We start from the raw sequence: 48450 nt of genomic DNA on the forward strand, positions 1-48450 counted from the left end.
CAGTTCCAAACTTTTTTTACAGCAGAACGATACTTTCAATTCATGCTTCACTTGACATTACCATTTGGCTTTTTGTTTGAAATGCCTGCTGTAGTAATGTTTTTGACTAAACTCGGAATTGTTAACCCACAAAAGCTTGTAAAAGGAAGAAAATTTGCCTATTTCCTACTCATCGTCGTCTCTGTCTTAATAACACCACCTGATTTTATATCAGATGTCTTGGTGATTATTCCTTTATTAGTATTGTATGAGATTAGTATTACTTTAAGTAGAATTGTTTATCGAAAAAGTAAAAGTATTTCTACCGAAGCTGAAGCAGCTTCAAATTAAAGAGGAGGAGTATTAAAATGGTATCGGTTTGTCCTAGACACGTAAAAGAAGGTTTAGATGTTTTAGATGTCCCACACGTGTATAAAATAGACCAAAAGAGTGAGGAAAAGAAAAAAACATGTAAATGCGAGTTTTGCCATCTAAAGGCCGATTATAAGCTTGATAGTTATTCCAGTTATCAAAAGAAACTACCAGAACAACAGAAATAGAATAGCTACCTTATAAATTGTCTATTAACCAATCTAACTTTCACAAAAAACTACAGCACAAATTGTACACAAAAACGACGCTCAGAATGTAATTTTTGAGCGTTATTTTGTGCCATTTTAAAGCTCTGTTATCCTTGGTGTTGATTTTAGCTCATTCATTATAAAAACAATTCACACCATCGATTTCTACTTCAATCTTAATCCACTGTACTGAAATGAATAGGATGTAACCCTCGCCCATCAATTAGAGCTTAAACCGATCACTCTTCTTTTAACAAACTCCGAAACCACTTACATCCTACAATCCTCTTCACTATGAATTTGAAGCTAAACTTTTCAATAAACTCATACTTCATGTTCGTGGTCTGCGGAAGAATTGCTCCGCCTTTTTTACGATTGCCAGTTCCTCCTGTTTTTCAGCTAATTGCCGTCTTAGCTTTCAGTTGGCGCTCTTGTTCTTTCAGTTGTTGTTCTAACTGAAGGATACGATCTTCAGCTGCTAATGACACATTTTCATACTCACGATATCACGATATTGAGCCAACCATTGATGTAGGCAACTAAGTGTAATCTCTAATTTCAGCGCAATATCTTTCATTGGTTTGTTTTGTTTTTTCTCCCATTATGAAAATTCTAACAGTATTATGCCCATATGGTTCGGTAAAAGAAAGGCCATTAACATGCCCACCCTCTTACAATGCTTTAATTCAACTGGGTGTACGGTGAGACTTTCTCCAAAACAAGAATATCTCAAACGAATAAAGGCAAAAAAGATGTAGACAAGTGCTCCCTGTCTACATCTCCTTATAGATAAATATTGTTTTATACTGCTTTGTTGTCTGTTTTTTCTACAGCTGTTAAGTTAGACTTCTTTTCTTCTTTCTCTTCATCTCCGCTAGAAACGAGCTCTCTCGTTGCGCTCTTGAACTCAGTTAAAGTACGGCCAAATGCACGACCGATCTCTGGAAGCTTCGATGGTCCAAAGATGATTAGAGCTATGATAAGTACTAAAATTAAACCAGGAATTCCAATATTAGATAGCATAGATGGTCACCTCCTACTTATTTATTTGTTTTTTCCGTTACCGTTATTCCCTTTATTCCCTTTATCAAGGTTGTTGCCTTTAAATCCTTTAATAGCAACAACTGAAGGAAGTGGGTCCACATCACCTTTACGGCGCGGCCAGTTTGTTGTTGGGTGTTGAACAGCTAGGAATAATGTTTTCTCATCGGGAGTAAACCAAGGACCTGTTAATTCTGAACCTTGAGGACCAGAAGCGAATTGGAATGCCTCACTTTCATTTTGACCATGAGTTGGAAGAACGAATAATCCGTTATTTCCATGCCATTCATAAACGCCTTTTCCAATATTGCTTTCAGACATATCGGTTACAACCCAAAGGTTTGCATTGCTATCAAACGTTAAGTTATCTGGAGCAGAGAACCCGCTTTGGCGTCCACCAGCAGCGAAGATTTCAAACATAAATTCCATTGATTCGAAATCATCTTCTTTCTCAAAAATGCGTGTAATATGTCCATGAATGTTTCCATGTACTCCGTTGTTCGTATGAGCAATAAAGATTGAATTATCAAAAGGATTGATTTCTAAATCTTCTGGACGGTCTGTTGGTGTACCACCAAGGATAACCGCTGCTTCATGTGTATTTACCATTAAATGGGCTTGTGTTGTGTTAGTTGGGAACATTTCTCTTAAGCTCTGAACCGTTTGGTCTCTCATTTTTAAAACATTCGGTACAGAGAAATTAGAATTATGTACTCTATTTACTACTGCTTGAGCATTTAATTCCACCCATCTACCTTGTCCAAGATTCGCTACATACAATTTTCCATCTTCGAGTAATTTAGAGTTTTCTTTCCCTTTTGCAGGATCGAATTTACCATTACTGATATATTTATAGACGCAAGCATTTGTTTTATCATCGCCCATGTATACCGCAATACGTCCACTCTTCGTAATTGCCATACATGTATTTTCATGATTAAAGCGTCCCAGCGCAGTATGTTTACGAGGTTTGAAGTTTTTATCTTCTTCATCAAACGGATCGACTTCGATTACCCAACCATAATGTTCAGACGGTAAATTAGATCGTCTTGCTTGTGTTTCAAAGTTCTCTTCACAAGATAATAACGTATTCCATAACGTCATCCCACCAGAGCAGTTTGCCCAAGTACCAATCGCTTCTTTAGCACCACCAACCGAAGTTGTACCCGCAGCAGGTCCAGTGAGGTCAAATGGCGTAAATCCAGTGATACGTCTTGCATATTTAGAAGATGTATCCATCTTCCACGTTCCTTTATTATCTTTAAATACTTCAATAATTGCCCCACCTTGGTGGTAACGTCTCTTTGTATCAATAGGCGTATTTTGCATGAAAGCAGGCATATATTGCTCTTTCATGTACGTATCATTGATATACTCCAGATTTACCCATAGTAAACCTCTTTCATTTGATCCGTTAATTGGGAAGAATACAGTAAAGTCACAGTTAAATCCAAAAGTATCACCTTTTTCGTTAATAACATCCCCATATGCTGCTAATACATCATAAGAGAAGCCATCCGCAAGAACTAAATCATCCTCCATCGTAGGCATGATTGGTTTAAAGAAAGCGTGTGGTTTTGCTTGAGGACTTAATTTAAGATTATCGAACTCTCTAAGGTGATCTGCTGTATGAGCAGCGCTTGCTACAGGTGCTAAAGTACCTAAACCAGCAGATGCAGCAGCCAATGCAGCTGTCCCTGTTCCTAAATAACCTAAAAATTTACGACGGTTCATATTCATATTTACGTTTTCCATTTTATAATTCCTCTCCACTTTTCATTTTCATTTATTTAACTGCTTGTACAATTAGTATTTTAATTGTCGAATATTAACTACCCGTGAAGCATTCATTAATGTTACGTTAATAATATGTTAATATTGTAAAAATAAGGTTTAACTGTAAAAACGGGTAATATTTGAAGTTTTTTTCTCTTTACTTTTAGACTGTTAGCCAAAGAAGTTTACGAAAATCCCTAGTCACTTCTATACAAACGGAACTCTGTGGTGAAAAAAATCAAAAAAGGAAGCTGACACTATTTTTAGCGTGCCAGCTTCCTTTACGTTTCGTTCTGATAACGTAGAGTAAATGCAATGTAAATTATACTGCCTGTGATACTTTCCTTCCTTGTTGCAATTGATACATTTGAAAGTACTTACCTTTTTGTTGCAACAGTTCATCATGTGTTCCACGTTCGACAATTTCTCCTCGATCTAACACAAGAATTTGGTCAGCATTGCGGATCGTTGATAATCTGTGAGCAATAACAAAAGTAGTCCTTCCTTCTTTGACGACATTTAATGCATGTTGAATCATTGCTTCTGTTTCTGTATCGATATTTGCAGTTGCTTCATCTAATATTAAAATCGCTGGGTCATAAGCTAATGCCCTTGCAAATGAGATCAATTGACGTTGCCCAGCTGACAAAGTACTTCCTTTTTCCAATACAGGTTCATCGTATTGCTGCGGTAAGCTTTCGATAAACTTCGTAGCTCCAACGTCTTGTAAAGCTTTTTTAATTTGTTCATCCGTGATTTTCGGGTCGTCTAGGCTGACGTTTGATGCAATTGTACCAGAAAATAGGAATGGATCTTGAAGGACGATCCCCATATGCTTTCTAAGTTGCTGACGCGGTATTTGACTCGTATCGCTTCCGTCTATCGTAATCCTTCCTCGCTGAATGTCATAGTACCTAAAGAGCAAATTAATGATTGAGCTTTTTCCAGACCCTGTATGGCCAACTAATGCCACTGTCTCCCCTTTATCTGCTGAAAACGAAATGTTTTTCAGGACATCATTTTCCCCATCATACGAGAATGACACATTTTCAAAGCGAACATTTCCTTCATAACGAGGAATGTCGCTATCATTAACTGCTTCTCCTTTTTCATCGAGTAGCTGGAACACTCGCTCTGAAGCTACACGAGCTTGTTCTAACTGTGCGAGTTGGTTGACGATATCTGTAACAGGTTGAAAAAGGCGGTTTAGATAATCGACAAACGCATACAGCATTCCAATCGATATTACGCCTGCAACTCCAATCGATTGCCCACCGAAATACCAAATCAAAACGACAAACGCGATGTTTCGCAGAACAAATACTAAGTTGTGTGAAGTCATAGCATTTAAGCTTAGAAGCTTATTTTGATACGTAAAATGCTCCTCATTTAATTTTTCAAACTCGCTCGCCGTTTGGTCATTTCGACGAAATGCCCGTATGATCGGCATTCCTTGAATGGATTCATTAATCATTCCGTTAATATCACTTACTCGTGACCTAATGAGGTGGTTATATTTGGACGCAAACTTACGGTATAAGATCATCCAAATCACAATGACAGGGACGAGAACCAATGTTAGCATTGCTAATTTAGTATCTAGTAAAAACAAGGCAATAAATATCCCTGTCATATAAATCGCGCTCGTGAAAAAGGTCGCCAGCACTTTTACATAAAGCTCACGAATAGCTTCTGTGTCATTTGTTACACGTGAAACAATTTTCCCCGCTGGACGATTATCGAAGTAAGTGACTGGCAATCTTTGAATATGCTCGAAAACATCTGTACGCATTTTTTGAATAATGCGGTTCGCTGCCGTTTGTAGCATCAAAGCCTTACCATATTGGAAAAAAGCTGCGACAACAAGAAGAACAACGTAAAAAGCTAAAAGCATTACCATCGGTCTAATTTCTGGTTGATAAAAGGCAAAAATCTGTTGTTGGCTTAGTTTTTCAGCTTCAAAACTTGCTGTCTCTTCTCCTTGTGTCACCGTTAATATATTACCCTCTACAGTTCGATTTCCGTCAAAAGGTAAGTGTTCTGGAACAGCATAGAACGAACGTCCGACTTGAACAATTTGCATTTCATTCCCTGCCAGTTCATGAGGTGTTGCATGAATACTGCGCGTATAATAACCTTCGTTGTAATAAACCGTTTGCTCACTTTCCTCGGTAACTTCTACCCATGGACTTTCAATCCCTAGCATATGGTCATCAATCATCTTCTTAGCAATAAACGGCCCTGTAAGCTCTGCGGCTACAGCAATCGTTAGCATAACTAACGCAATTAGGATCGTCTTTTTATAAAGCATAGCATATTGAAAAAGGCGTTTTCCTGTTGTATTTTGTTTCATTTAACTCACCTCACCGTATGAATCAGCTTGTTGGCGATCATATTGTTCTTTATACCAGCCATTGGCTTGCAAAAGCTGATCGTGTGTGCCTTCTTCAATTATTTGTCCTTCATCCATGACAACGATCCAATCCGCATGTTGTACAGCAGAAAGACGATGTGCAGTAATAAACGTTGTTTTATCCGCACGCTCTTGACGAATGTTTTCTATAATTTTCGCTTCCGTTTTTCCATCAACAGCTGACATTGCATCATCTAATATGAGGATTTCTGGATTTTTAATTAACGCTCTCGCAATCGAAATACGTTGCTTTTGACCGCCAGAAAGAGCAACTCCCTTTTCTCCAACTAACGTATCAAGCCCTTTTGGTAAAGCGATTAAATCTTTTTCAAACGCTGCTAATTCTAACGCTCGATCAATCTCAGCCTCACTCACCTGTGCCTTACCAAATTGAAGGTTTTCACGGATCGTACGTGAGAACAAGATTTGTTCTTGAGGTACATAACCAACCCACGTGTGTACAGTATCGAGCGGGACTTTTTTAAGGGGTACACCATCAATAGCAATCGTTCCTTGACCAAGTGGATACTCCCGTAAAAATTGCTTTAGTAACGTCGTCTTCCCACTTCCCGTTTTACCAACGACACCAATCGTCTCTCCTCTTTTTACAAATAATGAAATATCCTTCAAGTTAGTTGTTGTTGAGGATGGGTAACGAAACGAGTAGTTAGAAAATGAGATGGTGCCTGGCACCTCAACATGAATAGGGTTTGCGTCATCTTGGACGTCTGCTTGATAGCCAAGGGTTTCGTTTACTCGATCAAGCGAGGCGTTTCCTCTTTGCAATACATTAATGAGCTCCCCTATAGCAAACATTGGCCAAATTAACATTCCTAAATAAACGTTAAAAGAAATCAATTCCCCTAGTGTGATCGTCTGATGGAACACTAGGTACGCCCCGTAACCTAATCCAATTACATAGCTGATTCCAACGAGAATTTTTACAGTAGGCTCAAATAAGGCATCGACTTTGGCTACTGCAATATTTTTCTTATATACATCTTCTGTCATTTGATTAAAACGCTGCTCATCAGCCTTTTCTTGTACATAGGCACGAATGACCCTTACTCCAGAAACCGACTCTAGCACGTTATCATTTAAATGACCAAAAGAGTCTTGCGCAATATTGAAACGCTTATGAATTAACTTTCCAAAATAATTGATCGCTATTGCCATGAAAGGTAACGGCAACAGAGCAGCAAGCGTAAGTTGCCAGCTAATCGTAAAGCCCATCACGCCAATAATGATGATCATAAAAATCGTCGAATCGACTAAGGTTAATATCCCAAAACCAGCCGTCATGGAAATAGCCTTTAAGTCATTCGTCGCTCTCGCCATTAAATCACCCGTACGATTTTTCTCGTAAAAGGTTGGTGTCATTTTTAATAGATGAGCCATAAAACGGGTTCTCATAATTCGTTCGATTAAATACGCACCACCAAACAACTGATACATCCACACGTACGTAATCATATAGCTGACGACGATAAGTCCCCCGTAAAACACGAGTAATTCCGTTAGGCGTTCAGCTGTCATTTGCCCAAAGTGTATATCATCAATAGCCATTCCAATTAACTTCGGTGGAATGACATCCAAAAAACTAACAATAATTAATAATGTAATGGCAACGGTATACCGCTTCCAATATTGTTTAAAAAACCAGCCTAATTTCCACAGGACTGAAAACATAATCTAAGTTCCTCCTTAAGTTGTACAATTGATGATCGTCCGTTAGCCGCTATCCATCAACTCCCACCCAATCATTTGAATAACCATCTTTTTTTGCATTTTAAAAACTCCCTTCAATCTTTTTATTTATTGAAACGAGCACAGAAAGCTCGGAACAACCACAGTCCATGAACTAACAGCAACAGCCGTGTAATTCATTTCGCTTATTAATAAGTGTAATGAACCACATCGCTTGTTCCATCAGGAAAAGGGTCGAAATTAAACTACATATTTGGATGGAAGGCGGCGATTGCACCTCTACATCTTTAGAATGAAACACGTATTAAAGCGCAAAAAGGCACCATGCTTGGGCGCACGGTGCCTAAAAAAGACATAAAAATAGCGTACGTCACTTTGTTCGTGACCTACGGCTGAATTGAAGTATACGCATACAAAAATAGCAGTAGCTTATACTCGATCCTTATGGCGGGTCACATGTGCATATGAAGTTGTGTTTAGTATCAATTTGAGCTGCTTCATTTTGTAACCCTCCTTTTCAATGTATATTTGCATTTATAAGTGTATAATTTTCCAATAATTGTGTCAACAAGATTTTAAAAACTTCTTACTTTTCGGCAAAATAATCTGTTTTTCTATTGTAAAGACTATAACTAAATAATATATGAGGGGGCATTATGATGGATAAACGTAAAACAACTGTTGTAGGTACCGATATTGAAGAGGTTAAAAGGCTAAACTCACAGTCAGGTTTGACCTATAATGAGGCAAAGGAATTGCTGGCTAAGAAACAAGGTTTTATGAAAAAAAAATAATTAAAATCATAAACCAATTCCTCAACTCCCTACACCTACTTGGTTTAGGGAGTACGGTGTGATTTGTCACCGCTTCTAGATTACCTTTGTTTCATATCTCGAAATAATTTCCCAAGAAATGATTAAAAAACCCCTATTAACACCTACTCTATTTTATAATAACCATATAAACTATTATTCTAGTCTAGTATTACGTTAATAGAGTAAAGGAGTCTTTAACTATGTTATCTTGTCGTGATGAAGTATTATTTTTAACAAACCAGCTTGTTAATATAGAGAGTATTGTAAACTCTGATGGTGAGAAAGAAATTAGCCAAGCCATCTATCTTTTGGTTTCATCCTTCCCTTATTTTATGGAAAACCCTACTCATATCATTAAGCAACAAACAACTAACGACGAGCAAGAGCGCTACAACGTGCTTGCATTTGTCAAAGGAACGAAGAACAAGAGCGATAAAACGGTTATATTAATGGGCCATATGGATACGGTCGGTATTGATGATTATAACCATTTAAAAGACAAGGCTTGTTCCCCTGATGAATTAATGGAAGCGATGAAGGAAGAAAAACTACCTGAACCAGTGGAAGACCATTTAAACTCTGGTGATTATTTATTTGGTAGAGGTGTACTCGATATGAAAAGTGGAGTTGCCAGTCACCTTTATCTTTTAAAATATTACTCAGAGCATCCAGAAGAGTTAGAAGGAAATCTCCTCGTTGTAATTGAGTGTGATGAGGAAGATGGATCACACGGTATATTATCGGCTTTAAAGGAATTAAAGCATTTAAAAGCGGAGCATAAGTTTGATTATATTGCAGCCATTAATGCAGATTTTGTCTCTCCTCGCTATGAAGGAGATGTGAACCGCTACATTTATAAAGGAACTGTTGGAAAACTATTGCCTTCATTTTTTATTACTGGTGCTGAAACACATGTAGGTTCATGCTTTGAAGGAATTGATCCTAACTTCATTGCAGCTGAGCTAACCAAACAAATTAGTTACAATCCAGAGCTTTGCAATGAAGCCTTCGGTGAAACGACGGTACCTCCTGTTTCTCTAAAACAAACCGATCTAAAGCCGACTTACACGGTTCAAACCGCTCTTTCTGCATATGTGTATTACAATTTCTTTATTCATTCCTGGTCTCCAAAAGACGTCCTTGTGAAGCTAAAAGAGCAAGCAGAAATTGCTTTTAACAATGCTTTAAAAGATTTCAAGAGAAAGTATGAGCAATATAGCTTAGCAAGTCATCAGCCATTTATTGAGGTGCCATGGCAAGCACGAGTTATGACATACGAAGAAATGCACCAATTATTAATTGTCGAAAACGGAAATGACTATGTCAACCATATGGATGACTTTAAAGAACAATTATTACTCGATAAAGAGTTAGATACGAGAATGTATGCTGCAAGAGTCGTCGAAGAGGCATGGAAATGGATGAGTGACAGAAGTCCAGCCATTATTCTTTTCTACTCATCTTTGTACTCACCGCGCATTGAAGTCACTGGAAAAAATGAAAAGGAAGATAACTTAATCCAGTCTCTCGAACAAGCGATTACTGATATTCAGCAACATTATGAATATCCAATCGCAACAAGAAACTTCTTCCCGTACATATCCGATATGAGTTTCGTCGCGTTAAGTGATGATGAAGCGGGCATTCAAGCGGTATCAAACAACAACCCGAGCTGGGGTAGAAAGCATTATGTAAGCTATCAAGATATTCGTGACATCAATGTTCCCGTCATTAATATTGGCCCTTATGGCTTTGATGCCCATAAACAGTACGAACGAATGGAATTAAATTATTCTCTCAATATCGTACCTAACCTCACTAACAACGTAATCCAAAACCTACTCAAATAAAAAGTGCCAGGCACCTTCAATGCAGTAAAGCATTGAAGGTGCCTGGCACCATTTACTTATTCATTTGGGCTAGGAAGCCGCCGAGGAGGTCATCTATGTCCTCTTCTTTTTCTTCTTCAGGTTCTTCGGTTGAAGAGGCCACTTCACGTTTCATATCATCCCAATTGAAGTTATCTAAATCATCATCTAAATCTCTGTTATCTGATTCTTCTTCAAGTGGTTCTTCCACTTCGGCTTCGACTTCTTCTTTTAATTCCTTAAACGGTTTCCTACCCGTTTTATTTGTAGCTTCTAATATAGCTTCTTCACTTTCAACTTCTTGTAAGTATAGAGCTTCATCAATATCTATAGAATTACTATTTAGTGCTGCTAAAATTGACGTTGCACGAAGCGGATCATTCAGTAATTGATAAACGATACTGCCTAACAATGCTTCCGAATGCGAATGTTTTAACCAGTTTCGCTGCTCTTTCGTTAATGATTTCGGAAGCGGGATCGTTAGCGTTTCTCTTTCTTTTACTAACGAATTACTCACACCTTCTAAAGCAAATTCCGCGATTTTACTAGAAAAGTTTCTTCTTTCTGTTTCTTTTAATCGTTGTAATTGCTTTATAATATGATCCGGTGTATCAGAAGGCAGACGAAACGTTATCGCCTGTCCTCTCTGTATTTCCGTTGTCCCCTTTTTTTTCATCGGATCACCCTATTTTTTTACCGTTTGCTGTTCTGCAACCTTCTTATCCTTATTACTTTTTTTCACAAAATCAGAAACTAACTTGTAATACGCATTGGCCATCATCCAAATACTTTCTTTTTCATCTTCAAAAAATTCAATATTGTAGCCATCTAAGTTATTATTAAGTGTTTTAATATATTCCTTTAATACCATCGAACCGCCGCCGACAAAATAACAAATCTCTGTTTGCGAATTTTTTTGCCAAACGTTGCGAAGATGGCGATACTGTTTCTTTGCTAATTCTAAAAGGATACGGTCTGTTATGTCATGGACGCTCGTACGGCTTCCTTTGACCATAATATGATTACGGTCATTTTTTCTAGTAATAATTTCAACAACATCACGGCGACTATCTAATTCAACACCATGCTTAGAACGGATTTCCTCACGAATAGCTTCTAGTGACTCTGATACACCAATGTTAAATCCTTGGGCTTTATCATCATCTACATTTCTATTTTTAATGACCGCAACATCGGTTGATAAACCACCAATATCTTGAATAAGAATTCGCTTATCAATTAAATCTCTATTAATAATGTTAAGATCTTTATCCATTACTAAATTGATATAAGCCGCAAATCCTTCAGGATACACTTTTACTTCATCAAACTTAATATTCACTTTTAAACCTTGATACTTTGGAGTAACAAGAAACTCTACTTGATGAACTGATCCTAATAGTTGCGAACGATAACCTACATCTTTCCCTTCTTTTACTTCGCGAAGAGGTAAACCTGTTCCAAGTGTGTAGTTCGCATCAATAACCGATTTCGGACTACCAGAAGACTTTGCAATTTCTCCTTCGACAGCATCTAATGCTAAGGAGGTAAATAACATAACTAGTGTTTGGTCTTCTTCCGACTTACTACTTCCTGGGTCAAGCTCATTTGCATTATCACTTTTTGTTGCTAGATTACCTACACGGTAAATTACATTGTTCTCCTTAAGAGCAGGGGAGTGGATTCGAATATGAATTCCATCAAGAGGATCCTTCTCATTTAAATCTTCGATTCCAATAACAGGTCGATCTTCTGTATCTCTAGCAATAACATTAGGTATGTAAAGCTCTCGGTCGTATTTTCCAAAAATCGCCTTCACACAATCATTACCAACATCAATCGCAGCTATTCGAGAAACATTCATCCTATCATCCTTCCAAAATTAAAATATAAAACTAGTATTTAACACGTATCTATAGGTTATCAAACGAGGGTAGGGAGGTCAATAATCTATAAGTTGTGTTCATTTATGTACACAAGAATACAAAACTGTGTACATCATAGCTCATTTCGTCCACAAGTGTACATAATTGTAAACATGTCGGTATAAAGGGATGTGTGCGTAATTGTGTACATGTAAACATGTTTGTAAACACAAAGAATACATTCTGTGTACTTGTATACATGTATGTATACATTCATTTTCTCCTTATTTTTTGATCAAATCACCGACAAGAACACTTCTACTCTACTACTTTAGTTGGCCTTTCGTTTTCCTATATTTTGCTATAACCGTGTATGACTAATATGTTATCTAATTATATGTATCGTATGAACCTTTAGCTCAAACCACCTTAAAGAACGTACTCCTACTATTATTATGTAAACCTACTCCACTAACTAGTTGACAAGTAATCAGTATAGAAATTATACTATTCGAAAGGAATTCATTCTTTTTATACTATTTTGAAAATGGTGATTATGATGAAACTAAAAAACATGATGTATGCTTCATTTTTTGTTGCAGTCATTGCAGCACTCGGGATTTTACCTCCACTCGTTCTTCCTATCTCTCCTGTACCGATTACGGCTCAATCGTTAGGTGTTATGCTAGCAGGAGCCATTTTAGGTGCTAGATATGGTGGATTGAGTCTAATAATCTTTGTTTTACTCGTTGCATTTGGTGCCCCGCTTCTATCAGGTGGACGTGGTGGTATTAGTGTATTTTTAGGTCCTAGTGGTGGTTACATTTTAAGCTGGCCTATTGCTGCTTTTGTAATTGGGTATTTGGTCGAGAAGTATTGGCACAAAATGAACCTTGCCCGTTTCATTCTATTTAATGTATTTGGCGGGATTATTGTCATCTATGCTGGTGGAGTTACTTATCTTTCATTCAACACTGGTATTCCATGGGGAACAGCAGCTTACCAGGCTCTTATTTATATTCCTGGGGATATCGCTAAAGCCATTCTTGCAGCTGTAATAGCTATGCAAATTAAGAAAGCTTATCCACTTATTAAAAAAGCAAATCCTATACAAAAGAACGCTGCTTAATACTTTACAAAGGGTGCCCTATGGGTACTCTTTTTCAATAACAAGGTAGATTTCTGCTCCCCCTCCCCTACTCTCTATTAATGTATAATCAGAAAAAATATAGAAATGAGGTAGAATTCTATGATTGGCGAAACGATAAAAGAAACTACATATTCATTCTCCTCTAAAACAGCAATTATTTGCGATAACGAGCAAATAACGTACAAGCATTTATATGAAAAAATGCAAGTGAACCAACAACAGTTAATATCTGTAATAGGTAACCCCTATCAAAAGAAGATTGCGTTTTTACTTGATAATGATATAAATTATTTAACGATTTTTTTAGCGATCAGTGAATTAGGAGCCATTGCTATTCCACTCGACCCTAAATGGAGTCAAAGTGATTTATTGCATATTCTCACAGACTGCAAGCCAGACTTGTTTATTACAAATCAGGATACAACGAAAAATGAAGTACCTACCTTTTCACTTGATGAGTTAAACCAACAACAACTGACTCCCCTCCCCTCTTATAAGCGATCAGAAAATGACCTGTTTTATATTGGCTACACATCTGGATCAACTGGGAAACCGAAAGGCTACTTAAGAACTCATTCATCATGGCTCCATAGCTTCCGAGGAAGTAATGAAACCTTTAAGCTAAACCAGGATAGTTTGATTTTTTCTCCTGGTCCACTTGTTCACTCACACTTTTTATATGCAGCTGTTCATGCTCTACATATTGGCGCTACATTATATATTACAAAGAAATTTAATGCAGAGACTGTTTTTGATACAGTAAAAGAAAATCCTATCACCGCATTGTACCTCGTACCTACGATGTTTTCTGCTCTATATGATGTTTTTACAGAAAAGGGACAGCCAATTACAAAATTAGAAAAAGTCATTTCCGCTGGAGCAAAGTGGCAGCTTTCCTTGAAGCAAAAAACGAACGACTTCATTCCAAATGCTGAAGTTTTCGAATATTATGGAGCATCGGAATTAAGCTTTGTAAGCGTTTTAGACCAAAAAGGAAATAGTGAAAATCCTGAATCTGTAGGACGACCTTTTCCTGGAGTACACGTAACTGTCCGTCGGTCTGACGGTAGCAACGCCAACTGTGGGGAAATAGGAAAGTTATATGTCAAAAGTAAACAAACCTTTGCAGGATATCTCAACAACCCTGAAGCGACAAAAGAAGTTTTTGACGGAGACTGGGCGACAGTTGGTGACCTCGCTTATATCGACCAGAATGGTTATATTACATTGGTCGGACGGGAAAAAAACATGATCATTAGCGGTGGCTTAAATGTTTACCCTGAAGAAATTGAGAAGGTGTTAGCTACCTTACCAGAAATTAAGGAAGTTGTTGTCGTAGGGCTAGAAGATAGCTATTGGGGAGAAAAGGTGATTGCTGTTATCGAATGGAGGAAAGATCAATCCCTCACCCATCAACAGTTAAAAGCCTATTGCAGACAAAATCTAGCATCCTATAAATGCCCACAATTATTTTTAGAGTTTTCCTCTTTTCCATACACAACTAGCAGGAAAATTGCTAGAAGTGAAGTAGTAAAACAAGTACAGAAACAATTAGAACACCAAAGGACGTGAAATGATGAAAGAAGCCGTCATTGTAACTGCCAAACGTACAGCTGTCGGAAAAGTTGGTGGAATGTTCAAGGATCTTCCACCAGAGCAACTAGTTGCTCCCCTCATACAACATATCATCAAGGAATTAGATCTCGATAAGGCGTCAATTGATGAAGTAATCCTTGGTAACGCTGTAGGACCTGGTGGAAACATCGCTCGCCTATCGTCGCTAACCGCAGGATTACCAGTTACCGTGCCTGGAGTAACTGTCGATAGGCAATGTGGTTCTGGTTTAGAAGCTATTAATCTAGCTGCACGATTAGTTCAAGCTGGAGCTGGTGACATCTATTTTGCAGGTGGTGTAGAAAGTACAAGCCTAGCGCCGTGGAAGATTGCAAAGCCTTCTAGTCTCTATCATCCAAAAGGTCCTGAACTTTTTACGAGAGCTCGCTTTTCTCCAGACGAAGTCGGTGACCCAGATATGGGATTGGCTGCTGAAAATGTGGCTGAAGCTCACCACATCTCAAGACAAATGCAAGATGAATATGCTTACAACAGTCACCGAAAGGCTGTGCAGGCAACTGAATCTGGTCTATTCCGTGAAGAAATAGTACCCATCAATGGGATGACAGCTGATGAGTGCCCGCGAAAAACGACAACGCTCGAAAAGCTTAGTACTCTTCCCCCCGTATTTAAAGAAAATGGCACAGTCACTGCAGGAAATGCATGTCCAATTAATGACGGTGCAGCGGTCGTGCTAATCATGTCACACGATAAGTGTAGAGAGCTAGGGTTACAGCCTACTTTGCGGTTTATTGATGCAGTAAGCGCTGGTGTCGACCCTAATTACCTCGGGATTGGCCCAGTCCCAGCTGTAACAAAACTACTACAAAGACAACAGCTAGCGGTTCAAGACATAGATATTGTTGAATTTAACGAAGCCTTTGCTTCACAGGTTTTAGCAAGTTTGCGTGCATTAGAAATTCCTTTAGAAAAAGTGAACCGAAATGGTGGTGCATTAGCCATTGGTCATCCATACGGTGCATCAGGAGCAATTCTTGTCACCAGATTGGTGACAGAAATGAAAAGACAAAATTTGAAACGCGGATTAGCCACATTAGGAATTGGTGGTGGTTTAGGTCTAGCCACTCTCTTCGAATTAATCCACTAAAGCTTAGGAGGCAGCGTGAAATGAATTTAAGTGATCAAGTTGCAATCATTACAGGGTCGACAACAGGAATTGGTTATAGTACAGCTCAACAGCTTGCAGCTAATGGTGCAGCCGTCATTATTAATGGGCGAAATTCTACTGCAGTGGCTGAAGCTGTAACAAAGATTAAAGCAGCTGGCGGTCGTGCTGTTGGATTGTCTAAGCCTGTTGAGCATCCTGAAACTGGCCAAGAGCTAGTAAATCTTGCATTAAAGGAATTTGGAAAAGTATCAATTTTAATCAATAACGCAGGAATTATCCATGATCAAATGTCTTATAAAATGACAGATGATGAATTTTCAAATGTCATAGATGTTCATGTAAAAGGCTCATTTTATTGTACAAGACCTTTCATTCAGGAACTCAAAAAAACACGGACAAACGGCCACATTATCAATATGACCTCCACTGCCGGACTAGAAGGGACGATTGGACAAGTCAATTATAGCGCAGCAAAAGCAGCAATAAATGGGATGACATGGACACTAGCAAAAGAGTTAAAAAGAGATGGAATTCAAGTAAATGCAGTAGCTCCAGCGGCGTTAACCAATATGACAAAACCATACATTGAAAAAGCGAAACGAAAAGCCGAAGAAGCTGGACAGGATTTACCTGATTATTGGAAAATAGGTACACCTGATGACGTAGCTAGCTTTATCATCAGCCTACTAATAAACCGATCTATAGAGGCTTCAGGTAAGATTTATGGTGTAAATGGGAGTAACATCGTAGAATGGAAGCCACCGTATTCACACCCGTACGGTGAATAACTAAAAGTAGAAGGAAGCTGCCAGAAAATAAATGGCAGCTTTCTAGACAGTAACTTTATCTGTATCTGCAAAATAATTGTATATACGTTTTTTACAACGTGACTACTTTCTATACGGCCAATACTTATGAATAAGATCTGCACCCCTTTTTTCATCGTTACATAGTTCTATTACCTTCATACCTTCCCCTTCTGTCATTTATTTTTCCTCACGTCTTTTATTCAAACAAAATAGGTAATTGCCTAAAGAGCGACTAGGCCTTTGTATTTAAGTTCGAATAAGTAAAACGATTTAAAATTTTTTATTTTTTCCTCGATGACCCCCTTAAAAAGGATTGGTCTTCCGTATAGATAAATGAAAAATACTGAGTAAAAAGGTGGATTTGTATGATTGGCGAAACCATTAAAAAATATCGTGTAAGAAAAGGCTTAACCCTCGCAGAACTTGCCAAGCGTGCTGGTGTTGACAAGTCGTATCTTAGTTCAATCGAAGAGAAGATTTACTTGAATCCTTCTTTACAGTTTTTTGAAAAAGTTTCTCCAATTTTAGGCATTTCAGTTGATAACCTTTTAAAAGAATGCGCAAAAGAAGCCTTTGATCCTGTTTGGAATGATGTTGTTGATGAAGCACTAGAAGCGGGATTGACGACAGAAGAGTATATCGATTTTCTTGAATATACAAAAGCACAAGAAATGGAACCAAAAAGTCCAAAGCCTTCGATATCATACCAATTAAAAACATTTTGTAGAGAATCAACAAAGGCTAAAGAAAAAATCCGTGTTATTTAATCAAAAAGAAATTCTTTACACAAGTTTCCGTGAATTCGTGTTTACACTAAAAGTTCAATCATAAAACACCCTGTTTCCAAAAGAGAAATAAGGGTGTTTTCGTTTTTTTCAAAAGTAGCCCTCTTAGTAGACCTAAAACTAAAAAAATAATCCTACTTTTTTGGGTGGCCATACGACGACTTTTAATTTGTTCGAGTATTGAAGGAGGTCTGGTGGATCCTCTATAGGAATTCCTACACTTTGTGCCACTGTATTAACACCAAACTGTACCTCTGCCCTTTGTAACGGCCATGGCTTATGATTAATTCTGCCTTCGTATATTCCCATACCTTTCGTGACAAATAATGAATAACGTTCTGTTAGCCAATGCTCTAACGTTCCTGGCTTGGCAAAATAAACATCACTGACTGGAAAGTATTTAGCTGAAAACACACCTTTATTTGCTCGATTATCCGTTCTTTCACTAGTAAACTCTATTTCTCTTTCTTTGCTTACACAGCTCATATTCGCATTCATATATGGGAGATTATACGTTAAATTGGCTAAGGAAACAGCCACTTTACTACTTGCATCTAAGCTAAAAAAATACACACCAGGCCTACCGTTAAATGTAATATAGGTCCTTACATTTAGCTCTGGAAATGACGGGGTAAAAGGTAATTCAGGTAAGCCACGAGCTCGAATACCACTCATAAAAAACGGTACCACGCTTATCCACGCTTCTTCTTCAAACGTTTCGACTTCAAAGCATGTAGGTATAACTGAACGTATCAACGACTTTGGTACTTTATAATGAGCAAATAAAAGAGAACTCCATGTTTGTCTCATTACCCAATTTCCACTAGGGTTAGTGGAGCTTTTTTGAGTCAGCTCATCCATTTACACTTCCCCCTTATAAAAAACGCAAGAATAAAAACTACTATAGCTTTTATCCTTGCGTTATCGTTTATTCATCGATTTTTACAGTAGCTAAACTAGCACCTTCCTTGAAAAAGCGCTCGATGTTTTTCTCAACTGTTGGATCAGGACTAAGTGGTGGTGCATGATGCGGCTTTGTCCGAACATCAATAATCATATTATCACAGCCCCAATGCTTAAATTCATAAGAGCCATTGACCCCATATATATCATGTGAAGGATTGCTGCGAGTAAAAGTTACCCATAAGAAATTATTTATCGACTCACTAATAAACTCACTGTCATCACATAGTATAATCATTGGACACGACGGCATTGAGCCCTTCTTCTCAATGTCATTACTAAACGCTTGTAATTCCTCTTCTGCTTTTTCATACGTTGAAAACTCGGGCCCTTCAATCGCTACGACACCTGGCATAACAAGACGGGGTTGATTAAAACCATTGAGGTCTTTAAGCTGATTAGGAACGTCTTTACACAACTCCCTCAACTTATCTCCGAACGCCGCTATAACAACTTTACTTCCTGTATTCAATCCTGTTCCTGAATAATCTAAAGTATCAATTGTCGTATTCGTTTGGAAATGAATATCCCGATGAAGGTCAAGTCTTTCTAAAATATATGTTAAAAACTCTTCTTCTTTATGTGTATCGAGCGGTTGCCCGTCTTCAGCTGTAATAAATAAATACTTAGCTAAACTTAATTGACCTGTCCCTAAAATTCGATTGGCAATCGTCAGAAGTTCGGCGGGCTGTTTGACTTGCTGATATGGAGTGTAACGCTCACTACCAATAGCAAAAAGCAATGGATGTACCCCAGCTGCATCTACGGCATGAACCTCTTTGACACCTGGAATTTCCGATTGGATAGCATCTCCTGTTAACTCATGAATCAAAGCCCCGAACGATGTATCCTCCTGTGGTGGGCGACCGACAACTGTAAATGGCCAAATTGCATTTTGCCTAGCATATACTTTATGAATCTTCATTAATGGAAAATCATGCGTTAAACTATAATACCCTAAATGATCCCCGAAAGGTCCTTCTGGCTTTGTTTCACCAGGATGTATTTCACCTGTAATAACAAAATCAGCATCATTACTAATACAATAGCCATCGATATAGCTATAACGGAACCGGCGCCCAGAAAGCATACCAGCAAATGTCATTTCACTTAACCCTTCTGGTAAAGGCATAACTGCTGAAAGTGTATGTGCAGGAGGACCTCCAATAAAAATACTTACTTTTAAAGGCTCCCCTTTTCTACTCGCTTTTTCTTGATGAACACCAATTCCTCGATGAATTTGATAGTGTAGACCGATTTCTTTATTAAGCTCATAGTCATTACCGCTAAGTTGAACGCGGTACATTCCTAAATTGGCATTCATAATACCTGGCTTTTCAGGGTCTTCACTATACACTTGAGGTAACGTAACAAAAGCTCCACCATCATCTGGCCAATGTTTAATTAGCGGAAGATCTGAAATATCAATCTCTTGAAAACTAACAGGTAAACTAGATGACTTTTTCATCGGTAACGCCTTGGAGGCTGCTACTCCTGTACGAACATGATTAAATGGATTTTTAAGCGCTTGAACGGGGTCGTTCCTCAAAGCAACTACATTTTGTGTAGCATCCCATGTTTTACGAAAAATAAATTTACTTCTTTCAACCGTACCAAATAAATTCGAAACTGCACGAAACTTTGAACCTTTTACATTTTCAAATAATAACGCTGGACCGCCTGCTTCATACACCTTTAAGTGAATTGCCGCCATTTCCAAATTGGGATCTACCTCTTCACATATACGAATTAAGTGACCATGCTTCTCTAGATCAAGAATACATTCTTCTAAGTTTTGATACATTATCTCCAAGCTCCTAATTTGTTTTATTTCATACTGTTTTATTTCATTATATCTGTTCTATTAACCGCTGTCTTTTTCAACGCCCTAAAAGAAAATGCACTCATTTAGTCTATAAATCGTTCACTAGTTATTCCTTATGTTATTTTCTCTTGTTATGGCAATATTATTATTGCTCGGGCAATATATCATTCCCAACCCCCATTATAAACGACGATAAATAGCAATAGCACTAGTACGCTTTAACATCATATAGAAAAAAGCTCCATGCATCGGAGCTTTTCCTCGTATTAATTAAATTACAATTACCTAACTGACTTACGAGTGGCAAACATTTGAATGAGTGAGTTTTTAATCTTTTCGTAATGCGCTTCTAAACCAAAGGCTTTTAAGACAGCCATATCAAACTCTTGACGATCGTCTTGCTGAAGTTCTTCAAGTAATGGTAAGACCTGTCTTTCCTCTAGTCTTCTATACCTATCTAATATAGTGGATTTATTTTTAGCACTAATGAATTGTGGATCTAACATTTTGAATCTGTCTTCCACTTTATTTTTATTTAAATCTAGAACCCCAAGACCTCTTCCAAAACCTATTGCCTCAATGAAGTAAATTCCAACAATACTATTTAATAAAGCTGCTAATAAATTCAAATCATTCTTTGGATCTTTCCTAACAAGACCCGTCAACCGTTGATCAAAAAATACGGGTTGCTCGGCCTTCGAAAAGAATAATCTTTCATCAGGGTTAATTAATAATCCTATATCGAAACTACTTTTTATTGACATTTCATACCAATGTACATTTTTCTTAGCTAAACTTTTTTTCAGCAATTGACCTTTACCATTTTTGACTGCTTCAAAGCTTCGTATCCAACTCAAAGCTCCCTTGTGATTTAATGCTTCAAGTTCCTCCATCGTTTTACTACAGCTAAATCCTTCGATTGAGGCATCAAGATTCATAATATAAGAAGAGCTATCTAGTTTTTTCATAACGGGTACAATATAATCCGACTCTATATTATGTTCTTTTGGATAAAATAATGGGTTCCAACCTCTACGTTCTCCTCGTTTTACATGAAAATAATCCGTCAGTGGTACTAATCGGTCTTTAAAATCGAAAAGCCAGTTACAATCGGCAAATAGAGCATTTTTAATAACGCCAAGTTGATCAAAATTATCTATTTGCTCATAAGAATAACTGTTACATACATACTCATCTGAAGGTCGCTGCCTACGGATTTTAGCTATGAGGGTAGAAACTTTCTCGTATTGTTGATCCTTTTCCCCGTCACCAACTATTTCACGGAGATTACCTTTTAAAGTGACAAAGTTAACTTTTTTGTCAGGTGATGTGTTCCCTTTTTCAAGTACAATAATGTTTGTGACCACATCTGCATTTTGAAACCATCTTCCCTTACCTGATGTAACGATATACTTCACATGATATCTTTTCTTTAGTTCATTAAAAAATTTGTCACCAAACTCAGTTCCGAGCCAAGAGTTAGAAACAATTAATCCAGCTGTTCCTTTTTCAGTAAGAAGTTCATCTATTTTAATAGCGATATAGGCATATAAGTCGCTTCTACCATTAAAAGTTTCATTTAGATCTTCAATAAAAATTCTCGCTTCTAAATTTAACTCTGACAAAGTTTCTTGTTGGACAAATGGTAAATTTGAAACGATTACATCAAACTTACCTAATTCAACTTCATACATTTCTTTACTGATGGGACTATGTAGAGCAACCTTTTGATTTTCTTTAAGGTTAAATACATCTTCCTTATATACATTAAGTTGCACTCCTAAGTTTTCTGGAGAAGATAAAGCAAGCATTGCAAACTGAAGAGGATACCTAAATTTATCTCCAGCCCAAATTTGTTCGATTGCTTCTTTACCACTAATCCCAGCAAGAGTCTTTAAGTCATAGGCAGCTTTTACAATCGTGCCTGTTCCACAACATGGATCAGATATTCTAGCAGATTTATCCGTCATTGTTAAAGCAGTCAAGATCATCGCCAATTCTTTTGGTGTTGAAAACTGACCAGCCACTTTACGCTTACTTCTTGTTACTACAACACTTAAAAGTTCCTCTAATAATTTATCACTGTAAGTATTAAAATCTAACTTCATGATATAGTCGTTAAAGTGGGTTAATACTTTAAAAGTAGCAGAATCAATATGCCGTTCTCCTGGTTTTTCCTCAAATATATTGTAGAAGTCGCATTTTTCAGAAATAACTCTTAGGACTTCTAAACACTCTTCAATGGTACTTGTGTCGTCTATTTGTTCGATCAATCTAGCATGCGAATTATACTTCTTTAGAATATTAGCAAAAATGAACTTGTTCATTAGTGAAGTAATCGCCAATCTTGATAACTCAATCCACTGATTAGCTTTCTTTCCGTAGCTCAACCCTTCTGCTTCCCACCAAAGTAAAACCTCGTCATAGAACTCACTCTCTTTTGTGGAAGCTGCCCTTAATGATTGTGCACAATCCTCTATATTACTAAAAGCCAAAGAAAGCATTGGTTCATTTACAATAGAATTTAGTATTTTTTCCGTACGTAACGTATCGTTACGAAAATAGTACTCTAATTCCTTTAGGATGTTTTTAAGTAACTGATTAATTTCAGCCGTATGGTGAGCAACTTCAGAACGTTTCGTAATATGCTTAAGATCGTCCCATTCTTTCAATAAGTCATATTGTTCGCTTTTATCACTTTTAACATATAGTTTTGCGATGGAAACATTCCAAAGTAAAAAACTATTGACCCCTAGCAATTCTGCCTTTTTTATAGCATTTAAAAATAACTCTCTATCGTCGATGGGGGTATCAGGGTATTTTAATTCCCACCCTTGGAGTATTCTCGTCTTCCCTTTATCACCGAATAAAAGAACATCAGGAAAGAGAGATCCGCTACCTGTCGATAGACCCATCTCTCCTCCTGCATGTTGTATCATACTATCTCTTTGAGATACTATTGGACTTGAATTTATTTTTGATATGAGATCAATAGCCCAGCTTCGTTCATTATCACGCGTTGCTCCCACTTTTTTCATAAGTAATGTTCTCCCTTTTTACTTTTTCAAAAGCTTCTCCTACTCGTTGATTACAAACTTCAATTAAGTCTATTTTTTCATTTTTATATAGCTCAACATCTTCGTTTTTTTCGATCCCAATGAAATTTCTATTTTCAAGGATTGCGGAAACTAAAAAGCTACCGCTACCGCAAGCGTTATCTAGGATAACAGCACCTTCATTCGTATACGTACGAATGAGATATCTACCTAGCTCTACTGGCTTTTGGGTAGCATGGTACACCTTTCCTTCCGATTCAGCTGTCTTGAAATAGATGACATCCGTCGGGTAGCGCTTTCCATCACTTACGACATGTACTGGCTTGAAATCACCATAACTTCCCGTCAATTGGTTTTTTCTAATTCCCTTATCATAAGGATCTCCATCTCGCATCTGTGGATGATAGACAGGTTGTTTTTTATAGAAAACACAAATATCTTCATGTTTTCGTAACGGTTGCTTCTTTGCATTTAAAAAATTCGTTGCTTTTGACTTCTCCCACACTAATTTATATTTAAACCAGCTTGGATTACTTAGCATTAGATTGGCTGTAAAAATTCCTTGTGACGTTAGGACAACCACACCATTATCTTTTAAAATTCGCTTGTACTCTTTCCATAATAAATCAAGTGGAATAACGGAATCCCATTTATTTTGAGTAGTACCGTAGGGCAAATCACATAAGATCATGTCTACTGACTTATTAGGAATACCTTGCATGACTTCAAGACAATCCCCTTGAATAACTTTATTTAAATAATTATTAAGCATGTCCTTCCTCCTAAACTCCCAAACACTTTACCAGAACATATAGTAAAAAAGAAAAACCGTTCTCCATCTGAGTTCGGCTTATTGATTTATTATCGATATTAAAATGGTATTCACTATATAATTATAAACTTAAATGCGTATTGGCGCTATTACTAAAAGGCTGCTACAAGGGCCAAAAAACACCAGTTTTATGAATTATTGTCCCTTCAAATAGCCCTTTTTAAAAAATAAACAAGGGTATGGCATTTTTGTTAAGCTAAACCCTTGTGTAGATACAAACATGTAGAGAAAAGTAGATTTTTATTTGTATGGCTTATCCCTCTAGGATAAAACCCATTAATGATTTATCTTCTTTAAAGTTCCAGTCAATAAAAATCTCTTTAACTTCCCTCTTAAATATTTCATTGAACTTCCCATAATTGTGAAAATAACTTTTTTCTAAATCATCCTTCGTCATTACAAGTTCTTCTTCAAAGCCTTTGGCTATTAGAGCTTTTTCAATGGGAATTAATATGCCCTTTCGTTCAACGATAATTGCAGTTTCAGATACAGGATAGATGTGTATTTTGTCAGGTACTTTTTGCACCAATGCACTAATTCTTGCCACTTCGTCCTCTAACTTTTTCAAGTCAGTCGCATAAGGAACATTCACTGGATTACTTACTTCTCTATCTAATAAAAAAAAGATGAGACCTGAATTATTTGGGAAGTTCCAATCATGGTACCATTGTAAAATTTCACATGAAAGTGAAATTTCTACAACACCCTTTAACTGATCTACCACATGGTTAATAATAACATTTCTAGCCATATCAACCTGTTCGTTATGGCCTCGTTCCATCAATATCTCTTCCATAGGTGATATAAAGCCTCTAATGTACGTAGTAAAAATACTACCACTTACTGTAGATTGACAGGATTGTGGTCCTTTTCCAAAATTCTTTCTTAACAACTTACTTAAATAGCTGCTAATTGAGTTGAGAGTTTCTTGCTCCAATAGTTGTCACCTCTTTTCTAAGTTTCGCTTTACCCTTTTTAATAAATCACCATATCCTAAACGAATCAATTCTTTTTCAATTCGAACCAAAATACCATTACGTATAATTAAGACCGTCCGCTCATTTAGTTGACAGGAATAGATTTCTTCTGGAGCTTTTTCGGCCTGATCGCTAATATCAATGACTTCTTTGTTTATTTATTCTTTTTCTGGATACGCTTCATTTATAGTCTCCTTCGGTGTGAAAGGTTCAGAACTTATACAAGTAATCATCGCTGACTTATTGTGAAAACTCCAATCATAATAAGTCTCTCTCACATTTTTTCCTGTTGTTAGCTCTATGTATGTGTTTAACTGGGAATCATTGTTTGCATTAGCTTACCTCTCATTTGCTGAATGGTCATGAGTTGATCTTGTTCTAATAATACTAGTCAGATGGCGTAAGAAAATTTCTTAAATAGATGGTGATAAATGTGTAACCAACTGATGTATAAACAGATTGTGGCCCTTCCCAAAAATATCACGAAACATCTTACCTACGTATCCACTAATATCCTTTTGAAGGTTTTTCTATTAACTCTTCCACCGAAAAACCTCCTCATGCTTTTTAAATCAAATGTTAGTATGTACGATTTATTAATATATAAATCAACAACCCTAGAAAAGAGCTTTGATAAACAAACAAGGAAACCCAGAGAGCTAAGTGAATACTTATTTCTCCTGGTTCCCTTTTAGGCTAAGATCTTCTTAATAATTTAGATTAAATACTTGACTCTGTTGCTGATCACAATTTTGGAAATGTTAGATATAGTTAATTGCTTTAACTGAAACTCAGCTGCCATTAACTGATCCACCAAATCACAAAGTCGTTCAGTGATCGAGAGTACCGAATTCAGAAACAACTCCCTATAAGCACCTTCATTTGACTCTTCTTTTATTAGAGTATAACTAGTTTCAACCATCTCCATGAGGGATTGAAAGGTCATTTTATACGTTTCTGTTAACACTAGATACTGAATACCTTTATTCATTAATAGGTTATCGATTTCTTCAATTAGTTCTTTAACCTCTAAAATATTTTTTAGCTTTACTGTCAGATTTACTGCATAGAAATAATCACTCATAGGACTGATCGTTTCTTTTAGATTTTGCATACTTCTTGACCCTCCTATAGATCAAACAAAAAAAGCCAAAATAGCAAGAAGAATTGATTCCTTCTCGCTATTTTGGCTTATGATTAGCGTAAAATTCTAAAACATTTCTACCAAACTATTAGATCAAATTTTGTATGTATAAATCAATGGATAAAATAAATTAAAAACATTAAAAAAGAAGAGCTAAACAGTCTCTCCTTCCTAATATATTTTATAAAAAAATTTATGGCTGTAAATAAAAGAATATATAATTACAATTATTTTCATAATCCCAGGTCATAAAGACGGCTTCGACTCCCCGTCCAAATACTTCAGTAAACAAAGCTCTTTTATTTATATAACTTTGTTTGATTTCTCTAGAACGTTCTTGTAATATTTCCATACAATTTTTTTTATATAATACTTTTTCAATATGAAGCAACGTTTCTTGACATTCGACTGCATACATATTTTGATTTAACTTTATGACCCTGATGTCACTTGGTACTTTATGTAACTCCGCGCTAATATAACTGATCTTTTCTAGCAGTTTACTTTTCAATCTCGAGTAACTTGCCATTTCTGGAAAACCTTCTCTACTAACATCCTTTAACAGCATAATTCCTGTATTATTGTGATAGTCCCAGTCATTATAATAATGAGTAAGTGTTAAGCCTAATGTTGTTACAACCTCTTTCGAAAATTCCTTAAAAACCCTTTCTATTACAGCGTGGCGAAAATTATAGGCCAAATTCATTTGATTAGACTCTATTAATACCTCCTCTGCAGGAGTAATAAAGTTTCTAATATAAACGGTTAACCCATCAGAATGGTTCGTTACAAAACAAGACTCAGGACCTTTCCCAAACTTTTGTTTTAGCATCTTACTTAGCGTACTACTCAATTGTAGGAGATCCTCTTGTTGGCGAAAGCTAGTTGACATTTTTATTTCTCCTCCCTTTTTGAAAACACTCTTCTCAAAGACTATGGCTATTACCTTTGAACCGTTAGCCATTATTTTATTTACAAAAATCTTCTATAATTTCAATTTATTACAAATAAAATAAAAAAAGGCCTAACTCCCACTCATAGGGAAGTTAGGCCATGGATAGACGGGCTATTATTCAATAGTTTCTACCATTTACCATACAAAATTTATTTATAATTATTTAAAAAATACGAATTAGTTCCAAAAAGATAAGTAAATTACCAATGCCAGCAAGACACCAGTCCATATTAGAATATCATTATTCTCTTAATCTGACAATAATCTAATGATTGGATAACTCCTGCTGCTCATCTTTCAACAGTTTTTTCTCATGGTCAATAGAGCTTATTGGTAATTTTAAGATAAATGCTGTACCTTTTCCAGGTTGACTAACTACATTAATCGTTCCACCAATAGCTTCAACAATATTATAGACAACCATCATGCCAAGACCTGTGCCTTTGTCACCTTTTGAAGAAAAATATGGCTCCCCTAGCCGGCTTAATTGTTCCTCTGACATACCAATTCCTGTATCTTTAATTGTTAAAAATATAAAGCCATTTTTAGCCTCTAAAGAAACATACAGTGTTCCGCCATTAGGCATAGCTTCAATCGCATTTTTATACAAATTAATTAAAGCTTGCTGCAATTTTTGTTTATTTGCCTTAATTGAAAACGTCAATGAGTTAGTTTTTATATCTACACAATTGGCATTTGCCAATGGACGTATGACTTCAATTGAACTTTGGACTAAATCATCTCCGTCTATAATCTCTAATTCACCATTCGTTGGTTTTGTAAATGACAAATATTCTGTAATAATATTTTCTGCTCGTTCCACTTCACTTATGGCTATCGAAACATATTTATCTAACTCTTTTCTTTTAATGCTAGGACTTTTCATTAACTGTAAAAAGCCTTTAACAGTCGTCATCGGATTTCGAATTTCGTGCGTAAAACTAGAAGCAACATGGCTGACAATCTCCATCTTCTCTGAGCGAATAACATGTTCATTCAAATTTCTCAGCTTATGAATGGTCTCACTTAACGCAACAAAAAAAGTGATTGTTAACAAGTGCAGGAGAACGATATTAAAAATAAGTACCGATGATAATACTTCATTATATACAATTCCTATAGCAACAAGACAAGGAACAGGTGTTATGAAACCTACTGCTAAACTTAGTAATATTCGCTGACGATACACAAGAGAAAGAAACCACCGAGATAAAGACCCAATAAATAACCCATGGAACAGTGCAACAAAAATGGCAAGAGAAACCCCGTCACCTCCCAGAAGCAGTCGATACCCAATTAAAATGCTAACGAGCAGAAAAATCGTCCGCCATCCTCCATATAAACCAGCCAAAGCAATAGGTACTAATCTCAAATCAAACAAAAAGCCTTGAGCAGTTTGAATGGGAAAAGACATACAGAGGATTACAGCCAATGCTGCGAAAAAATTCAAACTAACTTTATTCAGGTTAAATGCCCCACGGTTTTTTAATTGAAAAGAAATAAAAACACAATAACAAACGAACATGAAAAAAAAGTTGAATACTAAATCTTTTAATATATCCAATAGAGCTCACATCTTTCTAACTTAGATTTTATATTCGTTTTTTAGGCAACTAAAAAAGCCAAAGTAAGAGTAGCATAAACCGCTATCTCCTACTTTGGCTTTAAACTCTAGCATTTATCTAAAGAATCTTTACCTGTTACTAGCTTTTTAGCTTTGTGTCCCATTTATAATAGAGCTAGGCATTCATTTCCTAGTATCCTTTTTAAGAATATAACAAAATAGAGAAATTTTCAATGTGACATGGGATTGGTTCTTTATTCCCTTTTAGGTTTTTTAAATGGTAAAGAAGTATGAAACAAACCGCCTTATACTACTCCAACAATGTTGGAATTTGTCGATAAAATTATATTTCCTTTTTTTGCATTCTAACTATAATGAAATTATAGGCATTTATACATAGGTATTTGATGTGGCCACGAAAATTATCCATGTATAGCGTTTCAAACAGGTAATTAGTTTTATCTCAAAAGAATGGGACGCGAAGAAGTATAACCTTCATTTGGACACTTGGGTTATATGGAGCTGGTAGTGTAACCGACCCTCTTATTTGATTTTAATTTAAAAAATTTAATTTAAGAGGAGAAATGGATGATGAAGAAATTATTAACTGGATTAGTAGCAGGTGCATTAGCAGTATCATTATTCGCAAGTTCTACATTTGCAGCGGTAACTTTCGATACAACATCAGGAACAGGATTTGTAGGTAAAGGTGATGTTCAAACAGCTTTAGGTTGGAATAACAAACAATTACAAGATTATGCTGATAAACTAGTGTTTACTTATGAGACTGTAGAAACGTTTGAAATTACAGTAGAATGGACCACTGGTGAGGGAACTAAGGGTGAAAAAACTCATACTGTTGAGCATAAAAGAACTTCAGCAGTTAATGGCAATGTAGAACACCATGCAAGAACAGCTACTCAAATTACGGGCTTTAATTTAACAGGTCTGAAGTCAGTAACTACCGAAGGAAGCATTCCTAAATTTGGTGACACATTCCCAGGAAACTCTGGTCATGAAGTTACTAAGGTAGAACTTGTTTCAACCATAAGTACACTAAAAGTAAATGAAAAAGTTTTGCAGCAAGATTAAAATAAACCATTAGGAGCTAACTTATAATGTTAGCTCCTTTTTTTATATATTATATACCATCACAGTTACTCCTCGAAAAATCTTGTTTCACTGTATGCTATCAATCCAAAAATAGATATTGTGCTATGAAGACGATTATCCGTAAAACACCTTTTCCTTCTCTATATTTTCACCAAACTCCATACTAGACCTATTTACTCATTTTCTATTATTTACCTTAGATAAAAGCGAGTAAAAAAGCTAGTTTGCCTCTATTTTTGTCTGAATTTTCAGTATTTTGTAGGTATATATAATTAACCGAACTTTCTGTAAATAAAACCCTTTGGTAACCTACAGGAACAAATACCCGCATAATTGATATTTCCTACTTCTCCTCTAAGAAATAATGACTTTTTGGGGATATTTTCCTCCTCCTATATTAGATTATAATTTTTACCAATAGAATTGAGGCGGTGATTGCTAGATTTCACCACAACGATTCTTACATATTAAAAAATTATATAGGGGGTAATTGTTTTGCGAAAAGCGCTTATTTTTTTAGTGAGCATCTGTTTGTTACTATCTGTCTTTTCTTCTTCGGCATTTGCCAAGCAAAATCATCCATCTACTGAAGGAAATACGAATATCTCTAGTATCATAACGTATGATGACATGATTAAAGAGTTGAAAGCCCTTGAAAAAAGAAGTAAAGGTGAGCTAGAAGTATTTACGTTAGATGAATTAGGTTATGAGTATAGTCAAAGTGAACAAGGCCGTGACTTATACGTCGCTAAAATTGGAAATGGTCCTGAAAAGGTGTGGATCCAAAGCCGAATTCACGGAGATGAGCCATACGGAACCGAAGCTTCATTGCACTTGCTTCAAATGTATATTAGCAATCAATCATCCCAATACCGTCAAGTATTAGAAGAACTTACGCTTTATATCATCCCGATGTATAATCCTGATGGAAGTGAAATGAATATCCGTCATACCGTATTAAGTGATAGCGGCACTAGAGTAGACTTGAACCGTGACTGGGCTACAGGTGCATTTCAAGCCGTTGAGTCTAAAGCTTGGTACAGTTACTGGACAGATGTAAAGCCAGATTACGGAATTGACATTCACCATCAAGGCTTAAAAACAGATTCACAAACAGGTGAGGCTATTACGATGTCGCTTGGTATTTCATTAGCTCCAGGCGGACCGACTCTACCAAACCTTAAAGACGGCTTATATGAAGACATTACACGCCAAATGCAAGTATACGTGTATGATGCTTTAAAAGATTATGGATTTATTAATATTGACCGTTACACAACGGGCAGCAGTAGAAATGGCTTCACTGAAATTGATATTCATGGTGGCGTTGTTTCAGCTATGATGCTTGGTCTAAACTATAATAACTTAAACGAAGACAATTATAGTCACCCAGCTATTTTCTTTGAAACATCTGGAAATACGCGTGAAGGGAATTTAGGACAACGGGCTCGCGGCCATAATATTCGCCAAAATGCATTAGGTATTCAAGAACTAATCTATGGATTAGCATCAAAAGAAGTATTCGAAGTTGACGCTGAACGATGGAATGAGATTCCTCGACCAGACATCATTGGCTACCAAACTGATCATTCTGGCTTTGTCCCTGTTGGATATTAATTTCAAATACCACTTTAATGAAAAGGTACCTCACTGAGGTACCTTTTTATCGTCAGATGGCCTTCTTTCCGATAAAGTAATCGAACAACAGAAATAAATCTAATGTGCAAAAAAACAATAAAAATTTCTCAAACTTACAAAAAGTTACAAAATATACCCCTTTCTATCTAGTAAAATAATAATAAAAGATTATAATAAAAGTAGGATAAAAGATTATAACGTCTAAGAACGTCGAAGGCCTGGGGGGATACACGTGGGGTATGCTGTAGAACAATCTGTTGAGAAAAATAATCTACCACTGAAAAGACCAATTAAGTGGTATAAAAAGTGGAAGTATATTCTATCAATTATTATTTTTACTATTGCCATTATATTGGCCGCCTTGATCTACTATCAAAATACACATTTTAATTCAAATATTACAATTAATGGCATAGAAGTAAATGGGCTAACAGCTTCTCAGGCGCTAGAAAAACTACAAACATCTACATTAAAAAACGAAATCTATGTTGGGGACCAACTCATTTTAGATGGAACAGAAACAAAGATGGTATTTACAGATAGTGACTTACCTGAAATCAAAGGAATATTAAAAAAGCAATCAACCTTTTTCCCTTCTACAGAAGCTAAAACTTACTCTTTAGTACCGAGCAAACTAGATGAATATCGTCATGGAGATCTAAGAACAGAGCTAGAACAAACACTCATCGACATGAATGATCAATTGATAGCTCCTGTAAATGCCCAAGCCATTTTAGAAGATGGAGAAATTATTGTTTCTGAAAGTATCGATGGTGAGCAGTATGATGTCTTTAGTATATTAGATCAATTCGACAATCACGATTATACGAGTGAAATCTATTTAGAGCCTATCTATTTAGAACCGATCAAGGAAGATAGTGAGCTTGTACAAAATCAAGTGAATAAGCTGCAAGACTTTCTTCAGCATACTATCGATTATAAGGTAGAAGATCAAGTTTATTCCTTAAAAGCTAGTGATGTTATTATAAGTGCCTCTGTATCAGAAGATATGGATGTTATCATAAACGCACATACGATTCAGGACAAAGTAGCTGAAATTAACGATTCTCAATCAACATTAGGAAAAGATTTTACCTTTAAGACGCATTCAGGGTCAGTTATATCCATTAAAGGACAAGGTTATGGTTGGGCACTTAATGTTAAAGAAGAAACAACCATACTTCAAGAAGCTTTTGAAACAGGTGAGACAGCGATTTCCGCTTCTAATATTTACGGAAATGGCTGGAGCGGTGAAGGCTATGGCTACGGTGTTACGGCAAACAACGGCATCGGTCATACTTATGCCGAAGTGTCCATTGCAGAACAGCGTATGTGGATTTATAGAGAAGGAGAGCTAGTCTTAACCACCCATGTAGTTACTGGTGATCGTAGTAAAAATCAAGATACATTACGAGGAGTGTGGTACATCCTCTTTAAACGGACACCATACACACTTACTAGTGATAGTTACGCAATTGACGTAGATTATTGGGCGCCATTTACTAACAGCGGACAAGGCTTCCACGACGCAGACTGGAGAAGTAACTGGTCAAGCACTGCCTACCATAATCAAGGATCAAATGGCTGCGTTAACGTACCTCCTAGTGTCATGAAAAAAGTGTACGATAATTTACGGGTCTACGATCCAGTTGTTATCTATTAATGAAAGAAACCAGGAAATCACCGCTGATTTCCTGGTTTTTTAGGTTGAGTTTTAATTAATAAAAGTAAATCTTCCTTGTGAACGTAAGACCAGTAGGCAAGTAAAAGTCCACCGTACCCAATGTTATCTATAGCCCAAACGTTATCTCAATTTGTACAAGTTCTGATCGAGTACCGATACGAATAGGTGGTCCCCAAAACCCGAATCCAGAGGACACAATGGAATGTATCTGACCTTTTTGTAGATGGCCCCAATCGTTTTCATAAATCCGTTGAGTAATTAAATGGCCAGGAAAGACTTGGCCAAGATGTGTATGACCAGAGAGCATTAGGTCAATTCCTTGCTGTTCGGCAATCTGTAAATCATAAGGCTGGTGATCCATTAAAATAACGGTTTTTGTTAGGTCAATCCCTTCAGTTAAATCAGCGATCTCTTCACGTTGGGCGTCTCTGCGATCTCTTCTCCCGACTAAAAGGATATTCTCATTAACTAGTATTACTTCATCGTACAATACCCGTAAATTGCCTCTCTCTAGTGTTTCAATTAACTCATCCGTTGGGCCATCGTGCTTGTCATGGTTTCCGAGTGAGACATATACACCTAAAGGAGCAACGATTTCAGCTAAGATTTCATCAATGCCTTGATTAATAAACTGATTGATTTGATCATCAACAATGTCACCTGGCAACAAGACGATATCTGGTTCAAGCTTATTAATATTTTTCACCATCTTCTTCGCCTGATCTTTACCAAAAAGAAGCCCAAAATGCATATCTGAAGCCATGACAATATTCAGGTGCTCCATGGTTGGGTTTTCTTTCATAATACGAACATCGTAGGTTTGTACAGTAGGGCTGTAGGCATTGTACATTCCATACCCAACTAATAAAAAGACTAGCCCAACAATAACCATTCCAGGCCATTTATCGAGATGTTCCTTTGGCACTTGAGTTTTACGTAAGAACCAGACACTCAATTGCACAAGCGGCAAGAGAAGCACCAATAAATAGAATATCGCCATCCAGACCGAGCCGACAAAATATAAAATAACATTCTCAAACAATCTGCCCGTTATAAACGAAGTCGCAACCACCGTCAACACAACAATGTACAGGACTTTTATTTTCCATGATAAGCTATTTTGTACCCTTGACCTCATCCATCCCCAGCCACTCTGGCCAATATAGAAGACGAGAATGCCATACAGTAACAGAAAAAACAGTCCAAAAAGAAGCAAAATCATAATCCCCAATCCATTAGGAAATGTTAAATTCTAACATTATGTTGTGCAGTTGCGTTGGAATTTAGTCAACTAATCTAGCTGATAGCTATCACTTCACGCGATGATTAATGAAAAAAAGTAACATAATCTTTATCTATGTTTACCTGGCATAAATCTCCAATTGTTGCGTAAGGGAATATCCGAAATGAGTGTCTAAACCAATACTTTTATCGTTATGGTAACGTTAATTGTTCTTCAAATAAAATTACGTATTTATTTTTGGTACGGTTCACTGTAATCGTAACTCTATTATCTATATTGCTCGCCTATTCATATAATTTAGAGTTAGTTAATTCACTCTTTTAATGCAAAAATAAAAGGAACAGCATAAAAAGTGTCCCTCACTTAGCAAAAGTAATTTTTCAGTTAACGCATTATTCTCTTTTATAATCTAACTTTCGACTATAGTTCCACCCCGAGTATATTCTTTTAGAAATGAGCCAAAGTTTTGTTTAGGCAGATATCCAAGTTCCTTCTTTTCTCGACTTAAATCATAAATTTGGATAGTGTTTGGGTATTTCATATTATGTTTTTTTATAATTCTTTTAGCACCTGGATAAACTTTGTTCCATATTTCAATTGGATATAGGGGATACTTTCTAATATCCTCCATACTAAAAGGATCTTCTCTTATGATGTTGTATATTCCAAATTTTTGTTTACAGTGTACTGCCAAATTCACAGACTCAATTACATCACGACGATCAACTCCCCAATTAAGTAGTTTTTCCCCATAATCTCTAAGCGTTATCGTAGGTACAAAATCATCAGGACGAAGAATTATCACTTCTAATCCGTGGGTTTTATGAAAGTACTTGCAAAGTTCCTCCCCCATAATCTTCGTGTAAGAATAAACAGATGTTCTTTTTCGGTATACATCCATGCTTGATATCCAAATAACTTTGCGAACTTGATTTCGGATAGCTGATTGAAACATTTCAAAAGTTCCAGTCATATTCAAGTTGAAAAAATCCCGTTCACTTCGCTTACTAGTGTAATACCCGTGTAAGGCGGCAGTATGAACAATGGTATCAACCCCCTCTGATGCTCTATCAAGTGCCCCTGGTTTACTGACATCTGCTTGATAAAATTCCATATTAGTATTAATAGAAACAATATCAGATAAAATGAGTTGATGCCTCGATTTTAACAAACCTGTTACACCCGAACCTAAATTACCACCTGCACCTGTAATTAGGATTTTATCCATATTTTCTCCCTTAATAACAAGTTTTTGTCCTTTATTATTCTTTCCTCCATCCCCTACGAATTTCGGTCTTATAGTTATCAATAATCTACTTTTTTGCATAATTAATTGGCGTTAGAAAAAAGACAGTCCTACACATACAATCTACTATAAGAAACTTTCATTTTTATTCAATATTGTGGCTTTTCTCGAAACCATAAGGTGGTAATCCATTTCTCCCCCGCCTTTAACGAGCGAGACCCATGCCTTGCAAGTGAAAAGAGACGATTTGTTTTTGTATTGAAATTTTCAAAAACCAATAAGTTTCCTTGAAACGGGGAAACTTCAAGAGAAAGGTCAGGAAAAAAAGTTTCTCCTCCAGCATTTACAGTATTCAAATACAGAATGGCTGTATAGATCCGGTGTCCTCCTTTAAGTAAGTTCTCTCTCCCTAGTTTGCTAGAAACATTAAAGGAATCAAAATGTGCATCAAACTTACCACCAGGTTGATACCTAACAACTTGCAGCTTTTCAGCATGGTTTAGCGGTTGTCCAACAATGGAGGCAATTCGCTCACATACTTGTTGAACATTTTCGTTAAAATCATGGTCGAACCAAGCTTGTTCTGACTTCCTTGCGTTGGAGAGTATTTTTTTCGAGTATCCAGAGACAGCTGAAGGTTGAAGTCTCCCTGTGGCTAAATCTATCAACTCTTGACATTCTTTCTCGTTTGCTACATTTTCATAATAAGCTACAAAGGGGCTTTTATCATGGTAAATAATAGCGGGCTTCTTCATTATATTCACCTCTTTAACTGTAAATAATCTGTCCTATACACTATGTAATCGAAGTATGTAGTGTTCATTTATTTTCGAATTATTGATGCCCAAACCTCCCTTAACCCCAATAAAAAAGAGAGCAGTATAATTACTACTCTCTTGGTCGGTATACCGTTCAACACTAATTGGCAGATCCTTCGAATTTGGGCCAGCCTCGTCAACTTTCAATATATACTTCTTACTTGTAAAAGCTGTCTCTCTTTTATTAGAACATCTTAGGTTATGTAAATTATCTTGCTTTAAAAGAAGTAACTGTTTTTGATTTTTTCGCTACATGGGCAAATTTCTTTAATAGTTTTTTATCAATTCCCTCAAGACTACTTTTCTTTTCTTTTCCTTTAGAAGCCATACATTTCTCTCCCATCTAGTTTTACTGCTAGTATATTTAATTAGTTTATACAAGATCTTATTCTTTTAAACGTTCTACCAATATCCTCTCTCGAATAGACTAGCAATATAATCTATTAATATAAGATAATTATCCACGTTAATTTAGAAAGTAGGGAAATACTATGAGTAAAACCTATACGGATAAAAGAATATATACGATATATGAAGAGGAACTTAATGAACTAACATATAATCCTACAGGGCTTTTAGACAAAGCTCTCCATAATCTAGCGCGAAAGTTTGCTCCTACCATTGACCTTAAATATACGATTTCTGTTCCAGTTTCAGAGTTTCTCCGAGGAGAGCTATTTTGTGAAGATGTTTCTGAATTAATTGATAAACCATTTACCCAAACAAATCTAATCAGCATTCTTTTAGATGATTTTCTATATCAGACTAAACATAGCAAAAACCCTTACGAATTATACCGAATGTTACACTCTGGAATTAAACAGCCCATCGAAATCCACCATTATAGAGGAGAAAGTGAAGTAGTACATATCAATAAAGAGGTACAAAGAAAAAAGGTAATAGACTGTACAATTAAACGAAAAAAAGCGTTAAGACTTGAGGTATTTCTAAGTGATTTAGCAAGTTTAGAACCAGAATTGACATTTAGTGTAGACGATGTAATAGAATTGTTATACCGTGATTTTATCCAGCAATTCAAAAAGGGAAATTTATCGAATGTAATGGAGTGCATTTTAAAAAGATTAGCTTCTTCTTAAACTTTAAAGTAGTATCATAGAATATAAATAAGAGCCCCTAATCTAAAGGAAGCTCTAATAATTAATACTGTAATAATACCATTCATAGAGTGCACTATTATAAACGTTATAAGTGAGAATTTCATTTTAAGGGGGAAGATTATGTTTAAAGTAGGTAGTATATTCATTCCAGTTACAGACATTGAAAAATCTACAGATTGGTATGTTAAATTTCTTGGTGTAAAGAAAATAGATAGTTGGGAGGGCGGTGCTGGCCTTTATTTGCCAACTGGGTCAACACAATTAGCCTTGGTGAAAGTTGAATCTCCGCAACCCACTGAGTTTATTATAAAAGGTGATCAGAAGAATTCCTATTTTAATTTTGTTGTTGATGATATTGAAACTGCTCATCAACATTTTAAAAACAACGGCATAGTTACAACCGAAATCGACGATTTTGGTGGGATGAAATTTTTTGATTTCTTTGACTTAGATGGTAACCCATTTAGTGCCGTTAATGAAGTTGATGGTTCCCCTTACCACTCAGATAATGTAAGAGAAATGCAAGAAAGAGATAAAAAGAATATATAAATATTATTGATAAAAAAGAATTACCATTCAAATAAAACTGGTAATTCCTTTTTTCTAACCAATAGAAGAATTTTATATTCATATGTACTTCTTTAAAGTAATTTAAACATTTACTCTGTTTATAACTATTTCCACCCTTTGTTTTACCACTATTTATGATAAGGTTCCCCCCGATTAATCCGAAAAGCACGATACACCTGCTCGACTAAGATCAGCCGCATAAGCTGGTGAGGAAAAGTCATCTTAGAAAACGAGAGCTGCGCATTTGCTCGCTTTAATACCTCATCACTCAATCCTAACGATCCGCCGATAATAAATGCAATTTTACTTTTTCCATAGGTCGCAAGCTTGTCCATTTCGGCAGCTAGTTGCTCGGATGACATTTGCTTTCCTTGAATAGCGAGTGCAATGACATGAGCATCTGGGTGAACCTTCGCCAGTATTTTTTCGCCTTCTTTTTGCTTGATTTGTTCCATTTCGGTTTCGCTTAATTGCTCTGGTGCTTTTTCGTCTGGAACTTCAATGATTTCGATCTTGGCATAGGCACCTAAGCGTTTGACATACTCGTTTATCCCCATTGTTAAATATTTCTCTTTTAGCTTGCCAACGGTCACAATTGAGATATTCACAGGTCTTCTCTCCTTACACTAAAAAAGTTATCCACATAAGTTATCCACATATCAACACACTTGTTCGCCTTAATCGGTAATACTGTATGTAGGATGCTCTTCACAGAAGGAACAAGTTGTGGATAATTTTTGTTCATCTGATAAAATTTCCATGTTTGGTGCTGCCTCACATTCATCAATAATATGTTCCATCGCTAGGTCAACGTGCTCTTCACAAGAAAAATACTTCATTTTTGTAACTCCCTTCACATCCGTTCTCTACTTTCGGCCTTTTATTATAACATACCCTGAACGTCTTATCGTTACTTGTAAGGATCGATTTAATTATTAGCTTGTGGATAACTGTTATAAAAGAAAAAATGCAAAGAAGAATGATCTCCTTTGCATTTATCCACAGATTAAAAGCTTTGTTGTTCTGCTAACTGAAGTAATGTTGTTTGTTTTTTACCTTCACGATAATAGGTCACTTCAATCTCGTCACCAATTCTCGTTTTCGAGTATAAGTATTTTCGTAAATCGTGACTATTTTCAATTTCTGTACCATCGATATCGACGATCACATCGTATTCTTTTAGTCCTGCTCGTTCAGCTGGCGACATTGGCGATACACTTGTAATAAATGCACCTGCCTTCACTTCTGCTGGCAGCTTCAATGTTTCTTGCCAGTGGTACCCTGGGATTTCAGAAAGTGAACGAATGCCAACTCCCATTTGCGGTCGTTGTACCTCACCAAAACGCTCAAGATCATTGATGACAGGAACGGCGACGGCTGTAGGAATAGCAAAACCAATTCCTTCTACAGCACTTTGGTTAATCTTCATCGAGTTAATTCCAATAACCTGTCCTTTAATATTAATAAGTGCTCCTCCACTGTTTCCTGGGTTAATTGCTGCGTCTGTTTGTAAAACTTCTGCATGCCAATCAACTTGGCCATTTCCAGTTAAATCAACGGGGATACTTCTTTCTTTCGCACTTATAATTCCTTGGGTAACTGAACTAGAAAATCGTAGACCTAATGGATTTCCAATCGCAATCGCGGGTTCACCTGCACGCAATGTTTCAGAGTTTCCAAATTCAGCAACAGTAGTGACCCCTTCGTCAGAGATTTCTAAAACAGCTAAGTCAGTAATCACATCTGCTCCCAGTAGCTTCGCTTCGACTCGCGTCCCGTCTGCTAAACTAACTTCAATTTGTCTCGCTCCATCTATTACGTGGTGATTGGTTACAACAAATGCTTTTCCATTTGCTTTTTTATAAATAACACCTGAACCCGTTCCTTCATTTAGATCCTCTGACCAAAAGTTCGATTGTTGAAGATTGATAACCCCAACTACGGCATCTGATACTTTTTCGACTGCATCGGTAATGTCGGTATTAACCGATACATTTACGACCTGCTCTAGACCATCAGGTGTTCTTTCAATGACTTCGTCAACGGGGGCACCAGCCCGTTCAACCTCATATGGGAGAAGTCCCATCTGCGAGAGAAATGGAAGCGAGAAAAGAACCATTAATCCCCCTACAACAGCACCAATAAACGCTGACAGACCTAGTCCTCTTCCATTTCTTCGGTTCTGTCTCGTTTCAGTAGAATAGTGTTCATCATAATAACCCATGTCTGCCACCACCCTTATCTATAAATCAAAATAAATTGCTTTTGATTTTATTATATAAGCCATGAGTAAAAAGTCTACATCCGTCGTGTACTTTTGAATATTTCACACACTATCCACTAGATTTCCCAAAATTACGAACAAAAAACGCATTTTACAAGGCATTACAGCTATAACTTTGCTTTTTTTAAGGCTGTTTTCTTTGTTTCTTGGAACCATTTCAGAGACATTAGTCATCGCATAATAAACAAAAAAGGAGCGAGACAAAAATGCCTCTACTCCTTTTATCATTCTGCTCAAAAATTCCGACTACGACTATTAGTATTTTGCTAGTTTTCCTATTAAACGGCTGTAAGTTGTGTCGGTTTATCTGGGTCTGTATCATATAGATTAAACTTATGGCCATGGCCACAATCTCGTTCATCTAAAATTTGACTAACTGTCATTCTTGCTAGGTCTTTCATATTATTATCCTTACTTAAATGAGCTAAATAGACACGTGATGTTCTCTCGCCGACGACATCGGCTAAAGCATAGGCAGCATCCTCATTGGAGACGTGACCGACATCACTTAAAATACGTCGCTTAACGCTCCATGGATAGCGTCCCATACGAAGCATATTAATATCATGATTGGACTCGAAAATATAGGCGTCCGCATTTTTAATCGTGCCCTTAATCCGTTCACTCACATAGCCCATGTCCGTTGCGAGCACTAGCTTTTTTCCTGAATGGTGAAACACGTAAAACATCGGCTCCGCAGCATCATGTGACACACCGAATGATTCTACTTCGAGGTCTCCAAACTGTTTTACTTCTTCACGTTCAAAATGAAATTTTTGTTCTGCTGATATCGTTCCTAAGTCTTTCTCCATTGCTTGCCATGTCTTTGCATTTGCATAAATAGGAAGATCATACTTTCTTGCGAGTATCCCGACACCCTTTATATGATCACTATGCTCATGAGTAACAAGAATGGCATCTAATTCTTTCGGGTTGCACCCAATATTTTTTAATAGCTCGTCCATTTTTTTACCACTTAATCCAGCATCAATGAGGATCCGCTGGTTTTCAGTCGCTACATAGAGTGCATTCCCAGAGCTTCCACTCGCTAGGACACTGTATTGCAAAGTCATATTATCACTCCAGTTATCTCATCCAATTCTATTTAAAATACATCCTGTACCGAACCATCAATCGCATTCACTAAGTAATCTTTACCATCAACTGATATTCTCCACATTGGAGCAAACACTTGAATATCACCAAGTTGTTTAAAGAAACTATAGTAGCCGAAGTCGACTTGAGTAATGATCTGGTTTGCACTAATTAATTGCTCATTTAATAAACGTTCAATGGCTTTTAAACCCGAGAGAAATTCTTGCTCTCTCCCAGATTCATCGACCTCATATAACATTTGCTGATAAGCAACAATCTCATCCTGATCATTTAATTGAAGAATTAGTGGTGCCTCGTCAAAAGAATACATGACTTTATCACCGTATTGTTGCATAAAAAGCAGTTGGTTACGATCGTCCTCTATTCGACTTAATTCATACATATCTCCATTTAAGACAAAGTCATTTAGAAAACCTTGTACTTGATCGTTAATGGATTCTTTCTCGATCGGAAACGGCTCCTCAAGTCTTGAAATAATGGTTGTTTCATTTAAAAACGTAATCTCTTGCTTCTTCAACCCACTAACCATATCTTCAGTTATCTGTATATTTTTACCGACTATCAATAGACCCGATTCTAATTCCTCATCTACGTTATCCTCAATAGTGACATTCATCTCGTTCAAACGCTCTTGGAGTGTCGCTTCAATGATTAAATTGATTTGATTGTGATGATTAAGCTCCCGTAATTGATAAAAAAGAAAGCCATTCAAAAGAATAAAAGTGATGATAAAAATCGTTTTCGCTCTACTCCAATCCATGATCGTCTCCCTCACGTTCCTTTGAGTCCTCAAACGATACTTTTTGCCACATATTATCATAGTAAATATACCAATGGGGCTCTATGGTTACGAATGCATTCCATTTCTTCATTTCATAGCCAATCGTTATAGCTTCTAATCGAGTTTGATCGAAAAACTCTCGTTGTTCTAGTTTTTCAATTACTTCATAACCTGAAGGTAAGTCAACCGACGTTCTGGCATATTCTATTGGTTGTTGATCAAGGTCAAATAGAGGTCTTACATATCTCGATGTTTGATTACCTGTACGATGTACATGTAAGTTCATAACATCGTACCCGCCCATAGATATAACTGGATAGCCATTTAACCTTAAACGGAATTTCGCTTCTTCCTTGCCCTCATTTGAAACCCACTCGGATAGAATGTATTGATCGGTCCATCCACCATGTCCATTAATAAAATCGATACTACTTAAAATAACATTTCTACTGCCTCGTTCAGGATTTTCACTATACACTGGGTTAATATAATCCATGAAATTTCCACTATTGATTATATTTATTAAACGATGTCCATCTGTATAAGACTCTTCACCGTTCGCCTGACTAAAGTACTTCACTGAGAACGGATCATTAAAAAGCAATTGTTTAAAAACATCCACTGACACAGGGGTAATTGTATACGAAATGGTTTCAACATTTATAGCATTTTCAGGCAAGTAAAGCCAATTTCGCCATTGCCCCATCTCTTCACCGATCGGATAATCAAACGCTTTGATATATTGATTAGCTTTTGCCACGTAGTGATCTTCAAAGTCAGTTGTTGAAAAGGATGTTTCAATATCTAAAAATCTTTGTTCTTTACTTGAAAGCACACGAAGATGAACTTTATTTGTTTCATGATTGGAGTAGACGAGTATCCGATTAATATGATTAATTGGCATAATAAAGTCATCTTCGACATTGGCAAACATCGTTAAAAATAAATCACCTGGAATCGGTCCTGGAAATACAAGCTCAATCGCTTCTTCTAAAACTTGACTCATCGTCAAATTCGACATCAACGAGACATCTTCTATTCGACTAGATAGCCACTGATCATGAAATTCAACAAAAAGCTTTTCCGAATTATTTAACAGAAAATGCTCACCATTGACATGGAATACAATTTGTTCTGGCACAACCACTTCGGATAAATTTCTTTCTTCATTTAAATTGGGATTGTTCACATAATCTGTATCTTTTAGTAACGCATAATTAGGTTGGAAAGTCCAAATCTGCCAAGTGAGAACGAGACTGAGCAAAACAAGAAACGTTAATGTCGCAGATTTAATGTTCTCAAACATAACTGGACTCTCCTTTCTTAAAGGTTGAATACGGTAATGTAAAGTGGATCGTTGTACCTTCACCATACTCACTTTCTACCCATATTTCCCCTCGATGTGCGTGAACAAGTTCTTTTGCAATGGCTAAACCTAGGCCTGTTCCACCGATATTTCTTGCCCTTGCTTTATCTACACGATAAAAACGATCAAATATTTTTAGCTGGCTTTCACGAGGAATACCAACACCTTGGTCCGTTATACTTAAGCGTAAATTATTTCCTTGATGAAGCAACTGAACCGAAATCGTTCCTCCATCGGGTGAGTATTTCATTGCGTTGGAAATAATGTTATCAATGACTTGGGTAATCTTATCTTTATCAATACTTACAAACATTTGCTCCTTCGGTATAGTACGTACAAAATGTATGTTTTTGTCCCGAACCATCATATCAAATCGATCCACTATATTATGAAGGAAAAAGTTGAAGTCAACTTCTTCAAATGTAAATTGATAATCTTTACTGTCCATTTTCGATAATTGTAATAAGTCATTAACTAAGCGGATCATACGTTCCGTTTCGTTTTGAGTAACATTTAAAAACTTAGACGCTAATTCTATATCTTGAATCGCTCCATCTTCTAGAGCTTCTAAATAGCTTTTCATCGTCGTCAACGGTGTTCTTAACTCATGTGACACATTCGCAACAAACTCACGTCGTTCTTGCTCAATCTTCTCGCGTTCTGTTACATCATGAAGAACCGTAATAATTCCTGTTACTGGGCCATTCTCTTTTTGGATAACAGAAAAGCTTGCTTGTATTAAAAAGTCTTGCTCCTCTGTACTAAAATCAAGTAAGATCGACTCACTAAAATCGTCTAACTCATTCGCTGCAAATGTCTCGGACAACCTTAAAACTTCAGGAAGCGGTTGAGAATAAGCCTCTTCACTCGTCGTTTCGAGTAATTGTTCTGCTCTTTGATTCATTAAGATAATATTGCCGTGTTGATCGGTCGCAATTACACCATCTGTCATATGAGAAAGGACCGAACTGAGTTTTTTCTTTTCTCGATCGGTTGATGCGTTGGCTTCCTTCAACTTTAAAGTTAAATCATTAAACGACATGGCTAACTGTCCGATTTCATCTCGTCCATAGACTTGAACCTGTCTAGTAAAGTCTCCTTCTCCCATCCGTTTGGCCTGCTTCTTCATTTCAATAATCGGTCTCGTAATCGTTCTTGCAATTAAGATAACGAGTATCGCTGTAATCACAACCGCTATGACCGTACCTTTAGCTAGAATGTTATTAATCTGGTTAATTTGGTCATAGATTTCCTCCATGGAGGCTTCAATATAAATAGCACCGATTGTTTCAAAATCAGATTTTACAGGCATTCCAATCACACGCATACGATGCCCTGTTTCTGGATCCCGTAAAAAAGCACCATCTTTTGAGCCTAGCAGGGCACGCTTTACTCGCACTTCGGTACTTTGCTGTCCAACGATATGACGATTCTGTGCTTTCGAAGTAGCTAATACGACTTTATTCATATCTACTACTTGTGCTTCAGAGTTTTCTATAGGGAAAAACTCTCTTAATAACACATTAATATCCCTAGTAAGGGAAGTATTATCATCTCTAGGCTTTACCAATTCTTGTTCAATACTATAGGCAAGAAGATTCGCTCGATCATCGAGCATTTCAGTATAGTTATTGACTAGTTGGTCTTCTAATTGCCGGATAAAATAAACTCCTGTAATTTGAATGGCAATAAAAATCAACAAAACATAAATAATAATTAATTTAAATTGAATCGATTTAAAAAAACCGACCTTGTTATCCATTATTAATTCTCCTGACTAGGATGACGTAAATAATATCCGACTCCTCTACGTGTAATAATCCAAGCTGGATAACTAGGATTATCTTCAACTTTTTCACGAAGTCGTCTAACCGTAACATCTACCGTTCTTACATCCCCAAAATAATCATAACCCCACACAGCTTGAAGCAAGTGTTCCCTTGTCATAACCTGTCCAAGGTGATTAGCTAAATAATGAATCAATTCAAACTCGCGATGAGTTAACTCAATCTCTTCACCACGACGCTTCACAAGGTAAGCATCTGGCTTAATAACAAGGTCCCCAACAACGATCTCTTTCATTTGGTTCTGTTCTTCAGGTTTTATACTATGGCGTCTTAAATTGGCCTTTACGCGAGCTATAAGCTCACGTGTGCTAAATGGTTTCGTTACATAATCATCAGCACCCAATTCAAGACCTAAAACTTTATCAATTTCAGAGTCCTTTGCCGTTAACATAATAATTGGCATATCATGACTCTTACGAATTTCTCGACATACTTCCATTCCATCTTTATATGGCAACATAATATCAAGTAAAATTAAATCAGGAACTTCTTTAAGAGCTAATTCAATTGCTTCATTTCCATCATGTGCACACATTACGTGATAGCCTTCTTTTTCTAAGCTGAACTTTAAAATATCTGCAATTGGCTTCTCATCATCTACTACAAGAATGCGGTTATCCATTCTAATCGCCCCTAACCTAGTATACGTTTTACTTATCTTCATATTTTAACATATTACTGAATAACAAAAGTAGATATATAGCTTATGACCATTACTTCCCTGATAGAAAAGCGGAAGCGACCGTTTAGCGGCGTAAGGACTGGAGCTCCTCCGTATGAGATAAAGGATACACGGCGATCGGCAGTGAGCCGATGTTGACTTATCGTAAGGAGGAGAGCGAAGTCCACTAGACGCTGGGCGCTGCAGCTAGACATAGAAAAGCGGAAGGTGCCTGGTTACATCTTACCTTTACCTTCTCTATAAAAAAACAGAAGCTGACCTATTAGTCAGCCTCCGTGTACCTTTTAACGATTTAAGTAGTCCATTGGGTTTTGAAGTTTTCCATTTTGGTATACTTCAAAATGAAGGTGTATGCCAGTGGAATTTCCTGTGGTTCCCATAATTCCGATTTTTTGACCCTTAGCTACAGTCTGACCTACTCTAACATCAATGGATTCTAAATGTGCATACAACGTTTCAATTCCATTATTATGGTTAATTCGAATGGTATTACCGTATCCGCCTTGCCATCCTGCTGATATGACTGTCCCGTTATCTGCAGATAGTATATTGTAATTACTTGGACGTGCAATATCAATTCCTTTATGGAATCGGCCCCAGCGATTTCCTTGATAACTAGAAATATAACCGCCAACAGCTGGCCAGCCTAAACTTCCTGTTCCACGCGAAGTAGATTGCTTTGTGCCTCGAACGACAACCTTATTAACTGCTTCTTCTACAACTTCTTCATCAACTACTTGGCGCTTAATCGTTTGCCCATTTTGCTCGGTAATTTCATAGCTGACAATTCTCTTCCCCGGTTTACCTTCTTGTACGACTTTTGAATCTCCCTTCCACATCGACGAATCTTCTCGAGTCTCTGTTTGGAAAGTGATTTCTTCCTCTATTAATGATAGCTTCTCTACTAAAACTGTAACGATTGGCTTGTAGGCCGTTACATTAACTTTTTGTCCAATCTGTAATAGTGTATCCTCTGTAATATCAGAATTAAGACTAAGAAGTTCTTTTGTAGACAATTGATGATCACTTGCAATAGAACCAAGAACATCACCAGGTGAAACTGTATATTTCTCCTCGGTTAGCGTTCCTAGTTTTAACATTTTGATGGCTTCATCGACTGATAAAAGTTCACTAGGTTCTGCTAGTTCAAACTCAAAATCTGGCTCTTTTGACAAAGTAACGTTCTTAATTATTGTTTCTCCGATGTTTGGTTCTTCTATTGTGTCTTCTTTTTCCTTACGTTCCTCAAATGACTTCCAATCATCTTCGGAAATATATTGCAGCTTAAATTCATTGATTACTTGTTTAGCTGTTTCTTCTTCCTCAACGAATAATTTTACTTCTTCGTCAAACTTTATAGCTACAGCTTCAGCTTTAACTGTTAAAAGCTCATCTAATTTTTCAAGTGTTTGTTCAGCTCTTGTTCTAGCTTGAAATACTCGTTCAGGAAATAGTTCAACATTTTGACCAATAACTAGATTAAGTGATTTATATTGTTTGCTGTATTCTTTGATTTTGTTCTCTGCTAGTTTCTCATAATCTTGAACATCATCAATTGAACCAATTCTCTCTCCATCAACATATACGTGGAAAATGGTATCTAACGGTGAATGATTAGTTTCATTTGCTAATATAGTAGGGCCAGTTAGTAATACAGCTGAGCACGTAGCGACACTCACCACCAGTTTTGCATTATGTATAGATGTATGTATAAAACTCTTACACTTTTCTACTATTCTATTGTGCCTAGTTTTCTTAGTATGTTTGGCACTTTTCGAGTTAAACCAATTCATAAGGATCCTCCCAATACTACCTTTACAAGAAAAATTACTCTTTTAGACAATCTTTTACAACTTTCATCATTTTAGCATAAGTACTAAAAAATGTGTCAGATTATTTAAAAATGAAAAGATTATGTAATCTATTTGTTATATAACTACATAAATTTGGGCAAAAAAAAATAACACCTTCTAGTAGGTGTATTTGTTATTTTAACTGATTATGAATTTTTAATATAACAAATGGTGCCGGCGAGAGGACTTGAACCCCCAACCTACTGATTACAAGTCAGTTGCTCTACCAATTGAGCTACACCG

Annotated in this window: 40 protein-coding genes and 1 riboswitch (1 of these 41 cut by a window edge); of the genes, 14 read left to right on the plus strand and 26 right to left on the minus strand. The window is 36.6% G+C overall.

The annotated features are described in order from the left end of the window. Both tatC and GKP30_RS14380 read left to right on the plus strand, forming a co-directional pair. Positions 1-330 carry the 3' portion of a twin-arginine translocase subunit TatC gene (gene tatC / locus GKP30_RS14375; RefSeq protein WP_216830140.1) on the plus strand. Its footprint begins 408 nt before the window's first position, so the window shows 330 of its 738 coding nt (coding positions 409-738); the start codon falls outside the window, past its left edge; it ends in the stop codon at positions 328-330. Positions 331-347: 17 nt separating this feature from the next. Then, positions 348-539 carry a hypothetical protein gene (locus tag GKP30_RS14380; RefSeq protein WP_216830141.1) on the plus strand — a complete coding sequence of 64 codons (192 nt, stop codon included), beginning with the start codon at positions 348-350 and terminating at the stop codon, positions 537-539. An 822-nt stretch (positions 540-1361) separates the two neighbouring features. Here GKP30_RS14380 and GKP30_RS14385 read toward each other — a convergent pair. The 4 genes from GKP30_RS14385 to GKP30_RS14400 form a co-directional block, all read right to left on the minus strand. Beyond that, entirely contained in the window at positions 1362-1583 is a 222-nt protein-coding gene (locus tag GKP30_RS14385; protein WP_216830142.1) for a twin-arginine translocase TatA/TatE family subunit, read from the minus strand. Positions 1584-1604: 21 nt separating this feature from the next. After that, positions 1605-3356 carry a PhoX family protein gene (locus GKP30_RS14390; protein WP_407928621.1) on the minus strand — a complete coding sequence of 584 codons (1752 nt, stop codon included), beginning with the start codon at positions 3354-3356 and terminating at the stop codon, positions 1605-1607. 343 nt (positions 3357-3699) lie between these two features. Beyond that, positions 3700-5730: an ABC transporter ATP-binding protein gene (locus GKP30_RS14395; protein WP_216830143.1), complete on the minus strand. Its 2031-nt coding sequence runs from the start codon at positions 5728-5730 to the stop codon at positions 3700-3702. Next, on the minus strand, positions 5731-7479 hold the full coding sequence (locus tag GKP30_RS14400; RefSeq protein ID WP_216830144.1) for an ABC transporter ATP-binding protein: 1749 nt from the start codon (positions 7477-7479) through the stop codon (positions 5731-5733). 677 nt (positions 7480-8156) lie between these two features. Here GKP30_RS14400 and GKP30_RS23780 point away from each other — a divergent pair. Continuing rightward, positions 8157-8291: a hypothetical protein gene (locus tag GKP30_RS23780; protein ID WP_268884691.1), complete on the plus strand. Its 135-nt coding sequence runs from the start codon at positions 8157-8159 to the stop codon at positions 8289-8291. A 221-nt stretch (positions 8292-8512) separates the two neighbouring features. Continuing rightward, the gene (locus GKP30_RS14405; RefSeq protein ID WP_216830145.1) at positions 8513-10162 is read left to right on the plus strand and encodes a M20/M25/M40 family metallo-hydrolase; all 1650 of its coding nucleotides are present in this window, start codon (positions 8513-8515) and stop codon (positions 10160-10162) included. A gap of 52 nt (positions 10163-10214) precedes the next feature. Here GKP30_RS14405 and GKP30_RS14410 read toward each other — a convergent pair whose 3' ends face one another. Further along, on the minus strand, positions 10215-10856 hold the full coding sequence (locus GKP30_RS14410; protein WP_216830146.1) for a hypothetical protein: 642 nt from the start codon (positions 10854-10856) through the stop codon (positions 10215-10217). A gap of 9 nt (positions 10857-10865) precedes the next feature. Beyond that, a complete protein-coding gene (locus GKP30_RS14415; RefSeq protein ID WP_216830147.1) occupies positions 10866-12044 on the minus strand; it encodes a ParM/StbA family protein in 1179 nt (392 codons plus the stop codon). A 560-nt stretch (positions 12045-12604) separates the two neighbouring features. Here GKP30_RS14415 and GKP30_RS14420 point away from each other — a divergent pair. The 5 genes from GKP30_RS14420 (at position 12605) to GKP30_RS14440 (ending at position 17514) form a co-directional block, all read left to right on the plus strand. Then, on the plus strand, positions 12605-13174 hold the full coding sequence (locus tag GKP30_RS14420) for a biotin transporter BioY (RefSeq protein ID WP_216830148.1): 570 nt from the start codon (positions 12605-12607) through the stop codon (positions 13172-13174). A 120-nt stretch (positions 13175-13294) separates the two neighbouring features. Further along, positions 13295-14767, plus strand: coding sequence for an AMP-binding protein (locus GKP30_RS14425; RefSeq protein WP_216830149.1), 1473 nt, complete (start codon positions 13295-13297; stop codon positions 14765-14767). Positions 14768-14771: 4 nt separating this feature from the next. Beyond that, positions 14772-15917, plus strand: coding sequence for a thiolase family protein (locus GKP30_RS14430; protein ID WP_216830150.1), 1146 nt, complete (start codon positions 14772-14774; stop codon positions 15915-15917). A 20-nt stretch (positions 15918-15937) separates the two neighbouring features. Then, positions 15938-16726: an SDR family NAD(P)-dependent oxidoreductase gene (locus GKP30_RS14435; protein WP_216830151.1), complete on the plus strand. Its 789-nt coding sequence runs from the start codon at positions 15938-15940 to the stop codon at positions 16724-16726. A 386-nt stretch (positions 16727-17112) separates the two neighbouring features. Next, positions 17113-17514, plus strand: a complete 402-nt coding sequence (locus GKP30_RS14440) for a helix-turn-helix domain-containing protein (RefSeq protein WP_216830152.1) — start codon at positions 17113-17115, stop codon at positions 17512-17514. A gap of 138 nt (positions 17515-17652) precedes the next feature. Here the strand turns inward: GKP30_RS14440 and GKP30_RS14445 are convergent, their stop codons facing one another. The 8 genes from GKP30_RS14445 to GKP30_RS14480 all read right to left on the minus strand — a co-directional run bounded on the left by GKP30_RS14445 (position 17653) and on the right by GKP30_RS14480 (position 28848). Beyond that, complete coding sequence (locus tag GKP30_RS14445) at positions 17653-18393, minus strand: YqjF family protein (protein ID WP_216830153.1); 741 nt, start codon at positions 18391-18393, stop codon at positions 17653-17655. A 67-nt stretch (positions 18394-18460) separates the two neighbouring features. After that, positions 18461-20299 (minus strand): UbiD family decarboxylase, encoded by a 1839-nt coding sequence (locus GKP30_RS14450; protein WP_216830154.1) that lies wholly within the window; start codon positions 20297-20299, stop codon positions 18461-18463. A gap of 302 nt (positions 20300-20601) precedes the next feature. Continuing rightward, positions 20602-23358, minus strand: a complete 2757-nt coding sequence (locus GKP30_RS14455) for an N-6 DNA methylase (RefSeq protein WP_216830155.1) — start codon at positions 23356-23358, stop codon at positions 20602-20604. Next, positions 23333-24148, minus strand: a complete 816-nt coding sequence (locus tag GKP30_RS14460) for a DNA-methyltransferase (RefSeq protein WP_216830156.1) — start codon at positions 24146-24148, stop codon at positions 23333-23335. The genes GKP30_RS14455 and GKP30_RS14460 overlap by 26 nt, the downstream gene beginning before the upstream one ends. Before the next feature lie 313 nt (positions 24149-24461). Then, positions 24462-25145, minus strand: a complete 684-nt coding sequence (locus tag GKP30_RS14465) for a Na-translocating system protein MpsC family protein (RefSeq protein WP_236035102.1) — start codon at positions 25143-25145, stop codon at positions 24462-24464. Positions 25146-25900: 755 nt separating this feature from the next. After that, positions 25901-26299, minus strand: coding sequence for a hypothetical protein (locus GKP30_RS14470; protein ID WP_216830157.1), 399 nt, complete (start codon positions 26297-26299; stop codon positions 25901-25903). Positions 26300-26522: 223 nt separating this feature from the next. Then, complete coding sequence (locus tag GKP30_RS14475) at positions 26523-27221, minus strand: Na-translocating system protein MpsC family protein (protein ID WP_216830158.1); 699 nt, start codon at positions 27219-27221, stop codon at positions 26523-26525. A 328-nt stretch (positions 27222-27549) separates the two neighbouring features. Further along, complete coding sequence (locus GKP30_RS14480; protein WP_216830159.1) at positions 27550-28848, minus strand: ATP-binding protein; 1299 nt, start codon at positions 28846-28848, stop codon at positions 27550-27552. 465 nt (positions 28849-29313) lie between these two features. Further along, positions 29314-29397, plus strand: a riboswitch (cyclic di-GMP riboswitch). A 39-nt stretch (positions 29398-29436) separates the two neighbouring features. On the opposite strand from GKP30_RS14480, the gene GKP30_RS14485 reads away from it, so the two are divergent. The 3 genes from GKP30_RS14485 (at position 29437) to GKP30_RS14495 (ending at position 33262) form a co-directional block, all read left to right on the plus strand. After that, the gene (locus GKP30_RS14485; RefSeq protein WP_216830160.1) at positions 29437-29940 is read left to right on the plus strand and encodes a hypothetical protein; all 504 of its coding nucleotides are present in this window, start codon (positions 29437-29439) and stop codon (positions 29938-29940) included. Between the two features lie 516 nt (positions 29941-30456). Continuing rightward, positions 30457-31578, plus strand: coding sequence for a M14 family zinc carboxypeptidase (locus tag GKP30_RS14490; protein WP_216830161.1), 1122 nt, complete (start codon positions 30457-30459; stop codon positions 31576-31578). A 253-nt stretch (positions 31579-31831) separates the two neighbouring features. Then, complete coding sequence (locus tag GKP30_RS14495) at positions 31832-33262, plus strand: L,D-transpeptidase (RefSeq protein WP_328703166.1); 1431 nt, start codon at positions 31832-31834, stop codon at positions 33260-33262. Positions 33263-33389: 127 nt separating this feature from the next. On the opposite strand, the gene GKP30_RS14500 is transcribed toward GKP30_RS14495, so the two are convergent. The 3 genes from GKP30_RS14500 to GKP30_RS14510 all read right to left on the minus strand — a co-directional run bounded on the left by GKP30_RS14500 (position 33390) and on the right by GKP30_RS14510 (position 36527). Beyond that, a complete protein-coding gene (locus GKP30_RS14500; RefSeq protein ID WP_236035103.1) occupies positions 33390-34505 on the minus strand; it encodes a metallophosphoesterase in 1116 nt (371 codons plus the stop codon). Between the two features lie 430 nt (positions 34506-34935). Continuing rightward, positions 34936-35754 carry an NAD-dependent epimerase/dehydratase family protein gene (locus GKP30_RS14505; RefSeq protein WP_216830162.1) on the minus strand — a complete coding sequence of 273 codons (819 nt, stop codon included), beginning with the start codon at positions 35752-35754 and terminating at the stop codon, positions 34936-34938. A 167-nt stretch (positions 35755-35921) separates the two neighbouring features. After that, positions 35922-36527 (minus strand): prolyl hydroxylase family protein, encoded by a 606-nt coding sequence (locus GKP30_RS14510; RefSeq protein ID WP_216830163.1) that lies wholly within the window; start codon positions 36525-36527, stop codon positions 35922-35924. 554 nt (positions 36528-37081) lie between these two features. On the opposite strand from GKP30_RS14510, the gene GKP30_RS14515 reads away from it, so the two are divergent. Both GKP30_RS14515 and GKP30_RS14520 read left to right on the plus strand, forming a co-directional pair. After that, on the plus strand, positions 37082-37687 hold the full coding sequence (locus tag GKP30_RS14515; protein ID WP_216830164.1) for a hypothetical protein: 606 nt from the start codon (positions 37082-37084) through the stop codon (positions 37685-37687). A gap of 141 nt (positions 37688-37828) precedes the next feature. After that, positions 37829-38257, plus strand: coding sequence for a VOC family protein (locus GKP30_RS14520; RefSeq protein ID WP_216830165.1), 429 nt, complete (start codon positions 37829-37831; stop codon positions 38255-38257). Between the two features lie 149 nt (positions 38258-38406). On the opposite strand, the gene rlmH is transcribed toward GKP30_RS14520, so the two are convergent. From rlmH to GKP30_RS14565, 9 genes are all read right to left on the minus strand, one after another. Next, positions 38407-38886, minus strand: coding sequence for a 23S rRNA (pseudouridine(1915)-N(3))-methyltransferase RlmH (gene rlmH, locus GKP30_RS14525; protein ID WP_216830166.1), 480 nt, complete (start codon positions 38884-38886; stop codon positions 38407-38409). Between the two features lie 69 nt (positions 38887-38955). Then, the gene (locus GKP30_RS14530) at positions 38956-39117 is read right to left on the minus strand and encodes a CxxH/CxxC protein (protein ID WP_216830167.1); all 162 of its coding nucleotides are present in this window, start codon (positions 39115-39117) and stop codon (positions 38956-38958) included. Positions 39118-39284: 167 nt separating this feature from the next. Then, positions 39285-40502: a S1C family serine protease gene (locus GKP30_RS14535; RefSeq protein ID WP_216830168.1), complete on the minus strand. Its 1218-nt coding sequence runs from the start codon at positions 40500-40502 to the stop codon at positions 39285-39287. Positions 40503-40840: 338 nt separating this feature from the next. Continuing rightward, positions 40841-41635 carry an MBL fold metallo-hydrolase gene (locus GKP30_RS14540; RefSeq protein WP_216830169.1) on the minus strand — a complete coding sequence of 265 codons (795 nt, stop codon included), beginning with the start codon at positions 41633-41635 and terminating at the stop codon, positions 40841-40843. A gap of 32 nt (positions 41636-41667) precedes the next feature. Beyond that, complete coding sequence (locus tag GKP30_RS14545) at positions 41668-42438, minus strand: two-component system regulatory protein YycI (protein ID WP_216830170.1); 771 nt, start codon at positions 42436-42438, stop codon at positions 41668-41670. Then, a complete protein-coding gene (locus GKP30_RS14550) occupies positions 42425-43765 on the minus strand; it encodes a YycH family regulatory protein (protein WP_216830171.1) in 1341 nt (446 codons plus the stop codon). The genes GKP30_RS14545 and GKP30_RS14550 overlap by 14 nt, the downstream gene beginning before the upstream one ends. Then, complete coding sequence (walK, locus tag GKP30_RS14555; RefSeq protein WP_216830172.1) at positions 43758-45587, minus strand: cell wall metabolism sensor histidine kinase WalK; 1830 nt, start codon at positions 45585-45587, stop codon at positions 43758-43760. The genes GKP30_RS14550 and walK overlap by 8 nt, the downstream gene beginning before the upstream one ends. A gap of 2 nt (positions 45588-45589) precedes the next feature. Then, the gene (gene yycF / locus GKP30_RS14560) at positions 45590-46294 is read right to left on the minus strand and encodes a response regulator YycF (protein WP_216830173.1); all 705 of its coding nucleotides are present in this window, start codon (positions 46292-46294) and stop codon (positions 45590-45592) included. A 344-nt stretch (positions 46295-46638) separates the two neighbouring features. After that, positions 46639-48147: a peptidoglycan DD-metalloendopeptidase family protein gene (locus GKP30_RS14565; RefSeq protein WP_216830174.1), complete on the minus strand. Its 1509-nt coding sequence runs from the start codon at positions 48145-48147 to the stop codon at positions 46639-46641. Positions 48148-48450: the final 303 nt, after the last annotated feature.

The organism is Alkalihalobacterium elongatum, from assembly GCF_019024285.1.
GTDB lineage: Bacteria > Bacillota > Bacilli > Bacillales > Bacillaceae_F > Alkalihalobacterium > Alkalihalobacterium elongatum.

Bases quoted from the DNA above. Each gene is read 5' to 3' on its own strand.
- GKP30_RS14380 (WP_216830141.1), top strand. From the start codon at position 348: ATGGTATCGGTTTGTCCTAGACACGTAAAAGAAGGTTTAGATGTTTTA.
- GKP30_RS14385 (WP_216830142.1), bottom strand. From the start codon at position 1,583: ATGCTATCTAATATTGGAATTCCTGGTTTAATTTTAGTACTTATCATA.
- GKP30_RS14390 (WP_407928621.1), bottom strand. From the start codon at position 3,356: ATGGAAAACGTAAATATGAATATGAACCGTCGTAAATTTTTAGGTTAT.
- GKP30_RS14395 (WP_216830143.1), bottom strand. From the start codon at position 5,730: ATGAAACAAAATACAACAGGAAAACGCCTTTTTCAATATGCTATGCTT.
- GKP30_RS14400 (WP_216830144.1), bottom strand. From the start codon at position 7,479: ATGTTTTCAGTCCTGTGGAAATTAGGCTGGTTTTTTAAACAATATTGG.
- GKP30_RS23780 (WP_268884691.1), top strand. From the start codon at position 8,157: ATGGATAAACGTAAAACAACTGTTGTAGGTACCGATATTGAAGAGGTT.
- GKP30_RS14405 (WP_216830145.1), top strand. From the start codon at position 8,513: ATGTTATCTTGTCGTGATGAAGTATTATTTTTAACAAACCAGCTTGTT.
- GKP30_RS14410 (WP_216830146.1), bottom strand. From the start codon at position 10,856: ATGAAAAAAAAGGGGACAACGGAAATACAGAGAGGACAGGCGATAACG.
- GKP30_RS14415 (WP_216830147.1), bottom strand. From the start codon at position 12,044: ATGAATGTTTCTCGAATAGCTGCGATTGATGTTGGTAATGATTGTGTG.
- GKP30_RS14420 (WP_216830148.1), top strand. From the start codon at position 12,605: ATGAAACTAAAAAACATGATGTATGCTTCATTTTTTGTTGCAGTCATT.
- GKP30_RS14425 (WP_216830149.1), top strand. From the start codon at position 13,295: ATGATTGGCGAAACGATAAAAGAAACTACATATTCATTCTCCTCTAAA.
- GKP30_RS14430 (WP_216830150.1), top strand. From the start codon at position 14,772: ATGAAAGAAGCCGTCATTGTAACTGCCAAACGTACAGCTGTCGGAAAA.
- GKP30_RS14435 (WP_216830151.1), top strand. From the start codon at position 15,938: ATGAATTTAAGTGATCAAGTTGCAATCATTACAGGGTCGACAACAGGA.
- GKP30_RS14440 (WP_216830152.1), top strand. From the start codon at position 17,113: ATGATTGGCGAAACCATTAAAAAATATCGTGTAAGAAAAGGCTTAACC.
- GKP30_RS14445 (WP_216830153.1), bottom strand. From the start codon at position 18,393: ATGGATGAGCTGACTCAAAAAAGCTCCACTAACCCTAGTGGAAATTGG.
- GKP30_RS14450 (WP_216830154.1), bottom strand. From the start codon at position 20,299: ATGTATCAAAACTTAGAAGAATGTATTCTTGATCTAGAGAAGCATGGT.
- GKP30_RS14455 (WP_216830155.1), bottom strand. From the start codon at position 23,358: ATGAAAAAAGTGGGAGCAACGCGTGATAATGAACGAAGCTGGGCTATT.
- GKP30_RS14460 (WP_216830156.1), bottom strand. From the start codon at position 24,148: ATGCTTAATAATTATTTAAATAAAGTTATTCAAGGGGATTGTCTTGAA.
- GKP30_RS14470 (WP_216830157.1), bottom strand. From the start codon at position 26,299: ATGCAAAATCTAAAAGAAACGATCAGTCCTATGAGTGATTATTTCTAT.
- GKP30_RS14475 (WP_216830158.1), bottom strand. From the start codon at position 27,221: ATGTCAACTAGCTTTCGCCAACAAGAGGATCTCCTACAATTGAGTAGT.
- GKP30_RS14485 (WP_216830160.1), top strand. From the start codon at position 29,437: ATGATGAAGAAATTATTAACTGGATTAGTAGCAGGTGCATTAGCAGTA.
- GKP30_RS14500 (WP_236035103.1), bottom strand. From the start codon at position 34,505: ATGATTTTGCTTCTTTTTGGACTGTTTTTTCTGTTACTGTATGGCATT.
- GKP30_RS14505 (WP_216830162.1), bottom strand. From the start codon at position 35,754: ATGGATAAAATCCTAATTACAGGTGCAGGTGGTAATTTAGGTTCGGGT.
- GKP30_RS14510 (WP_216830163.1), bottom strand. From the start codon at position 36,527: ATGAAGAAGCCCGCTATTATTTACCATGATAAAAGCCCCTTTGTAGCT.
- GKP30_RS14515 (WP_216830164.1), top strand. From the start codon at position 37,082: ATGAGTAAAACCTATACGGATAAAAGAATATATACGATATATGAAGAG.
- GKP30_RS14520 (WP_216830165.1), top strand. From the start codon at position 37,829: ATGTTTAAAGTAGGTAGTATATTCATTCCAGTTACAGACATTGAAAAA.
- GKP30_RS14530 (WP_216830167.1), bottom strand. From the start codon at position 39,117: ATGAAGTATTTTTCTTGTGAAGAGCACGTTGACCTAGCGATGGAACAT.
- GKP30_RS14535 (WP_216830168.1), bottom strand. From the start codon at position 40,502: ATGGGTTATTATGATGAACACTATTCTACTGAAACGAGACAGAACCGA.
- GKP30_RS14540 (WP_216830169.1), bottom strand. From the start codon at position 41,635: ATGACTTTGCAATACAGTGTCCTAGCGAGTGGAAGCTCTGGGAATGCA.
- GKP30_RS14545 (WP_216830170.1), bottom strand. From the start codon at position 42,438: ATGGATTGGAGTAGAGCGAAAACGATTTTTATCATCACTTTTATTCTT.
- GKP30_RS14550 (WP_216830171.1), bottom strand. From the start codon at position 43,765: ATGTTTGAGAACATTAAATCTGCGACATTAACGTTTCTTGTTTTGCTC.
- walK (WP_216830172.1), bottom strand. From the start codon at position 45,587: ATGGATAACAAGGTCGGTTTTTTTAAATCGATTCAATTTAAATTAATT.
- yycF (WP_216830173.1), bottom strand. From the start codon at position 46,294: ATGGATAACCGCATTCTTGTAGTAGATGATGAGAAGCCAATTGCAGAT.
- GKP30_RS14565 (WP_216830174.1), bottom strand. From the start codon at position 48,147: ATGAATTGGTTTAACTCGAAAAGTGCCAAACATACTAAGAAAACTAGG.